Annotated in this window: 39 protein-coding genes and 1 riboswitch; of the genes, 26 read left to right on the top strand and 13 right to left on the bottom strand. The window is 45.7% G+C overall.

Annotated features, from left to right (window positions below; translation table 11 throughout):
- The first annotated feature begins 269 nt into the window (after positions 1-269).
- Both AA84_RS0103015 and AA84_RS0103010 read left to right on the top strand, forming a co-directional pair.
- On the top strand, positions 270-1001 hold the full coding sequence (locus AA84_RS0103015) for a Crp/Fnr family transcriptional regulator (RefSeq protein WP_223362282.1): 732 nt from the start codon (positions 270-272) through the stop codon (positions 999-1001).
- A 76-nt stretch (positions 1002-1077) separates the two neighbouring features.
- On the top strand, positions 1078-1971 hold the full coding sequence (locus tag AA84_RS0103010; protein ID WP_028975963.1) for a thermonuclease family protein: 894 nt from the start codon (positions 1078-1080) through the stop codon (positions 1969-1971).
- A 47-nt stretch (positions 1972-2018) separates the two neighbouring features.
- Here AA84_RS0103010 and yvfG read toward each other — a convergent pair whose 3' ends face one another.
- A complete protein-coding gene (gene yvfG / locus AA84_RS0103005; RefSeq protein ID WP_010023678.1) occupies positions 2019-2258 on the bottom strand; it encodes a protein YvfG in 240 nt (79 codons plus the stop codon).
- A 40-nt stretch (positions 2259-2298) separates the two neighbouring features.
- Complete coding sequence (locus AA84_RS0103000) at positions 2299-2967, bottom strand: B3/B4 domain-containing protein (protein ID WP_028975962.1); 669 nt, start codon at positions 2965-2967, stop codon at positions 2299-2301.
- 348 nt (positions 2968-3315) lie between these two features.
- Here AA84_RS0103000 and AA84_RS19535 point away from each other — a divergent pair, with 348 nt between their 5' ends.
- The 6 genes from AA84_RS19535 to lepB (AA84_RS0102965) all read left to right on the top strand — a co-directional run bounded on the left by AA84_RS19535 (position 3316) and on the right by lepB (AA84_RS0102965) (position 9407).
- Complete coding sequence (locus AA84_RS19535) at positions 3316-3834, top strand: methylated-DNA--[protein]-cysteine S-methyltransferase (protein ID WP_010023680.1); 519 nt, start codon at positions 3316-3318, stop codon at positions 3832-3834.
- Between the two features lie 61 nt (positions 3835-3895).
- Complete coding sequence (locus AA84_RS0102990) at positions 3896-4813, top strand: amidase domain-containing protein (protein ID WP_028975961.1); 918 nt, start codon at positions 3896-3898, stop codon at positions 4811-4813.
- 329 nt (positions 4814-5142) lie between these two features.
- Positions 5143-5616, top strand: a complete 474-nt coding sequence (gene trmL / locus AA84_RS0102985; RefSeq protein WP_028975960.1) for a tRNA (uridine(34)/cytosine(34)/5-carboxymethylaminomethyluridine(34)-2'-O)-methyltransferase TrmL — start codon at positions 5143-5145, stop codon at positions 5614-5616.
- A gap of 232 nt (positions 5617-5848) precedes the next feature.
- The gene (locus AA84_RS0102980) at positions 5849-7744 is read left to right on the top strand and encodes a PrkA family serine protein kinase (RefSeq protein ID WP_028975959.1); all 1896 of its coding nucleotides are present in this window, start codon (positions 5849-5851) and stop codon (positions 7742-7744) included.
- 58 nt (positions 7745-7802) lie between these two features.
- A complete protein-coding gene (gene lepB / locus AA84_RS0102975; RefSeq protein WP_028975958.1) occupies positions 7803-8375 on the top strand; it encodes a signal peptidase I in 573 nt (190 codons plus the stop codon).
- A gap of 462 nt (positions 8376-8837) precedes the next feature.
- Positions 8838-9407 carry a signal peptidase I gene (gene lepB / locus AA84_RS0102965; RefSeq protein ID WP_028975957.1) on the top strand — a complete coding sequence of 190 codons (570 nt, stop codon included), beginning with the start codon at positions 8838-8840 and terminating at the stop codon, positions 9405-9407.
- A gap of 140 nt (positions 9408-9547) precedes the next feature.
- On the opposite strand, the gene yhbH is transcribed toward lepB (AA84_RS0102965), so the two are convergent.
- Complete coding sequence (yhbH, locus tag AA84_RS0102960; RefSeq protein ID WP_028975956.1) at positions 9548-10708, bottom strand: sporulation protein YhbH; 1161 nt, start codon at positions 10706-10708, stop codon at positions 9548-9550.
- 275 nt (positions 10709-10983) lie between these two features.
- On the opposite strand from yhbH, the gene AA84_RS0102955 reads away from it, so the two are divergent.
- The 3 genes from AA84_RS0102955 (at position 10984) to AA84_RS0102945 (ending at position 15526) form a co-directional block, all read left to right on the top strand.
- A complete protein-coding gene (locus AA84_RS0102955) occupies positions 10984-11658 on the top strand; it encodes an HAD family hydrolase (RefSeq protein WP_028975955.1) in 675 nt (224 codons plus the stop codon).
- 381 nt (positions 11659-12039) lie between these two features.
- Positions 12040-13782 carry a phospho-sugar mutase gene (locus AA84_RS0102950; RefSeq protein WP_028975954.1) on the top strand — a complete coding sequence of 581 codons (1743 nt, stop codon included), beginning with the start codon at positions 12040-12042 and terminating at the stop codon, positions 13780-13782.
- 166 nt (positions 13783-13948) lie between these two features.
- Complete coding sequence (locus AA84_RS0102945) at positions 13949-15526, top strand: peptide chain release factor 3 (RefSeq protein ID WP_028975953.1); 1578 nt, start codon at positions 13949-13951, stop codon at positions 15524-15526.
- A gap of 230 nt (positions 15527-15756) precedes the next feature.
- Here the strand turns inward: AA84_RS0102945 and metE are convergent, their stop codons facing one another.
- The gene (gene metE / locus AA84_RS0102940; protein ID WP_028975952.1) at positions 15757-18063 is read right to left on the bottom strand and encodes a 5-methyltetrahydropteroyltriglutamate--homocysteine S-methyltransferase; all 2307 of its coding nucleotides are present in this window, start codon (positions 18061-18063) and stop codon (positions 15757-15759) included.
- Between the two features lie 89 nt (positions 18064-18152).
- A riboswitch (SAM riboswitch) is annotated at positions 18153-18267 on the bottom strand.
- Positions 18268-18574: 307 nt separating this feature from the next.
- Here metE and AA84_RS16970 point away from each other — a divergent pair.
- The 7 genes from AA84_RS16970 to AA84_RS0102905 all read left to right on the top strand — a co-directional run bounded on the left by AA84_RS16970 (position 18575) and on the right by AA84_RS0102905 (position 28533).
- Positions 18575-20425 carry a putative bifunctional diguanylate cyclase/phosphodiesterase gene (locus AA84_RS16970; RefSeq protein WP_051577793.1) on the top strand — a complete coding sequence of 617 codons (1851 nt, stop codon included), beginning with the start codon at positions 18575-18577 and terminating at the stop codon, positions 20423-20425.
- 143 nt (positions 20426-20568) lie between these two features.
- Positions 20569-21852, top strand: a complete 1284-nt coding sequence (locus AA84_RS0102930) for a globin-coupled sensor protein (RefSeq protein WP_028975951.1) — start codon at positions 20569-20571, stop codon at positions 21850-21852.
- A 145-nt stretch (positions 21853-21997) separates the two neighbouring features.
- Entirely contained in the window at positions 21998-22963 is a 966-nt protein-coding gene (locus AA84_RS0102925) for an AAA family ATPase (protein WP_028975950.1), read from the top strand.
- A complete protein-coding gene (locus AA84_RS0102920) occupies positions 22960-24150 on the top strand; it encodes a DUF58 domain-containing protein (RefSeq protein ID WP_028975949.1) in 1191 nt (396 codons plus the stop codon). The genes AA84_RS0102925 and AA84_RS0102920 overlap by 4 nt, the downstream gene beginning before the upstream one ends.
- Entirely contained in the window at positions 24143-26458 is a 2316-nt protein-coding gene (locus AA84_RS0102915; RefSeq protein WP_028975948.1) for a transglutaminase TgpA family protein, read from the top strand. The genes AA84_RS0102920 and AA84_RS0102915 overlap by 8 nt, the downstream gene beginning before the upstream one ends.
- Positions 26459-26703: 245 nt before the next feature.
- Positions 26704-28122 carry a SpoVR family protein gene (locus AA84_RS0102910; RefSeq protein ID WP_028975947.1) on the top strand — a complete coding sequence of 473 codons (1419 nt, stop codon included), beginning with the start codon at positions 26704-26706 and terminating at the stop codon, positions 28120-28122.
- 189 nt (positions 28123-28311) lie between these two features.
- Positions 28312-28533, top strand: coding sequence for a hypothetical protein (locus AA84_RS0102905; RefSeq protein WP_028975946.1), 222 nt, complete (start codon positions 28312-28314; stop codon positions 28531-28533).
- Positions 28534-28591: 58 nt separating this feature from the next.
- Here the strand turns inward: AA84_RS0102905 and AA84_RS0102900 are convergent, their stop codons facing one another.
- From AA84_RS0102900 to AA84_RS0102885, 4 genes are all read right to left on the bottom strand, one after another.
- A complete protein-coding gene (locus tag AA84_RS0102900; protein ID WP_028982685.1) occupies positions 28592-29671 on the bottom strand; it encodes a DUF871 domain-containing protein in 1080 nt (359 codons plus the stop codon).
- 95 nt (positions 29672-29766) lie between these two features.
- On the bottom strand, positions 29767-31146 hold the full coding sequence (locus AA84_RS0102895) for a PTS transporter subunit EIIC (RefSeq protein ID WP_028975944.1): 1380 nt from the start codon (positions 31144-31146) through the stop codon (positions 29767-29769).
- 4 nt (positions 31147-31150) lie between these two features.
- Positions 31151-32044: an N-acetylmuramic acid 6-phosphate etherase gene (murQ, locus tag AA84_RS0102890; RefSeq protein ID WP_028975943.1), complete on the bottom strand. Its 894-nt coding sequence runs from the start codon at positions 32042-32044 to the stop codon at positions 31151-31153.
- A 138-nt stretch (positions 32045-32182) separates the two neighbouring features.
- On the bottom strand, positions 32183-33031 hold the full coding sequence (locus tag AA84_RS0102885; protein WP_028975942.1) for a MurR/RpiR family transcriptional regulator: 849 nt from the start codon (positions 33029-33031) through the stop codon (positions 32183-32185).
- Positions 33032-33216: 185 nt separating this feature from the next.
- On the opposite strand from AA84_RS0102885, the gene AA84_RS0102880 reads away from it, so the two are divergent.
- Entirely contained in the window at positions 33217-33786 is a 570-nt protein-coding gene (locus tag AA84_RS0102880) for an LOG family protein (protein ID WP_028975941.1), read from the top strand.
- Positions 33787-33997: 211 nt separating this feature from the next.
- On the opposite strand, the gene pflA is transcribed toward AA84_RS0102880, so the two are convergent.
- On the bottom strand, positions 33998-34759 hold the full coding sequence (gene pflA, locus AA84_RS0102875; protein ID WP_028975940.1) for a pyruvate formate-lyase-activating protein: 762 nt from the start codon (positions 34757-34759) through the stop codon (positions 33998-34000).
- A 44-nt stretch (positions 34760-34803) separates the two neighbouring features.
- Positions 34804-37059, bottom strand: coding sequence for a formate C-acetyltransferase (gene pflB, locus AA84_RS0102870; protein ID WP_028975939.1), 2256 nt, complete (start codon positions 37057-37059; stop codon positions 34804-34806).
- A 230-nt stretch (positions 37060-37289) separates the two neighbouring features.
- Here pflB and AA84_RS0102865 point away from each other — a divergent pair, with 230 nt between their 5' ends.
- Positions 37290-37610, top strand: coding sequence for a TFIIB-type zinc ribbon-containing protein (locus tag AA84_RS0102865; protein ID WP_028975938.1), 321 nt, complete (start codon positions 37290-37292; stop codon positions 37608-37610).
- A 144-nt stretch (positions 37611-37754) separates the two neighbouring features.
- On the opposite strand, the gene AA84_RS0102860 is transcribed toward AA84_RS0102865, so the two are convergent.
- Entirely contained in the window at positions 37755-38582 is an 828-nt protein-coding gene (locus tag AA84_RS0102860; RefSeq protein ID WP_028975937.1) for a Cof-type HAD-IIB family hydrolase, read from the bottom strand.
- Positions 38583-38609: 27 nt separating this feature from the next.
- Positions 38610-39380: a DeoR/GlpR family DNA-binding transcription regulator gene (locus tag AA84_RS0102855; protein WP_028975936.1), complete on the bottom strand. Its 771-nt coding sequence runs from the start codon at positions 39378-39380 to the stop codon at positions 38610-38612.
- 255 nt (positions 39381-39635) lie between these two features.
- Here AA84_RS0102855 and AA84_RS0102850 point away from each other — a divergent pair, with 255 nt between their 5' ends.
- The 6 genes from AA84_RS0102850 (at position 39636) to AA84_RS0102825 (ending at position 46569) form a co-directional block, all read left to right on the top strand.
- A complete protein-coding gene (locus AA84_RS0102850) occupies positions 39636-42488 on the top strand; it encodes a sigma 54-interacting transcriptional regulator (protein ID WP_028975935.1) in 2853 nt (950 codons plus the stop codon).
- 216 nt (positions 42489-42704) lie between these two features.
- A complete protein-coding gene (locus AA84_RS0102845; RefSeq protein ID WP_081787934.1) occupies positions 42705-43202 on the top strand; it encodes a PTS sugar transporter subunit IIB in 498 nt (165 codons plus the stop codon).
- A gap of 180 nt (positions 43203-43382) precedes the next feature.
- The gene (locus tag AA84_RS0102840; RefSeq protein WP_028975933.1) at positions 43383-44360 is read left to right on the top strand and encodes a mannose/fructose/sorbose PTS transporter subunit IIA; all 978 of its coding nucleotides are present in this window, start codon (positions 43383-43385) and stop codon (positions 44358-44360) included.
- A gap of 29 nt (positions 44361-44389) precedes the next feature.
- Positions 44390-45199 (top strand): PTS mannose/fructose/sorbose transporter subunit IIC, encoded by an 810-nt coding sequence (locus AA84_RS0102835; RefSeq protein WP_028975932.1) that lies wholly within the window; start codon positions 44390-44392, stop codon positions 45197-45199.
- Positions 45200-45218: 19 nt separating this feature from the next.
- Positions 45219-46130 carry a PTS system mannose/fructose/sorbose family transporter subunit IID gene (locus AA84_RS0102830; RefSeq protein WP_028975931.1) on the top strand — a complete coding sequence of 304 codons (912 nt, stop codon included), beginning with the start codon at positions 45219-45221 and terminating at the stop codon, positions 46128-46130.
- Positions 46131-46185: 55 nt separating this feature from the next.
- The gene (locus AA84_RS0102825) at positions 46186-46569 is read left to right on the top strand and encodes a DUF956 family protein (RefSeq protein ID WP_028975930.1); all 384 of its coding nucleotides are present in this window, start codon (positions 46186-46188) and stop codon (positions 46567-46569) included.
- A 148-nt stretch (positions 46570-46717) separates the two neighbouring features.
- Here AA84_RS0102825 and AA84_RS19315 read toward each other — a convergent pair.
- Positions 46718-46959: hypothetical protein (locus AA84_RS19315; RefSeq protein WP_037562837.1), on the bottom strand; the 242-nt coding region annotated here is incomplete at its 5' end.

Below are 46959 nucleotides of genomic sequence, written 5' to 3'. Positions count from 1 at the left end.
TTTCCATTCAAAAAATCAAGTGAAATCAGGTTGGCTGCATCCTGGTGAGCAAAATCCCGAAAAAACGGCAAGCGGTGAATAATTCAGGGTCTTATCGTTTCTATTCATGAAAATCAACGATACTTTGCGCCTCTCACGGTTTAGAACGTCTTCACGACAAGAAAAGAGAGGTATTTTCGTGAAGTTGTATGATTTCCGTCACAGTTTTACCGCGAAATCATGAAAATATCTTTTATAATGAAAGTAGGAAGCTAACGAACGATAAGGGCGTGATTTTTTTGGAAAAAGCAATTTGTTTCCCATCACATGAGATGAATAACACGCATGTGTTCTCGGAACAAAGTCTGAAAATACTCGATTCCGTGATGTCAGTGACTTCATATAAAAAAGGCGCGAATATCTTCTGGGAAGGGGACAGCGCCGATAAACTTTTTTTCATTGTTCAAGGACATGTGAAGCTGTTTAAATCGGCATATGATGGAAGAGATCTGGTGCTTCACTACTTTATGGATGGTGATCTGTTCGGTTCAATCAGCAGTCTTGGAAGTACAGAGCATTCGTTTACCGCAACGGCTGTTTCGGACTGCTCAATCGGTGTGATTGCGGAAAAGGACCTCGAACCGTTGCTCATCTCGAATTCGAGCTTATCCTTCGAATTTATGAAATGGAACGGGATGATGGGGCAGTTTACTCAGATTAAGCTGCGCGATCTCATTTTTTACGGGAAAACCGGTGCACTGGCCTCGACTTTGCTGCGCATGATTCATGGGTTTAGTCGCACAGAGCCGGACGGGATTCATTTCACGATCAGTCTGACGAATACCGACCTCGCGCAATTGATCGGTTCAACACGCGAAACGGTCAACCGGATGCTGCAAGCATGGAAAAAAGATGGGGCGATCGACTATTATCATGGAGCGATCGTGATTAAGGATCTCGATTATATTAAAGCGATTTGTCATTGTGAGGATAAGTGTCCGCTGCCAATCTGCCGTCTGTAAAGCGGCGATAAGAAGTGACGTGGGCGATTGAGTGCAAGGATTGCGATGGACAAGGAAAGATAATTAGGTGAATCGGATGAAAAAAACGAATTGGATTAAAGCGTTTTATTGGGTCGTTGCCGCTCTCTTCTTAAGCGGATGTGCAGCAGGCGGCGAACTGAACACAGATGCTTCAACGTCTTCAAGCTCGGCGCAGCTATCGAGCAGTGCCGAGCATTCTGCCGGGTCGACAGCCGATGCGCCCGTGCAAACGGACGACTCCGCTATCGAAGAACCTGCCGGCGGAGTACATACCAAGGTCATTGAAGTGGTTGACGGCGACACCTTTCAAGTGCTTTATCAGAAAAAAATTGTGACGGTGCGTGTGCTTTTGATTGATACACCGGAGACGCATCATCCTTCCTTAGGTGTGCAACCTTATGGACCGGAAGCGAGCAGCAATGCGCATAAGCTGCTGGATGGAAAAACGGTAACGCTTGAGCTTGCAAAAAACGGTGGGCGGGATAAGTATGGACGACTGCTGGCGTATGTTTTTGTCGATGGCCGATCCTTTGAAGCCCTTCAGTTAGCGGCCGGTCTTGCCCGCGTCGCGTATGTGTATCCACCGAATACGAAATACATCGATCAGTTACGAGCCGTTGAGCAGCAGGCCAAGACGAAGCGGCTCGGCGTCTGGTCTGTAAATGGCTATGCCGCAGCCGACGGCTTTCATCCTGATCTCATGAAAGGGACAGACGCGTACCGGGAAATTCAGGGGCACAGCAAACCAGCGAACCAACCCGCAAGTGCCTCCTCTGAAAGTAACTCGAGTCCAGATGGAGCGTGTCAGGGGAAAATCAAGGGCAACATTTCCTCACGAGGAAAAATTTATCACATGCCGTCTGATCCGTATTATAAGATGACTAAAGCCGAACGATGCTTTAAAAACCGTAGCGAAGCGGAAAATGCTGGCTTTCGTGCAGCAAAATAAATAGAAACCGAGGCTGTTCCAATCATCGGAACGGCCTCGGTTCGTTACTACTGCACGTGCTGTTGTTGCTCAATTTCTGCCTTGACTTCGTTATATGCGGTGTCTAAATTACGGATGCGGCGGATCAGTTCGAAGTTCTTATTGATCCGGTCCTGGATGATTGCCGAAATGACCGTGTGATAGTAGCTGTTCATCGTTTGAATCGGCGTATGCACGTCTCCATTCTTCTTAATTTGCAAATGGAGCGCTTCTTTAAAATAGTCGACACTAAATAAATTGGAATTCAAATCGTTTCCCTCCTTGCGAAAACGCTCAAAACATTATATTCTAGCGAATCAATGTCCATTCATGACTGCCGCCATGGACTTGGGTAAACATTTCCGCCATTTTCTCGATTAATTGTTGTGCTTCATTGGCCGCCATCGATGGGCGCAGGTAAATAATCTGCAGTGCTTCGGTTGTCTTCTCGGTGACACAGGTTCGTCGCGAATCGACGATCGGACTGCCGAATGCACCGCATCCATCAATGGATACCAGCTTGTCCTTCATATGCATGATGCGGCCATTCAAACCGTTATACTGATCGGCATCGGTGCCAATTTTAATCTGAATTGGATTTTCAAGATGTGCGGCGTCATACAAGCCCATCGGAATGCCGTGCTGGACGCTGAAGAAGTTCAGCAGATCCACTGCTGAATGGATGAAATGCGGGTGACCATCCTTCTTAATTTTGCGCAGCAATGCTTCCTGAGAAGGGCGGTAACGGGATGGATCACAGCCGATTTTTTTAAACACCTGACGCCATTCCCGAACGCCGGGAATTTCATTGACGTGATGCTCGGTCAATGATAAGTGAATGTTCTCATAGTAGAGGGGCAGGCGCTCACCAATTAAGGACGGGAGCTCGCCAACCGCAATTGACGGGTAATAAATGATACCGATTTTAAAATCAGGCACTAAATCCTTCAATTGAGAAGAAATCGAAACATCAAACATGACATGCCTCCTGTTCGACCGATCTACTGTAAGTGTACCATAAATGATGCGTGATGCTTCAGGCAATGTTTCAAAGAGAAGCGCTTTTTTAAAGCCAATTGAATCGCGCCAATGAAGCAGCCGGATCGGTGCAGGCTCAAGGCGAACGAACATGATCTTAAAACCGATCAAGCGTTTTCTATCATTGCGAAATCAACTAATTTCTTAGATAATGGTCGTGAATCACATCGGAGCTAAAGGATTGGACTTCTTGGCGTAATGCTGACCGACTCATGATTTTTCAGCAGGATCATGCAGTGATTGAGTTGAAATCGTGCGTTCAATCGATTAGAAAGGGGCCCTAAAACGATGGAACAAAAAGATTATCTAGCGGTGAGTGAGCAAGATACCGCGATTGGCATGCTGACGCTCACCGTTTACCAAGATCGGCTGTGTCGGATTGACTTTGGCCCGCTTGCTGCCAAGCGAGCGGAAATCGTGCGCTGGGCAGCAAAACACGGCCTGCCAACTGTTTTGCAGGACGATGCTGCAGCTTGCATAGATGCGGCTGATCAACTGACGGAATTCTTAAGCGGTAAAAGAAAGACATTTTCTTTGAAGCTGCTCATGAAGGGCACTGAATTTCAGCGTGAGGTGTGGCAGGCACTGATCGACGTTCCATACGGGACAACGCGTTCCTATAAGGATATTGCGGGTATCGTGAATCGTCCGAAGGCAGTACGGGCTGTCGGTATGGCCAACAACCGAAATCCGCTGCCCATTGTTGTTCCTTGCCACCGCGTCATCGGGACAAACGGAGCATTGACCGGGTACGCCGGCGGTCTCAAAGTGAAAGAATACTTATTGGGTTTGGAAACGAAGTGCTGAATGGAATCCGCCAATGATTCGGTATGATTGCTCGCATTAAGGCATAAGGTGTAACGAGATCATGTCGAAGCGGGGAATGCGTGTGGACTGGAAAACTGCATTTCAGAATCATCTAACCATGTTGGGGGACTATTGGGTCGGCAATGCCGATCTTCATAAGATGCCGCTTGACCCGGAAGAAAAGCGCCGATTCACGGCGAGAAGCAAAGCGCTGAAGGATCAAGAGGCTGAAATTGAACGTACGCTCGTTCGGGCAAATCATGTGCGTGCAACCAGTAAGCGTGAGGACCTCGTCGTTGATTATTGCTTGGTCATGCAATGGCTGATCAAACATCAAAGTACATTTATTCTTGAAGAACGTTTGGAAAATCGCCAGTCTGTGCTGCGAAATCAACGTTTGGTTTCGGATGCTCTGGTGCCGATCGTTGCAAAGGAAGAGCAGGAGTTTGAGCGGGAGTCCGGTGAACTAGCACCGCTCGAGCTACGTTCGCGCACCTATGATCGGCTGGCTGCCGTACGCTATGCCGATTTGTGGTGGAACCGCCGAAATCCGCAGTATCCGGTTGTCGCCGATGATTGCACCAACTATATTTCTCAATGCCTTCATGCCGGGGGCATTCGCATGTGGGGCAATCCGATTCGCAGTAGGGGCTGGTGGCAGCAGCGGACGAATTGGAGTTTCAGCTGGACGGTTGCCAATGCGCTGCGCTGGTACTTGTCCAAGTCGGAAGGTGTGATTGGTGCTGTGGAGAAAAGCAGTGCGCGTGAACTTGTCCCAGGTGATGTCATCTGTTATGACTTTGAAGGGGACGGGCACTGGAACCATAATACAATGGTGACCGCGCTCGATGCCAACGGCGAACCGCTGGTAAATGCGCATACTTACGATGCACGGCACCGTTCTTGGGCTTATCGCGATTCCCCGGCATGGACCAGTAAAATTCAGTATAAATTCTTTCATATTCGCGATCAAACCTAAGTGCGCTGCTTAAGTTGTGCTATAATAGATGCGTTTTCAAAGAAAAGGTCGGTTGATCCGGCCTTTTTTCACGAGTAACGAGCGGCATTTCATCAATAAGTCCGTTCGCGACACAAAAGCGCTCTGACGCCTGCGGGATCGCGCCTTGTTGATGCGTGCCAGGCGAGACCCCGCAGATTCTAGCCTGTCTGAGGAGGCACGCGGTGCGCCCGCGGCAAGCGAGCAATCGGAGCGTACACAAAAATCAGAATGGTTTAAGGCCAAGCACAGCTTGGTTTTTCTAACGAGTAACGTATTGTTGTTTTCATAATGAGGAGTGTGCACCAGAAATGAGTAACCATATTGTGCTTTATCAGCCGCTTATTCCACCGAATACAGGAAATATCGCCAGAACTTGTGCCGGAACAAACACCGGACTTCATCTCATTCGACCGCTCGGCTTTTCTACTGATGATAAGCATCTGAAGCGTGCCGGTTTGGACTATTGGGACTCAGTAGATCTTCATTACTATGACTCACTTGACGAATTCTTTGAGCGGCATCCGCAAAGCGAATACTACCTTGTTGAAACCGACGGCAGCAGGCCTTATGATGCCTTTGACTATAGCGATACAAGTAAAGACTACTATTTTATTTTCGGACGAGAAACAACCGGATTACCGAAAGAATTTGTTGCCAAGTATCAGAATCGCTGCATTCGATTGCCGATGACGGGCGCAATCCGCTCACTTAATTTATCGAATTCAGCTGCAATCATGCTCTACGAAGCACTGCGCCAGCAGCGTTTTCCGGGATTATCCTGACTATCCGTATCATCCTTGTTTTTTCATTGATTGTATGATCCCCCTCAGGATTTCAAAAAGTGTAATAAAAATTTTATGAAATCTGATTTTTCCTATTGCTGGGCTTTTCCCGCTGGATTCATTAACGATTCCTTCTCAATCTGTACATAGTTTCATGAAAGATTAGCGAATGAACGCATACACTTAAGTACATGGTCAGAAGCATTGGTGAATCTTTTCTAGGGGGGATACAATGAACTTTCTTGATAAACTGAAACAGTTCCGCGACTATGAAGAGCAGCTGAAATGGGAAGGCACATTTGCAGACTATCTTGAACTAGTGAAGAAGAATCCGATGATCGCACAGTCCGCACATTCCCGTGTCTATCAGATGATTATTTCCGCTGGTGTTTCGGAGCAGAACGGACATAAACATTATCATTTCTTTGATGACAAGATCTTCGGACTTGACGAAGCGATCGAACGACTCATAGAGGAGTATTTTCACCCTGCAGCGCGACGCTTGGACGTAAAGAAGCGTATCTTGCTGCTGATGGGTCCGGTGAGCGGCGGTAAATCAACGATTGTGACGATGCTGAAGCGCGGCTTGGAAAAGTATTCATGGACCGATGAAGGGGCGATTTATGCCATTAAGGATTGCCCGATGCATGAAGACCCGCTTCACTTAATTCCGCCGCACCTGCGCGAAGACTTCTTTCAAGAGACGGGCATCCGCATTGAAGGAAATTTGTCACCGTTAAATGTGATGCGGCTTGAGAAAGAGTACGGCGGACAGATTGAGGACGTTCCAGTGGAGCGTATTTTTCTTTCAGAAGACAAGCGCGTGGGGATCGGTACGTTCAGTCCATCGGATCCGAAGTCGCAGGATATTGCTGATCTGACCGGCAGCATTGACTTCTCAACGATTGCCGAATATGGATCAGAATCCGATCCGAGAGCCTATCGATTTGACGGTGAGCTGAACAAGGCGAATCGAGGCCTGATGGAATTTCAGGAAATGCTGAAGTGTGACGAGAAATTTCTGTGGCATTTGCTGTCTCTGACTCAAGAGGGTAATTTCAAGGCCGGACGCTTTGCCTTAATCTCGGCGGATGAATTGATTGTCGCGCATACGAACGAAACCGAATATCGGGCCTTTATCAGCAATAAAAAGAATGAGGCACTTCATTCACGAATGATTGTGATGCCGGTTCCGTACAATCTGAAAGTTAGTGAAGAAGAGAAGATCTATGAGAAGCTGATCTCGGAAAGTGATGTGGCAAACGTGCATATCGCGCCGCATGCGCTACGTACGGCAGCTGTATTTTCGATCTTGACCCGTTTGAAGGAATCCAAGAGTCGTGGTATTGATCTCATTAAAAAGATGCGGCTCTACGATGGCGAAATCGTTGAGGGCTATAATGAAGCCGATATTAAGGAACTGCAGAATGAATTTCCTGATGAAGGGATGGGCGGCATTGATCCGCGCTACGTCATCAACCGGATTTCTTCTGCAATCATTAAGAAAGGTGTACCGTCGATCAATGCACTGGATATTTTGCGCTCCATTAAAGAAGGGCTGGCGCAGCATCCGTCCATCAGTGACGAGGATCGTTCGCGTTACACTGAATATATTGCACTTGCCCGCCGCGAATATGATGAATTAGCAAAAAGTGAAGTACAAAAGGCATTTGTTTATTCTTTTGAAGAATCGGCAAAAACATTAATGGATAACTATCTGGATAATGTTGAAGCGTATTGCAACAGCAATAAAATTTTCGATCCGATTACCGGTGATGAAGTTGATCCGGATGAGAAGCTGATGCGTTCCATTGAAGAACAAATCGGCATTTCCGAAAATGCGAAGAAATCGTTCCGAGAAGAGATCTTGATCCGCATTTCTGCCTATGCACGTAAAGGCAAACGCTTTAACTATAAGTCGCATGAGCGGCTGAAAGAAGCGATTCAGAAAAAATTATTCGCCGATCTCAAGGATGTAGTGAAAATTACAACGTCAAGCAAAACGCCGGATGAGGCGCAGCTGAAACGTGTCAATGAAGTTATTGCAAGACTTGTTGATGAATACGGTTATAATACGACTTCTGCTAACGAATTATTAAGATATGTAGGAAGCTTGCTCAACCGTTGAATCGGATCGCCAAAAGGAACGGCTGAGCGGTAAATCAAGAAGGGACACGCGCAAGTCAATGAGCCAATCAACAAAGAGAGAAGTATGGAGCTGGATCCGTGCGGGCGCCATCGCCATTCTAATTGCTTTTCTTGTCCGCCAATTTATTTTCAGTAATTATATTGTCCGCGGCGAGTCGATGATGCCGACACTTCAGGATGGAAATCGTTTGATCGTGAATAAAATCGGTTACACGGTCGGTACACCGCATCGTTTTGACGTGATCGTTTTTCACGCAACCGAAACAGAAGATTATGTGAAACGGATCATTGGATTGCCTGGGGATTCGATTACGTATAAGAACGATCAGCTGTACGTCAATGGGAAAAGGGTCGCGGAACCTTATTTACAGCATTATAAGGATGCGCTGCCCCCAGGCCAGCAGCTCACGGAAAATTTCAATTTGAAGGCAAAAACCGGTAAGCTGCGCGTTCCCGAGGGTAAGTTATGGGTAATGGGCGACAATCGCCAGAATAGTGAAGACAGCCGCTACTTTGGCTTTGTTGATCAGAAATCGGTCATTGGAAAGGTATCTATTCGTTATTGGCCGCTTAATGAATGGGAAATCATGCAGTCCATTGTGTTACCATAATGTGCATCGAATTTTGAAAGTGCCGATTCGCTCGGCGCTTTTTTACATAAAGAGGAACGATGGCATCCGCGTCCTGTATGCAACGCGAAAGTCATCACCTTCTGTGGAAGAAGATACGAAAGCGCGAGACGCCTGCGGGAGAGCAGGCCAAAGGAGACTCCGCAGATTTCAGCATGTCTACTAAGGAGGCTCCTGGGATGACCGCGGCAAGCGAGTAGATGGAGTGTCGTTTTGTAACACAAGGGGATGAATCAAAGCCGAATCCTGCGAAATTAATGACTAAGCGCAGCCCGGTTTTCTGATGTTCATGCAGCCAGAAAACCGATTTTGCTTAAATAACGGACGGCACCACCATCTCTTGTGATCCGTATACGAATCGTGTATTATATTTAGAGCTTCCTTAATTTGGATGTTACCATTCATTTTTACGAGCGAATGATGTTTTTTGGGAGTCGGTGTTTCATGAGTCAGAAAAAAAAGAGAAGTGAAGCCTTTGCCTGGATACGGGCACTCACATTGTCTGTGCTCATTGTGATTTTAGTTCGGACGTTTATCTTGGGCAATTATATTGTTGACGGTCCGTCAATGAAACCGACTTTGTATAACGGAGATCGCCTCATTGTCAATAAACTTAACTACGAGTTCGCGCAACCGCAACGATTTGATGTGGTGATTTTCCATGCAACGAAAACGGACGACTATGTCAAACGTGTCATTGGTCTTCCGGGAGATACCATTCAGTATAAGAATGATCAGTTATATGTGAATGGAAAAGCAGTCGCGGAACCCTTCCTCGATAAAGAGAAACGCAGCATGCTGGTTGGTCAGTTGACGTGGGACTTCTCACTGAAAGAGCTGACCGGCAAAACACGTGTCCCTGAAGGCATGCTCTGGGTGATGGGCGACAACCGTCAGAACAGTACCGACAGCCGCGTCCCTGAGATCGGTTTTATCAGTGAAAAAAAGGTCGTTGGAAAAGTTGATCTGCGCTATTGGCCGCTTAACCGATTCGGGATCATCCATCGTGATTAAATAAGGGAAAAATAAAAAAACAACCGGTGCGTCGTGTAGCTCTCCTACTACCGGTTGTTTTTTTATCTTGTAGGAAACATTCATGCTTTGTTTACGGGCGCCAAGTATCTCTTGAATAAACTGATTGTACCAAGTGTTCTTTATCGCGCGACCGTATCTTCCTGTTCCTTTTGAAAGAAATACTTCATAGCATGATAGACATCGCTCTTTTGTTTTAAGATAAACGAATGAAAGGCATCATTCTTGATACTTCGATAGGCACTCATCAATGTACTTGATCGGTGGTAGGGATTGATTTCGCCATAACCGAAGAAATCAGTAATGTCCATAATTTCTTTGACAAGACGAACACATTTTGGATTATCCGATGACAAATTATCACCGTCGGAGAAGTGGAACGGATAAATATTGTATTTGGCCGGTGGATAGGAAGCGTTAATCAGTTCCAGAGCTTTGAGATATGCCGACGAGCAAATCGTCCCGCCGCTTTCGCCTTTTGTGAAGAAGTCTTCCTGGGTGACGACACTGGCTTCAGTATGGTGGGCAATAAACTGAATCGATACTTTTTCATACTTGGTGCGCAGGAAACGGGTCATCCAAAAGAAGAAACTGCGGGCAATATATTTTTCCCAAATGCCCATGGAACCGCTTGTATCCATGAGTGCGAGGACGACCGCGCGGCTTTCTGGTTTTACGATTGTTTCCCAAGTTTTAAAACGTAAATCATCCTCAATAATCGGATGAATGGAGGTTTTTCCGGAACGTGCATTTCGTTTGATTGCCGACAGAATCGTTCGCCGTTTATCAATATTTCCCATAAGTCCTTTGCGGCGAATGTCTCGGTAATCAATGCTCTGGACGGTGATATCCGGCTCCTGTTTTCTTTTAAGATGAGGGAGTTCTAGTTCCTTGAAAAAGAGCTTTTCAATTTCCATAATTGAAATGTTGGCTTCGTAGTAATCGATGCCTGGGCGGTCGCCTGCCCCTTTTCCTTTGCCGCCGCCTTGAGCCTGCTGTTTTCCAGGCGCTTTTGCAATGACATCGCCTACCTTGCTTTTGCCGTTACCTTGACCGACATGTTTTGTTTTATCAAAGTTATACCGCAATTTGTATTCATCCAAAGATCGGATTGGAATCCGTGTCATTTTTTTACCATCGGAAAGGATGATATTTTCGCTGCTGATCAGATCAGGGAGGTTGTTTTTGATCGCATCCTTGACTTTTTCTTTATGGCGGCGCTGATCTTCTTCACCTTTGTGATGAAGATCCCAATCCTCTTCTGATATTAAGAAATTGCTCATGTAAAATCCCTCCTTTAATGTGTACGATAAAATCGGACAATCGGGACTGCAGCGATGGTTGATTAATTTAATGTATGCTTTCGATGATGAACCTTGACTGATTTTACGAAAAGAGTGAATTTTGGGTGACTTGAGGGGAGGGGAATGGACGGATCTTCTCCAAGGATCCAGCGGCTGGCTGGCGATTTTACACAAAGTTTTCAGGAAGCAAGGCTAGAAATAAATGCGACACATGGTAAAATGTAGACTGAGACCACTGAGAAGGGTTGTATTTGATGATTAAAGCAATTGTCTTTGATTTTGATGGTGTTATTTTGGATAGCGAACGAATTATGTACCTGGTCATGCAGAAGATGTTCCACCGCTATCATGTCGATTTGCCGCTCAGTATTTGGAGTCAGGCCATTGGAACACAAAACGGCTTCAATTCCCTTGATTATCTTGAGGAACACGCCCAGGTGAAAATAGACAGGGCAGCGTTCAAGAGTGAACGTGATGCACTTTTTAATAAACTTGTTGATGAAGAAGAAGTACTGCCTGGTGTGAAGTCGATCTTAGTTCAGGCACAAGAACTCGGTTTGAAAATCGGGCTTGCGACCAGTTCCAAGGGGGAATGGCCGCGTAAACACTTGAAACGCTTTGGATTAATTGATTATTTCGAAAGCATTAAATCATGGGACGATGTGCTCAAGGTAAAGCCGGATCCTGCCTTGTACACGAAATCACTGGATGCGCTTGGGGTCAGTCCGAAAGAAGCGATTGCGATTGAGGATTCGTTCAACGGCTCGCTGGCTGCAAAAAAAGCGGGGATGTACTGTATTGTTGTGCCGAATGCCGTCACCAACCAGATGCCGTTCGGTCATGTGGACGGCTGTTTTAATTCGCTTAAAGGTATTTCGTTGGAAAAGCTTGTGAAGTATTTTTCCCCTGAGCTGAGAAGCAAGCGATAAAAAGCTCGAAGAAATACTGCTTCTGGATGAATCGTATGGGGACAAGCTTTCTAAAGAAATATTCATGACCGCGTGAGGGGACCCTGCGGGAGTGTGGCCCAAGGAGACTCCGCAGATAGTCTGAGAAGGCTTCTGGACGGCTCGCGGCAAGCGAGGCAACTGAAGTGTCGTTTGTGCAACAAGGTGATGCATCAACGCCTCAAACAACAGGATGAAAAGATCGTATGTTCTGCGATAAGAGGCAGTGAAAAATCTAACTGCAAATTAAAATGACAAAGGTCCGCTGCCTTAGTGCTGGCAGCGTTCACTTGGTATATAATAGAAAAAGACATTTAAAATGTAGTGGAATCAAGGCTTTTAACTATCTGATGGGGTGAGCACATGAGTTGGGAGACCGTATATAAAAAATGGATTGCAGACCCGCAGCTGGATCCTGCGCTGAAAAAGCAGCTGGATGCAATGGCTGATGATCCTGAAAAACTTGAAGACTGCTTTTATACCAATTTGGAATTCGGTACCGGCGGGATGCGCGGTGAAATTGGCCCTGGCACCAACCGCCTGAATCTGTACACGATTCGCAAAGCTTCAGAAGGCTTAGCAAGATATATTGAAAATGCCGGTGAAGAGGCGAAGAAACGAGGCGTCGTCATTGCGCATGACCCGCGGCATTTCTCTGCTGAATTCACTTTAGAAGCAGCGAAGACCTTAGGCGCTCACGGGATTAAGACCTATATTTTTGATTCACTGCGGCCGACACCGGTTCTTTCTTTTGCCGTGCGCGATTTACATGCTTTTTCCGGGATTGTTATCACGGCGAGCCACAATCCGCCGCAATATAACGGGTATAAGGTCTACAATGAATTCGGCGGCCAGCTTCCGCCAAAAGAAGCAGATGAAGTGATCCGCTTCGTGGCATCGGTTGAGGATGAACTTGCCGTACAAGTCGGCGATGTGGATCAGTTGAAGGCAAGCGGCTACTTGGAAGTTGTTGGCGATCAAGTGGATGAAGCTTATCAAGAAAAGGTACAGACGCTTTCGTTGAATCCTGAACGGATTAGACGTGTTGGTTCTGATTTGAAAATCGTCTATACACCACTTCATGGAACGAGCCGCTACCCGATTATTAATGGTTTGAAAAGATGGGGTTTCACAAATGTGACGGTTGTCAAAGAACAGGAAGAACCGGATCCGGAATTTTCAACGGTAAAATCACCAAATCCGGAAGAACATGCAGCGTTTAAGATTGCGATGGAATATGGCAGAAAGCTGGATGCGGATCTCTTGATTGGAACGGATCCCGATTCTGACCGTCTCGGTGTTGCCGTAAAAAACGATCAAGGCGACTATGTCGTTCTGACGGGAAATCAAACGGGCGCCGTGCTGCTCGATTACTTGCTCACGCAAAAGAAAGAAAAAGGATTGTTGCCCGATAACGGCGTCGTTGTGAAAACAATTGTCACCTCTGAAATTGGTCGAACGATTGCAGCGGCTTTCGGTATTCCTACCGTCGACACCTTGACCGGATTTAAGTTCATTGGTGAGAAGATTCATGACTATGAATTAAGCGGCAAATACAGCTTCCTATTCGGTTACGAAGAGAGTTACGGCTATTTGATCGGCTCCTTTGTCCGAGACAAAGATGCAGTTCAAGCTGCGCTATTTGCTTGCGAAGCGGCTGCTTACTTTAAATCACAAGGCAAGTCTTTCTATGATGCGCTTCAGGATGTATTCAAGACGTATGGTTACTTTGAAGAAGGTCTGGAATCGCTGACCTTGAAAGGGATCACCGGTAAAGAAGAAATTGCTGCGATTATGAATAACTTCCGCACGCAGCCGCCGCATGAGGTCGCTGGTGTTATGGTTGCTGTCATCGAAGACTACCAAACGTCTGAGGCAGTCGAAACGGATTCAGGCAGCACGTCGGCGATTAAGCTTCCGAAGTCGAATGTACTGAAATATAAACTGAAAGACGGGTCATGGTTCTGCCTGCGCCCATCCGGTACGGAACCGAAAATTAAGTTCTACTTTGGTGTTAAAGGCGCCGATGCAGCAGATCGCGATAAGAAATTCAACGCTTTGAAAAAAGCGGTTATGGATCGTGTTCACGGATTAGTCAGCAAATAAGTCACAAGCATTTATGATTCACATAAATTAGGTATATAATTAAGGAAGAATGATTGAAAAAGCATTCGCATTGAATTGCCGACTTAATTCGGCAGAGCGAGTGCCTTTTTCTTGACTGCGGTCTTGAGACAGACTGCGTCGGATCTGATCTTAGTAGGAGGAAACCATGAATCGGTTACAGCAGGAATTAAACAGGCGCCGTACATTCGCCATCATCTCTCACCCGGATGCCGGTAAAACGACGCTGACTGAAAAGCTGCTGGTGCTTGGCGGCGCTATTCGAACGGCTGGCGCGGTCAAATCACGAAAGGCTGAAAAATTTGCGACTTCAGACTGGATGGAGTTGGAGAAAAAGAGAGGGATCTCCGTAACCTCCAGTGTGATGCAGTTTGAGTATGATGGGTATAAGATTAATATTTTGGATACCCCGGGGCACCAGGACTTCAGTGAAGATACGTATCGAACGTTAATGGCAGTCGACAGCGTTGTCATGATTATCGATGCCGCTAAAGGCGTTGAACCGCAGACGATAAAACTATTTAAGGTATGCCGTGACCGCGGGATTCCGATTTTTACATTTATCAATAAACTGGATCGTCAAGGCAAGGATCCATTGGAACTTTTTGAGGAAATTGAAAATGTGCTCGGTATCGAATCCTATCCGATCAACTATCCAATCGGGATGGGGCAGTCCTTTCGCGGGGTTTACGACCGGCAGGATCATAAAATCGAATGGTATAACGAAAAAAGAGAGCGCCAGGTTCAGAATTTAGGCGAGGTTGAGGAACTGACGGATATCTTAAAGGATCAGGTTGACGATTATACCTTGAGTCAGCTGGAAGAAAACCTGATGCTTCTGGATGAAGCAGGAAGCCGTTTTGATCTTGAGGCGGTGAAAGCCGGCAAGCAGACACCGGTCTTTTTCGGGAGCGCGATCTCAAGTTTCGGTGTTCCGACATTTTTGGAACACTATTTGAAACTTGCCCCGCAGCCGCAGCCGCGGCACTCGAGTGAAGGCATCGTTCAACCGAATGACCCGAATTTTTCAGGGTTTATTTTCAAGATTCAAGCAAACATGAACCCGGCGCATCGCGATCGAATTGCCTTTCTGCGGATCTGTTCCGGTAAATTTGAGAAAGGCATGAGCGTCTATCTCGATCGAACGGGCAAGCCGTTGAAACTCGCACAGCCACAGCAATTCTTTGCCGACAGCCGTGAAATGATTGATGATGCATTTCCAGGGGATATTGTTGGGCTCTACGATACAGGCTTCTATCAGATTGGCGACACGGTATGCCAAGCGAAAGATACGTTTAATTTTGGTGCATTGCCGCAGTTTGCTCCGGAGCATTTTGCTAAAGTGCGAGCCAAAAACGCAATGAAGCAAAAGCACTTTCTCAAAGGGGTCAGTCAGCTGGCACAGGAAGGTGCGATTCAGGTCTATAAAACGCCTTATGAAGAGACCATTCTCGGCGTTGTCGGAACGCTGCAGTTTGATGTCTTTGTCTACCGCATGCAGGCTGAGTACGGTGTTGCTCTGGACATTGAACGGATGCCGCATCAGGTAGCAAAATGGATTGCAAGTCGCGAGGATGCAGAAGCACTTCGCCGCAACGCCAACAATCTGGTGGTTACCGATTATAAAGACCGCCCGGTGATCATTTTTGAAAATGATTTCTCACTGCGCTGGTTTCAGCAAAAGCATCCCGATGTTGTACTGCGCGATTCGTCCCATAATATGTGAGTGGTACAGAAAAAAAGAGCCTTGTGCAGGCTCTTTTTTTGTAAGTAAAGAATCGATATGAATTTGCTGCTACTCATCCTACTAAGATAAGCAGCAGTCTCCGTCAACGAAACAAGACGCCCGCGGCGAAGACAATCGAAGCGTTGATTTTAGGCGCCATAAGGGGATAAACGTGTGATGAAACCGAACAAGCCGCGACTTCGTGTCGCGGCTTGTTTGTACGCTTTGATTTATCGAGAAACGGTATGGCTGAGTTCGGCGCGCACTTGCTGCGCTGCTTCAACCATATTTTTAAGTGCAGGGACGGTTTCTTCCGTGCGGCGTGTTTTTAAGCCGCAATCCGGGTTGATCCAAACAACTTTTGGATCAAGAACGTTCAATGCGCGTTCGGCGTAGGATTTCATTTCCGCTACACTTGGAATGCGTGGGCTGTGAATATCATAGACACCGAGGCCAATCCCCTTCTTGTAATGGAAGTCCTCGAAGGTTGCAATGATTTCGCCGTGGCTGCGTGCCGCTTCAATCGAGATCACATCCGTATCCAAAGCATCGATGGTGTCGATGATTTCATCGAATTCGGAATAACACATATGCGTATGAATCTGTGTGTCGTTTTTAACAAAGGTTGTCGCAAGCCTGAACGAATAAACAGCATCGTGCAGGTAGCCTGCTTTCTTCTCTTCCTTAAGCGGAAGCCCTTCGCGAAGCGCGGGTTCGTCAACCTGAATCATACGGATATTGGCTTCTTCAAGTGCATGGACTTCTTTTTTAAGTGCAAGCGCAATCTGGTTAAAGACGCTGGCTTGACTAATGTCGTTTCGAACGAAAGACCAGTTATAAATGGTGACCGGGCCGGTGAGCATCCCTTTAACCGGTTTATTGGTTAAGGATTGTGCATAGGCACTTTCCTTTACGGTCATCGGTTCTTTCCAGGAAACATCACCAAAGATCAGTGGCGGCTTCACGCAGCGGGAGCCGTACGATTGGACCCATCCGAAGCGCGTGAATGCAAAGCCGTCCAGTTTTTCACCGAAATACTCAACCATATCGTTGCGTTCGAATTCGCCGTGTACCAGTACATCCAGACCGATTTCCTCTTGAATGTCAATCCATTTTTTCGTTTCTTCTTTAATAAATTGATCATATTGGCTGTCCGACCATTCGCCCTTGCGCCAATTGCGGCGTGCTTGGCGAACTTCTTTTGTTTGCGGGAAGCTGCCGATTGTTGTGGTCGGAAGCGGTGGCAGTTGGAACGCATCCGCTTGCACCTGTTGGCGCAAATCGAAGGAAGCAGGTCGCGTTGGAAGTTCTTTGCTCAATTGATCCAGCTCTGCTTGAACCGCTGCATTATTGCGGTGAACCGACTGCTGCAGGGCGTTCAGATCAGCACGATTTTGCTCAACAGCACCGTAGATTGCTGCCTCGCTTTCATTCAGTCCCTTGGCAAGAACCACAATTTCGCCTAGTTTTTCATCAGCAAATGCAAGGGCATGCTTTAAAACAGGATCAAGCTCCGTTTCATTGGAAACCGTTACCGGAACATGAAGAAGGCTTGACGATGGCGTTACCCAAAGATTCTTATGATCTTTTACTGCAGAGAGCAAGGTTTGTAATTCCGTAAAAGTTGCGGAAAGATCGGTTTTCCAAATGTTACGGCCGTCGACTACTCCTGCTGCAAGTACTTTATCTTTTGGAAACCCGTAGGTCTTGATGGCTGCAAGATTTCCCGCTTTACCGGCAACAAAATCAAATCCGAATCCGTCAACCGGAAGAGCAGTCACTTCTTGATAGTGATCCAGCGCCTCGAAATACGTTTGCAGCAGCAACTTCAATTCAGGAACATTTTTCTTGATGTAGGCGTAAGCCTTGCTGAATGCGGCAAGATCTTCCTCACTTTGTGCTTTGACCAGAATCGGTTCATCAATTTGTACCCACTCTGCTCCGGCTTCCTGCAGTTCAGCAAGTACTTGAACATAGAGAGGAAGCAGCGCGTCAAGCAATGTGTCGAAGTGATCGGAATCATAGCCTTTTGCCAATTTTAATAAAGTGATCGGTCCGACAATCACCGGTTTTCCAACAATGCCAAGTTCGTTTTTGGCTTCATTGAAGAGATCAAGAAGACGGTTTTTCGTCAGATGCGGTTTCGTGTCATTGCTGATTTCCGGAACGATATAGTGATAGTTTGTGTCAAACCATTTGGTCATTTCCGATGCTTCGGCATCCTGATTTCCTCGTGCGATGGAGAAATAGGTCTCTAAAGCTATCTCTTTTTCATCCGTTTGAAAACGATCAGGAATCAAGCCGAAGAGAACCGCGGTGTCGAGAACATGGTCATAGAGACTGAAATCGCCAATCGGAATCAGATCAACGCCGAGATCCTTTTGTTTTTTTAAGTAGCTGAGTCGTAACGTTTTAATGGTTTCTAAAAAAGTTTCTTTTGATGATTTGCCTGCCCAAAAAGCTTCGAGAGCTCGCTTCCATTCTCTTTTTTCCCCAATTCTTGGATAGCCGAGATTCGCGCTCAATACTTTACCCATTCTTTCATCCTCCTGTTTCAATCCGCTTGGTTAAGTGGGGCAAATAAAAAGCCTCTCTAGTTAGAGAGGCTTCTGTGACAATCCGCACCCTCTTATTTTTCAAGACTTCGCATTGGAAAATCTTGCTGGAATTAGCACCTTTTCATAAATCTGAAAGGTTGCCGGGCTTCATAGGGCCAGTCCCTCCGCCGCTCTTAATAAGAGTTTATTAAGTTAACTTGAATACTATCATGGATTACATGGACCGTCAATGCATAAATTTCACAAAATTATTCGTTTTTCACAATAAATAGTCTTGTAGCATCATGCACATTTAGGGAGAAAAGCTTACAATGCTACATAAAAGCGATTAATACGTGTATGAAAAGCGACATCAGTCGGCTATTCGGAACAACGAATGACACAAAATTAGTCTTGAAAACCAATGTGTTCATGTTTCATTCGTATCTGACGATATAAATAATGAACATTCAACGCTAGATTAAGAACTGACGAGGGAGCACGCCAAACGATGAGTGACCAATGGAACAAAGCAAACTGGTTAAAAAAAGTAAAAGAACAGCCTGCAGAGTTGTCAATCAGCGATCATCGGATACGCCGACGGATTCAACTGCTCAATCTTCATTTGTTTGATCTGCAACTACTGCGCTGGGTTCGGCCATTTCTGCTCCGCTTAAGTGATGAGATTGCTGATGCAACAACCGAATTTGTGTTTGATCTTTTTAAGTTTCAGAGCACGCTTTTACCAAGATCATTAAGCACAACGATTCGCGATAAAAACGTTGAAATTACGCAAATGTTTTTAAGCGGCGTTCTTGACCAACGCTTTATACGTTCCAGTCGTGAACAGGCGCTTTTGTGCTTCCGCTATCAGCTGGATTTGTCCAACCAGATTGCTTTGTCACATGGTTTCATTAATTGCATCATTGAGGCGATCAATCGACAAGTGAATTGTCGCGAACAGGCGCTAATCATTTCTAAAGCGTTGGAAAAAATCGTTAACTTGAACTTGCAGCTGATTATGGAAAATTATCAGCAATTAAAAGATAACAATGATCAAAAAAAGGAAGAGGCGATTCGATTTAAGGCTTATCATGATCCGCTTACCGGATTGCCGAATCAACTGGTTGCTGAGGAAGTCATTGAAGCGATGATCGATCAGCGCAAAGACCATTCCTTTTCCGTGTTTAAGATCAATATCGATCGGCTGAAGATGATTAATGAAATGTATGGGCGGACGATTGGAAATAAATTGCTGATCATGCTCTCCGGGCGTATCAATGCAGCACTTGAACCGCTTGCGGCAGAACTCTACCGTATCAGCAGTGATGAATTCATGATTTTGTTCAAGAATCGTTTGAGTAGGAGCGAACTCATTGATGCCGCCGAACTGTTGACACATACTTCTGAGCTGCCGTTCATCGTTGATGGCAAAGAGATCTATGCGACATACAGTATCGGTATCTCACGCTTTCCTCAAGATGGCGCCAACAGTGTGCAGCTCTTTGGCTGTGCCGATGCTGCATTGCGCGAAGCAAAGAAGGACACAAAAGAAAGCTATTTTTTCTATAACACGATGCTTCATCAGCAGTTGATGAAAAAGATATGTATTGAGGATGAGCTGCAAAAGGCATTGTACAAGCAACAATTTGTGTTGTATTATCAGCCGCAAGTCGATGCCGGCAGCGGTGCACTCGTCGGTGTAGAGGCGCTGCTACGATGGGAGCACCCGATTCACGGCATATTGCCGCCAAGCGGCTTTATTGCGGTGGCCGAGGAAACGGGCATCATTCGGGAAATCGGCTGGTGGGTGCTGAATGAGGCGTGCAGACAAATGAAAAAATGGCAGGAGACAGGTGCGTTGAATGTCCCCATCTCGGTTAATCTGTCGTTTAATCAGTTTCGTGATGAGACGGTTGTCAAACAAGTCGCACATGCACTGAAAATGAGCGGGCTTGCTCCGAACAGACTTAACTTGGAAATCACTGAATCGATGATGGCCGAGGATCTTGAGCGCTCCGTGCGTATTTTGAATGAGATTCGAGCACTTGGCGTCGGTGTCAGCCTCGATGATTTTGGAACCGGGTACAGTTCGCTCAGCTATTTAAAAAATTTGCCGATTAATCAGTTGAAAATCGATCGTTCCTTTGTGATCGATATTGTTCGAAATCACCGAGATCAAGCAATTGTCGCGGCCATTGTAACGTTGGCGAAGCAGCTTTGGGTGGATGTGATCGTTGAAGGAATCGAAACGGAAGAGCAGCTAAGGGCTATTGAGGCATGCCGTTGTCGCGCGATTCAAGGTTATTATTACAGTCAGCCACTCGCGGAAAGTGATTTTACCGAAAAGTATCTGGCATAAACAAAATGGTGAACGGTTGCAAATCGGAACAGAGAACGGATAAACTTAGGAGATCGAGCAGACGACCGTCTTATTTGAGCATTTGTTTTTGATAAGACGCTCGCCGTCACCCGATGACAAAGGGCTGCAGAAGGGGTTGGACGATGCACGTGTTGAGAAGGAAAAAGCAGCATTCATTGCTGGTTCGCGCAAAATCGGAAAAGGTCAATCTGAACATTCAAAACCCGGATGTATTGGAAAAAATAGAGATGCTGGGCTTAAATGAGGAAGACCTGCAAATCTTAAAAATGATGCGTCCATTCGTTGAGAAAGAAATGGCACGGATCGCGCATGAATTTTATGCTGGATTTAATAAAATTGATTCACTGAAGAAGATCATTGAACAGAACAGTACGGTTGAAAAGTTGAGCCAGACCCTTGCAAGTCATGTTCTTGAGCTTTTTTCAGGCGTACTGGATGAAGCATTTCTTGCGCGTAGAAATCGAGTGGGAATGATCCATTACAGGATTGGGCTGAAGCCGCCGGTTTATATGGGGGCATTCCAGAACTTAACCTCGAGCTTAGTGACCCTTGTATTGACTCGGATGGCAGACAGAGCGGATGCTGAGCGCATGATTCAGGCAATCAATAAAATGATCAGTTTTGAGCAGCAAGTGGTCCTGGAAGCGTACGATGCAGAATACGAAAAAGCTTTAAAAAAAGAGTATGCAGTCGGACGCGAAGATTTGCGCGCAGCAATTCGAAACGTCAGTCATCAACTGGTCCATTTGTCGGAAGAGAACAAGCGATTAATGAGCAGTCAAATGCACCAGTTTGAACGTGTCCGAGAGACTGCAGTGAAGCGAAACGAACTGTCGCAGCATGCAAAAGCGCATGCTGCTGCAGGCCAAGGCCAGTTGGATCGACTGCTTGTACAGGTCGAGGCAGCTTTTCATTCAGTACATGAGATGGCAGGTATGGTCAGTCAGCTTGAGCAATCATCAAATAAAATTGGCCGTGTCATTCAATTAGTTAAAGAAATTTCAGAGCAAACCCATATCTTAGCGATTAATTCGGCAATTGAAGCCGCGCGTGCCGGTGAATTCGGCAAAGGGTTTGCGGTTGTTGCCAAGGAGATTCAGAAGCTTGCCGATCAGACCAGTAATGCCATGACTCAAATCGCTGAACTGATCGGAAATTCAACGACCGTCTCTCATGAAGTTGCCGTTTCGCTGGATCAGACCACGGCAATTATTCAGAAGGGGATGCAAGAGTCGGCACATACCGGAGAGAAATTCGAAGGAATCATTAAAACCGCCGATCAAAACAGCCGTTTGTCGCAGCAAACCGATCAAACCATTCGGGAACTTGCGGCGATCATCGACCAGCTGAGCGGCGGTGTCGAAACATTGGTCGCCTCGGCCGAACAGCTCAAACGTCAACTTTGATTATTTTTTAGCAAAAGCCGGCGAACCCGGCGGAAAAAGAAGCCTTTAAGCCGATCCTTGGAAAGAACGGCTCTTTTTTTGTACAATAAAAAAGAACGACTAAATAATAATCGAAAAATGAAATCTGTGAGAAGTGAGGTCACTTATGAATCCAAGCATTGAGGCGCATCAGACGATTTCTGAATTATTAGATCATGTTGAACGTGTTGTTGTTGGCAAACGAAAAGCTGTGAAACTCATTATAGTAGCCCTACTTGCCGGCGGGCATGTACTCATTGAAGATATTCCCGGTGTGGGCAAAACGCTCATGGTGCAAACGATCGCCAAATTAATCGGCACTGATTTCAAACGCATTCAGTTTACGCCGGATCTTCTGCCTTCCGATATCACCGGACTGTCCATCTATAATCAAAAGGAATCCCGATTTGAATTTAGACCGGGCCCAATTATGGGCAATATTATTCTTGCCGATGAAATCAATCGTACCTCACCGAAGACACAGTCTGCATTGCTTGAAGGAATGGCTGAAGGGCATGTGACCGTTGACGGGGTCACTCGGGCGCTGCCTGAATTGTTCTTTGTCATGGCCACGCAGAATCCGATTGAGTACGAAGGAACCTATGCGCTTCCTGAAGCGCAGCTTGACCGTTTTCTGATGAAATTGTCAATTGGCTATCCAGATCGAAAACATGAGCTGTCGTTGCTTGATCGGGATTCGGATCGTGACCCGCTTAGCAGATTGAAGCCGGTTCTTTCCATCGATCATCTGCTCTATCTCCGTCATTTAACCGCAGCGGTTTTCGTTTCTGATGCGATCAAAAATTATTTAATGGATCTCGTGGAAGCAACGCGTACCCATCCATCGATTGCCTTGGGGATCAGTCCGCGCGGCACGATTAGCTTGCTTCGCGCGGTTCAGGCTTACGCATTCGTGGCACAGCGGGACTATGCAATCCCAGATGATGTGAAGGCGGTTGCTCCTTATGTCCTTGCCCATCGCCTTTTGCTTAAGGCAGAGGCGGCTTATGAGCAAAAGGATGCGCACATGCTCATTCAGGAGATCCTCGCGAGCATTAAAATTCCTGTATCGCTAAAGGAACCGCTGCAATGACACGGAAACGTTGGCTGAGGCGTTTATTACGCAGTTTTATGCGCATACTTCCTGCGCTTACGCTTACCGTTGTTTTGTTTCTGTTTGCACTTGCTCAAGGCGGTTTTCTGACTTGGTTCCTCTTTTATGTCTTTATTCCTGTAGATCTGTATCTGCTGCTCCTTTTCGTGTATCCATTTCGCTCAATGACTGTTGAACGTACAAATGTGAATCAAAGGATCTTTGCTGGCGATGCGCTCCACCTGACGGTACGTTTAAAGCGGCGATGGGCAGTCCCTTTCTTTCTTCTGACTTTGATTGAGCGTCCCGATGACCAGAGGCTTGCGCATGCGACGACGAAAACGCAAATGCTTATATGGCTTACTTCAGAACTAACGACCACGACCCGTTTGCTCAATATGCCAAGAGGAACGTTCTCCTTGAATCAACTGGAACTGACCGTTGGCGATCCATTTGGCTTTTTTAAAAGAACGGTCTTTATATCCGATGCGACTACTGTTTTTGTTTATCCAAAGCCCGTTCAGCTCCCGGTCGACGATTTAAATCTGATCCGTCATAGTGGTGCCTATGCGTCTTCTGAAGAAGCGGATAGGGCTGATTTTGCCGGTGTTCGGGACTATCGTCCAAGTGACCGGCCTTCATGGCTGGACTGGAAATCTGCCGCGCGAACCAACACATTAGTTACCAAGCTTTTCGAGCCGGACCATGAGCGCCTAGCCTCAGTGACTCTTGTTGCAACAAAAACAGAAGAGAATGAACGATTCGAGCTTGCCGTTTCCTATACCGCTTCTCTGCTCAAAACGTTGCTAAACTGCGGATTTACCGTGTCCCTGAGCTATCGTTCCGGGACTCAACCGCTTCTTCTTCATGATCATTCAGAGCGTACGCTTGTGACTGCTTATCAAGCATTAGCTGAATTGACTAAAGAACAGGTGCTTGAATTAGACGAGGTTCAGATGACGACACGTGCAAAAAATATCGGTTATGCCGTAAGTACCGATGAAGGTCTGGCTGCCGTGATGAGCCGTTTTGCAGACACCTACAGACGTCCGCAAAAATTGTTCTACATCGTTGGGAAGCAAACGCCCCAGGTACATCCGCAGCAACCGTCTTCGTGGTTTTCAATTCTCTATGTCACGAAAAAGCAGGCAATATCAAAGGGAAAGACAGGTGACGATTATGCGTGAAGGCCGTAACTCATTGGTCGCAAGAACCATCATCTACGGCCTGTCCGGGCTGCTCTTATGGTTCTGCTTTCAACCGCTTCTTGTTCTAACAATCTTAAATGCCAAGCTGCTGCTGCTCCTGTTTATCGGGAGTATGCTGGTGATGGTTTATTTTAAGCTGCCGAAATGGCTTTGCGTGACGGTTTGTGCGGGGTTAATTCTGCATGCCGTACATTTTTATTTCTTCAAAGCCTACCCGTTCTTACAACCCGAGTGGTTTTTGCTATTTTTAGGACAAACACGCGACAGTTTCCATTCGCTTTGGCAAGGCGATGCTGCCGAGATCCCGGACGTATTTAGTGCGTTCATGTTTTACCTTGTCTTTGGATTCGTTCTATTCACGGTGAATCATTGGCTGGAGAAGGGACGGATTATACTCTTTGTTGCGCTTGCCATGTTGAGCAGTCTGGCGATCGACACGCTGACGTATTTCGATGGGCGGCAAACCATCGTTGTTCAGGCAGCGGTTGCACTTGCTCTGTTGAGTTTTCATCAATGGCAAAATTTTGTTCAAAAAGGTGACAAGACCCATTCGCTGAGAATGACTAGGAGCTGGTTTGCTGTAACAGGGATGGTCATTGCTGCCTTCCTTTTGTTTGCACTGATGCTGCCAAAGCCGGACAGTTTGTGGAAAGGTCCGTCAAACTATGTAAGCGGACTCGGGCTGAGTTTCTTTAATAATGATTCGTTTTTCTCAGGAAACCAAAGGATTGGTTACGATGATGATGATTCGCGTTTAGGCGGCTCAATTGCGATGGATCAAACCCCACTGTTTACCGCTGCAATCAGCGGATCACCGCAATATTGGCGCGTCGCGTACAAGGATCATTACACCGGGCATGGCTGGAGTAACGGCAACCGTTATTTCATGCCTATATCCGGTTCGCGCTCATTGTCCGAAATGCTCACGCTCTACGGAGCGAAGACCAAGAAAAATGAGCAGACGGCTGTACTGCGCTTTTCCAGCAGCAGTCCGGCGATTTTGCCTTATGCGGGCGAGCCGCAGCAGATTACGGTTCCAGGAAAACAAGTGAAGCTCGATCAGCTCAATGGACAATTACTGACTGTTGATGAACGGAAGGCGGATCAGGCGACCATTCGCTACGAGGCTCCAAGTTATCACACATCGGCACTGCGCGCACCTGCTTCAGCAAATGATCCGCAAATCATACGTGACACTTATTTGCAATTGCCTCAGAAATTGCCCAAGCGTGTACAAACGCTCGCAAAACGGCTGACCGACGGAAAGGCGAACCGCTATGATCAAGTGAATGCAGTTGTAAACTATCTGCGATCATCACGATTTACCTATTCGACCGATCGCGTTCCGGTTCCGTCAAACGATCAGGACTATGTTGATCAATTTCTGTTTGCGTCAAAAGTCGGCTATTGCGACAATTTCTCAACATCGCTGGTGGTACTTTTGCGTTCAGCGGGGATTCCGGCACGCTGGGTTAAAGGGTTTACGTCCGGCGAATATGTTCGCAACGTTCAGGAAAAAGTCAAGGGAAAAACAATCGACTTAAACGAATATCGGATTACCAATGCAGACGCACATTCCTGGGGAGAAGTTTATTTTCAGGGCAGCGGCTGGGTCAGCTTTGAAGCAACGCCTTCGTTCAGCAACCCGAGCGAGTTTGCATCTGAGAATTCGACGAATGCTTCTGAACGTTCAGATACACAGCAGCAATCCGGCAGCAGCGCTGAATCTGATCAAAATCAACAGAGTACGAACCAAAAGGAGCAACAGCAGCAAAAGGATCCGCAGCAGAAAACGGCAAAGCAAAACAATACGGAATCTCAGACGAAAGCTCAAACGAACAACGCTGGTGCAGAAACGCCAGCTGTTCATTGGAAAGCGATTGCTTGGACAGCCGCAGGTATCCTTCTCGCTGCTGCGATTGCTGCGTTTCTGACCCGTAAAAAATGGTTTCGGGCAGTCTATGTTTATCAGCTGCATAAAAAATCAATTGAGCATGATCAAGACTTTGTGTACTTATTCCAGCGGTTGCTTCGTGTGCTTGCGCTTGATGGATGGGAACGTTCGGATTCAGAAACGTTGCGCGAGTTTGCACAACGCTTTGATGAACAAAACGACGGTTGCGCACTTTATCTGTTAATCGAACAGTATGAACAAATGATTTACCGGAATGGTAGTCGTGGTTATCAGCTGGATGCGGAGCAGATCCGTATTTTGCTGAATCGGACGATCGACCACCGCTCCAAAGTGACGCCAGCGGAAAAGGATCTCAACCAAAAAGCAGAATAAGCCTGTTGAGTCGAGCATCCGCAGCGATGATGCAATAAAAAGGCATCGATCAACGACTCATGATTAAAGCAGGACGGAATCCATCTTCACAGCGCAATAGGCTGATCGTATCAAAAGATCGGATGAAAGATAAAAGACTTAGCATTCTGGGGAGTTGCCCGGTATATTTTGTCCGGTTCGACTCATAAGATGAAGAATAAGTCAAAGTGATTGCTGATCATGAATCGGAAAGGGTGCTGCGATCGATGAATGATACGGACCATAAAGAGCTCGAACGATCAATTGAGGAAATAACAGAGGTTGCAGAAGGATTTGGCCTTGACTTTTACCCGATGCGTTACGAAATCTGTCCTGCAGAAATCATTTATACATTCGGTGCTTACGGAATGCCGACGCGCTTTTCCCATTGGAGTTTTGGAAAGCAGTTTTACAAAATGAAGCTTCAGTATGATCTCGGTCTTAGTAAAATCTATGAATTGGTCATTAACTCCGATCCGTGCTATGCCTTCTTATTAAATACGAATAGTCTTATCCAAAATAAAATGATCGCTGCCCATGTGCTCGCCCATTGCGATTTTTTCAAAAATAATGTCCGCTTTTCCAACACACGCCGCGACATGGTTGAAAGTATGAGTGCAACCGCTGAGCGGATTCATAATTATGAGGAACAGTACGGGAGCAAGAAAGTCGAAAAATTTTTGGATGCGGTGCTTGCCATACAAGAACATGTCGATCCGCGTATCATTCGCAAAGGTGATTGGCTGGATAGTAAGCCGGGCAAACCAGTAAAAAAGAAAAGGAAGCCAATTTCGCAATATCAAGACCTCATTGACATGGATAAAACGGATGAAGGCGATGGGCAAAATGAAGAAGAAACCAAATTTCCAAATCGCCCTGAGAAAGATTTATTGTTCTTTATTGAAGAGTACAGCAGGGTACTTGAAGATTGGCAGCGCGACATTCTCACAATGCTGCGTGAGGAAATGCTTTATTTTTGGCCGCAACTAGAAACAAAGATCATGAATGAAGGCTGGGCCTCCTACTGGCATCAGCGAATCCTGCGTGAACTGGATCTGACTTCAGATGAAGCGGTTGAATTTGCCAAGTTGAATGCCCAGGTTGTTCAGCCATCACAGCAAAGTCTGAATCCGTACTACCTTGGGTTAAAGATTTTCGAGGATATCGAAGAACGCTACAATCACCCCAGTCAAGAAATGCTCAGCTTCGGCGTCAAGGAAGGCACCGGCCGTGAGAAAATCTTTGAAGTCCGTGAGCTGGAATCGGATCAATCCTTTATTCGAAATTACTTAACCAAGCAACTTGTTCAGCGTGAGGATCTATTCATGTTCGAAAAGAAAGGCGATCAATACGCGATTACCGATAAGGATTGGAAGAACGTTCGCGATCAACTCGTTTCGATGCGCATCAATGGCGGATTTCCGTACATTGTTGTTGAAAACGGCGATTACCATCATAGCGGTGAATTGCTTCTGAAGCATCGATACGAAGGCACCGAACTGGATCTCCGCGATCTTGAAGGTGTCCTGAACTACTTGTTTCAATTGTGGGGAAGACCGGTACACTTGGAAACCGTCATCGAAGATCATCCAACCTTGTTCAGCAGTGAAGGCAAAGAAATGAAACGAAAGCGATTGGACAGTTAATGGAATTAAGAGCAAGTCAAACAGCCCCTTCCTAATATTGGGAGGGGTTGTTTTTTTGCATCTCAGATTGAGACAAGATGTGCCAAGCATCGCTGACTGTCGAAATCTTTAATTGGGCTTAAAAGCTACTTTACAGTTCCACGTTACACTGGAACTAGGGACAGACAAGTGCATAAAGGAGCTGAGCAGATGCGCGCCAAACAGAAAGAGTTACTGACTCTGATCTGCTTGTTGTTAGTCTTAAGCTTGTTCTATTTTAAGATGATCGTTAATCCGCCTATTGTGCCGCAGAATAAAGATGGCCAAACGCATTTCACGGAAGTAAATACAAGCGATTCCAAAACACTCAAACCTAAAACAGAAGAAAAAGTCAATCGGAAACTGCTTGTTGAAGTACCGTTAATTAAATAGAGAAACAAAATCAGCAAATCGGAGCATGTCGGTTTGCTGATTTTTTAGGGAAATAGGTTCATTTATTTGTGCACTTGCTTTCCCAGACAATTTGGAATTTGGTACCGCCGCTAATATACTGAAGAAGTGGCAAATCCTTGGAGATGATCCTCCCTACTCGATTCACTTTTTCATCTGCAACAAGATCATGTTTACTGATTTGGATCTCTCCTTGATATCGACCATAGCATTGATTGTCGATCGTAATCGAACCCGTGGGACGTGGTCGATGATGATGGTTTGGCAAAATGGGCGTATCCACCAGATGCAGCATACGTGATTCATAGGATCGTACGCAATCCCTAGCTTCGTCTGGTCGATTCGTTTGTACCGTACTGAGTGTTTTAAGTAGCTTTTTATCTTGAATTTCAGGGTGGGCATGGAGTAGTATGATGCCTTTGTCCCATGCAATAAACTGTTCAAGTACCTGACTCGACATGTCTGGGTCACCAAGGATTAAATCATCGACAGATTCATGGAGCAGATCGACGAAAGCAGCAAATGGTGAATAATGACGATGGTCTTCAAGAGTAGGTAACCCTTTAAATAACGGTCCGCGACAATTTTGATCTCCAGGGAAAAAAGCTGCAACCGATAATCCGGCTTCCTTAAACCACGCATTAGATCGACGAAAGGCTTGCCGCGATAGTCCGGTTTCTGGTCTTGGATAGAAGTTATGGCACGCAGTCACCTGGCTTGCAATCATCCCTTCACGCAGCATGGCCGCTAATGATTGAGGGGTGAGCGTGCTTGCATTAAGAACAATAGCCATTTGGTTTGAAAGTGCAACGGCAGATTTTTCATCAAATCCGTCATCGAGCCGAAGTGCACGAATCCCTATGTCCTTTAATTGGCTTGCTTTATTTAAGCTTAAGCGCAGTGCGCCTAAGGAATCCGCAGCGATATCCGCAGTAACATGCATCTTATTTTTCTTTGCCCATAATCCCAATTCGCTCAATCGTTCCCGATAGGTGGCTGAATTTTCTTCTGGGATATGTAAAGAAGTGAAGATTCTTCTGAATCCATGATCCCGGTAACGCTTCATTCGTTCCAACTGCTCATTAATCGGTTGATTTAAATAGACGGAGTAGCCAAGCAATAGAAACACTCCTTTTCATCTGTTCTTTGCTGAAAAAAGAAATGAAGCGGAGAATCACCGCTCCATTTCTTTAGCGTTTATTTATAGCGATCCGCTCATTTAATATTCTCTGCCATTTTCTCATTATAGCCGAAAAGATAGGTGAGAATAAATCCTGCTGCGTATGCAATAATGAGCCCAATAAAATAATACACGTATTTATTTTGGGCAATTAGGGGAATTAAAGACAAACCAGAGACACCGATACCGAGCGCTCCAGTATGCATGACCGCTTGAAAAGCACCGCCAAATGCTGCGCCGATACAAGCGGTAATAAATGGCCGACCAAGCGGGAGCGTCACGCCATAAAGTAAAGGTTCGCCAATGCCTAGAAATCCAACAGGCAATCCCCCCTTGATGTTATTACGCAATTTCTTATTCTTAGTTTTAACGTAGACGGCAATGGCTGCACCGACCTGACCCGCACCGGCCATAGCAAGAACGGGAAGCAAGCTCGTATAACCAAATTGGTGAATCAAGTCGAGATGAATCGGAGTTAGCCCTTGATGCAATCCAACCATCACGAGTGGGAGGAAGAAACCTGAAAGGAGTGCACCGGCAACGATACCGCCAATATTTAAAATGGATTGAATACCGTTTGTGATTGCATCTGTGAAAACACCGAATAATGGCTGAATGGCGTAAAGTGAAAGAAGTCCGACGGTCAAAAGAGATATTAGTGGAGTAATAATAATGTCTAGACTGTTTGGTACGCCTTTACGAACTTGTTTCTCAATGAGTGTAATTAGCCAAGCAGCGAAAATGACACCAAATAAACCACCGCGTCCGGGCGTCAATGCTTCACCGTAAATAGTCAGGTTGGCAAGTGCCGGATTAAATAGAATCATGCCCATGATTGCTCCAAGAACCGGTGTTCCATTAAACTCTTTGGCTGTATTCCACCCAACTAAAATCGCTAAGAAGGTAAATAGACTGCTGCCGATAACGACCATAATTGAAAGCAGTGTCGACTTAGGATCGGCACCGGCATTGATCGAAAAATTAGCAATTCCGTTGATCAGCCCTGAAGCGACCAATCCAGGAATCAGAGGAATAAAAATATTGCCGATCTTTTTTAATAATTGTTTGATCGGTGTTTTCTTTGACCTATTCTTAATTTCTTGTTTATTTATTGCTGCGCGTTCTTCTAGACTTAGGTCATCAGGGTTATTTTCTTCCCCGATATTCAAACCAGTCAACGAACTCAGAGACGCTGCAACTCGGTTTACCGTTCCTGGTCCGACAACAATTTGCAACGTGTCATCGTCAACGACACCTAAGACTCCGTTAATTGATCTTAAGCCTTCCATATCGACTTTCTCTTTCGTGTTAACCGTAAGTCGCAGACGTGTTTGACAGTGCATAATCTTATACAAATTCTCTTGTCCACCGATATTTTTTAAGATAGATGCTGCCATTTGTTGTTCCTTAGTCATTTGATCATTCCTCCTTAAGTGTTTTGCGAACAAAGCCGTGAGCTGCATTCAGTCGTACAATGGCTTCATCATATGTGCAATGAAGCAAGGTCATTACAATTGCAGCTTTGACATTGTGATTTGCCTGAATAAATTTTTCTTCGGCTGTATTTCTGTCGGTACCCGTAGCTTCCTCTATGATTCGTTTCGCACGGTCGATCAGCTTGCTGTTGGAAGGCTGAACATCCACCATCAAGTTTCCATATACTTTTCCAATCTGAACCATTGAAGCAGTTGAGATCATGTTAAGAACCATTTTCTGAGCTGTTCCTGCTTTAAGCCGGGTTGAACCAGTCAATACTTCAGGTCCTGTTTCAATTTCTATTGCGGTATCAGCATAACGACTGATTGCAGCCTCTGTGTTGCATGCAAGACTAACTGTTTTGGCGCCTTGGCTTTTTGCATAGGTTAATCCGCCAATAACATAGGGGGTACATCCGCTCGCTGCAATACCAATCACAGTGTCCTTTGAACTGATTAACTGTTGTTTAAGATCCTCACCTCCAAGTTCTTTGCTGTCCTCTGCACCTTCAATAGCCATAGTCAATGCTTTTTCACCACCGGCGATGAGTCCTTTTACCATTTCCGGAGAGACACTGAATGTGGGAAGACATTCCGACGCATCGAGCACACCAAGCCTGCCACTGGTTCCGGCTCCCATATAGATTAATCTTCCGCCTGCTTTGAATGAAGAAACTACATGCTGGGTCGCTTGTTCAATGGCTGGTAAAGCCTGCTCAATAGCATGTGGAACGGTCTGGTCTTCATGATTCATCATCGTCAATAATTCATGAAGCGACATGGTGTCCAGATTCATTGTCTTCTGATTACGGCGTTCGGTTGCGAGATTTTTTTTCACTGCATACACACACCTTTTCTGTTCTCTTTATTTATTTTATTAATAATATTCTATAAAATTGAAACAAAAAGTCAATATAATTAACGAAAATAAAGAAATTATATTTCATATATGGGGAAATAAAAAGCAATCATTCGACTATCTCCTAAATTTAATGACTGCTTCACGAGCTTCTCGATATTGTTCAATGAGGAGGTCGCTGGATAAATGGAAGACGCTGAGATACAAAGCATCGACAATATTGAGCTGAGTCATCGTGGATGCGATACTCCCGATACGGAAATCCTGTTCAACGGCGGGTGTACACAATGGGATATCAGCCATTTTTAACAGAGGTGACTGCGTCGCATTGGTGATCGCGATCACACGAGCGCCTTTATTTTTAACGAGCTGGGCAAGCTGAAGCACGTCTTTTGTTTTTCCCGACATGCTGATGGCAACAAAAATGGAAGCAGGGGACAGGAACGGTGTTGTGGCTGCTGCTTGGTGGAAATCGGGAATCATCATCGAATGATAGCCGAGACGTGAAAATTTGTAGCTTCCATCTATTGCGGCAATAGCGGAACCACCAACTCCAAAAAAAATAATCTTATCTGCGTCTTTTAATTGGCGGACTGCTTTTTCAAATTGTTTGCGCTCCAGTGAAAGTGAGGTTGATTCAATTGCTTGCTTGTTTAATTGAGTAACCTTGCAAAAAAGATCGTAAGGTGCGTCGTTTTTCTTTAAACTTGAAAAGTCAGTTAAATCTTCTTCGGATAGGGGAAGTTCTTTGGCAAGTGTGAGTTTAAAGGTCTTGAAATTTGCTGCACCAACGGATTTGCAGAAACGAACAACCGTTGCTTCGCTGACATCGGTTTTATTTGATAAATCTTTTGACGTCATATTCGGAACGAGTTCTGGATATCGTGTAATATAGCGGCCAACTCTTTTCTCGGCTTCTGAGAGTTGATCGAGGCGGTTTTTAACTTGCTGGATTAACGTTGGCACTCTGCTATCCTCCGTCATTGAATTTGTTCTTTTATAATATTATTGTTCAGTCAAGCTTGCAAGAAAATGACTAAATTAATTGAGCGTACGATTCATGATTAATTTAGGTCGAAATGGAGGGTTGCGTACGAATTTTTCATATATGCTATAGTAAACCTATCATCAAAGAGAAATGAGGGAGCAGTTTGAAACGTATTGCGGTTTACTGTGGGGCGAGCAGGGGCAAGAATCCAATCTACGAGACGCATGCAATTATGCTGGCGAAATGGATTGCTTCTCATCGGTATGGATTGGTTTACGGAGGCGGAAAGATTGGTTTAATGGGTATTGTCGCTGACACGGTACTTAATAACGGTGGGAGCGTTACAGGGATTATCCCGCAATTCCTCGTTGATCGCGAAATCGCTCATCCTAGGCTTGATCAATTAATAGTGACTGAGGATATGGATGTTCGCAAGAAAAAAATGATGGAGCTGTCTGATTGTTGCATTGCGCTTCCTGGAGGTCCAGGAACACTGGAAGAGATTTCTGAGGCTGTCTCTTGGGTTCGTGTTGGCGAGAATGACAGTCCGTGTATCTTTTATAATGTGAACGGCTACTATGATTTGGTGGCTCAGTTTTTTGATCAAATGGTTTCAGAAGGCTTTCTAACACAAGAAGATCGTGCTAAAGTATTTTTTATCGATGCCCTTGATGAGATTGAAAAAGTGATAAGCAGTTATCAACCCCCCGTTGTGCGAAAGTATGCGAAATAACTGTAGAAATCTAAAGAATATTTAGTAACGAGGAAAAACGAGAGGCACCCTTGTCCCTCTCGTTTTTTGCTGCACGCATTATTCAGATGCTAGAGCGCAGGATGACTGGCGATCATTCCAATATTGGCGTGTTACGGCATCCGGGGCGAAGACAAAAAAACAGAGAGAAGCATGCTTCTCTCTGTTCATTCATGCTATAAATCTTTTTCGATCACTGTGGCGCTGCGACGAGCGGTCGATGCAGCTTTTGCTGGATTAATTCAGCAGCACGTGTGACTTCCTCGTTTGTCGGTGGTTCGATGCCTTCGAGGGGATAATCGAGACCGTTTGCTTTCCATTTGAAAACCCCCATCTTGTGATAAGGCAGAATTTCCACACGTTCGACATTATCCAGCGTGTCGATGAATGCGCCAAGATCGGTCAGATCATCTGCAGAATCGGTAATCGTCGGCACCAGGACATGGCGGATCCAGACGGGAATCTGTTTCTTTGCTAAAAGACGTGCAAAGGCGAGAATCCGTTCATTGGGCTGTCCGGTCAGCCACTTATGACGTTCTGAATTGATTTCTTTAATATCAAGCAAAACTAGATCAGTGACTTCTGCCAGTTGATCAAATTTCTTATGAAAGAAAGGTGCATCGACATAGCAGCATCCGGATGTATCCAGTGCGGTATGGACCCCGATCGCTTTGCAGGCTTGAAACAATTCGATGAGAAAAGGGATTTGCAGCAGTGCTTCGCCGCCGCTTACCGTAATTCCGCCTCCAGATGACTGGATAAACGGAAGATAGTCCTTTAGCTCGCGAATGATTTCATCAACGCTGACTTGCTTGCCTGTTCCGATTGGTCGTGTATCGACGTTATGGCAATACTTGCATCGGAGTGGGCAGCCTTGGGTAAAGACGACAAAGCGAATGCCGGGGCCATCAACTGTGCCGAACGATTCAATGGAGTGAATGTTACCGAGAACCATTGAAGCTCCTCCTTTCTTTTCCAAACAGGACACAGTAACAGCTGTTAAATCGATTTGTGGAAGGTGCGGTGCAGCACTTCCAGTTGCTGTTCACGGGTCAGCTTAATGAAGTTGACGGCATATCCGGAGACACGGATGGTCAACTGAGGATACTTTTCAGGATGGTCCATGGCATCAATGAGTGTCTCGCGGTTGAACACATTAATATTAATATGATGGCCTCCCTTAACTGAATAGCCGTCGAGCATCGCATCTAGATTGGACGTACGTGAGCCGTCATCTTTGCCGAGTGCTTGCGGCACAATTGAGAAGGTATTCGAGATGCCGTCTAGTGCATCGCGGTATGGTAATTTCGCTACTGACGATAGTGAAGCGAGCGCGCCCTTGCTGTCCCGTCCGTGCATTGGGTTTGCGCCCGGTGCGAATGCTTCGCCGCGCAGACGGCCATCCGGTGTGCTGCCGGTCTTCTTGCCGTAGACAACGTTCGACGTAATCGTCAGAATCGAAAGGGTATGAACCGATTCACGATAGGTTTCTGTCTTTTTCAGCTTTTTCATAAAGCGCTCCACAAGATCAACGGCAATGGCATCGACACGGTCATCATTATTTCCGTATTTCGGGAAATCACCGTCGATGGTGAATCCGGTTGTAATCCCGTCTTCGTCACGCTGTACGTGAACGTTGGCATATTTGATCGCACTTAGCGAGTCTGCTGCGACGCTGAGTCCGGCAATCCCGGTTGCCATCGTGCGCAGAATATGCGTATCGTGAAGTGCCATTTCACTGCGTTCATAGGAGTACTTGTCGTGCATATAGTGGATCACGTTCAAAGTGTTGATATAGAGATCGGCCAGCCAATCCATCATAATGTCGAATTTCTGCATGACTTCATCATAGTCCAGCACATCACTTGTGATCGGCGAAAGCGGAGGAGCGACTTGAACCTTTTTAATTTCATCAACGCCGCCGTTAATTGCGTACAGCAGTGTTTTCGCTAAGTTTGCGCGTGCACCGAAGAACTGCATTTGCTTTCCAATCCGCATTGCGGAGACGCAGCAGGCAATCCCATAATCGTCGCCATATTGAAGGCGCATCAAGTCATCGTTTTCATATTGAATCGCGCTGGTCTTGATGGAGATCTGAGCACAGTATTCCTTGAATGCTTTCGGCAACTGCTTTGACCAAAGTACAGTCAGGTTCGGTTCCGGAGCCGGTCCAAGATTCTCCAATGTATGAAGAAAGCGGAATGAGTTCTTTGTCACAAGCGGCTGACCGTCTACGGAGATGCCGCCGATGGATTCGGTAACCCAAGTCGGATCGCCGCTGAATAGTTCGTTATATTCCGGTGTACGTGCGAACTTAACAAGACGCAGTTTCATAACGAAATGATCGACCAGTTCCTGGGCTTCTTCTTCAGTCAGTACGTGGTTTTTCAAATCGCGTTCAATGAAAATGTCGAGGAAGCTTGACGTTCTGCCAAGACTCATCGCCGCCCCGTTCTGTTCCTTAACTGCAGCCAAATAGCCGAAATAGAGCCATTGGAAGGCTTCTTGCGCATTGGATGCCGGTTTGGAAATATCAAATCCGTAGCTTGCAGCCATTTTCTTAATGTCCTGCAGTGCGCGAATTTGTTCGGTAAGTTCCTCACGCAGGCGGATGACCGCTTCACTCATCTTGCTTCCTGTATTCTTTTTATCGATTTGTTTCTGTTCAATGAGAAAATCGATGCCGTACAGTGCGACACGCCGGTAGTCGCCGATAATACGTCCGCGTCCGTACGCATCAGGAAGACCGGTAATAATTCCGACGTGGCGTGCCAGTCGCATTTCATCGGTGTACGCGTCAAAGACGCCTTGGTTATGCGTTTTACGGTATTCAGTGAAAATATGGTCGACCTCTTTGTCGATTTTAAAGCCATAGGATGCTGCAGCCTGATCGGCCATGCGGATCCCGCCAAACGGCATTAGGGCACGCTTAAACGGCTTATCGGTTTGAAAACCAACAACTTTTTCCATCGTTTTATTTAAATAGCCAGGTTTATGGGATGTAATGGTTGAGACGATTTCGGTGTCCATATCCAGAACACCGCCGTTTTTTCGTTCTTGTTCAGACAGCTGCATAACTTGTTTCCAAAGAAGTGTCGTATTCTTTGTCGGTCCGGAGAGAAAGGATTCGTCGCCTGTGTACGTATGAATATTCCTTATGATAAAGTCGCGAACGTCAATCTCATGTTTCCAGATTCCGTCAGCAAAACCATCCCAAGAGGAATCATACTTGTTTTCTTTTACAACTGCTTCCATGTCGTTCATCTCCTCATTTCTTCATTTCTACATCATTTGATGAAACACATGATGCGTTATCGTACACACTTAGTATATAATAACTTATGTAAACGCTTACACGTTGTTTGTGACTTTTTTGTTAACATTTTGTTCGCGTATACAGACGTAAAAGTGTATTTGGGTGCGTATGACTATATAATAAATAAAGCGCATTCATAGTGATTTTAGAAAAGAGAGGGAGTGCTCGGATGTATTGCCCAATTTGTGATGAAGTGCGTATGAAAGAAGTTGAAAAAGACGGGGTCTTGATTGATGTTTGTCCAAATTGTAAGGGGATGTGGCTGGACCGCGGCGAACTTGACAAACTTTCGCGCCGCGTACAGGAAGTCCGCCGTCCATTTAATGATTGGTATGACGATGATGACGAGCATAATGCGCGTCACGATAAGGAGCGTGATCGCCACTACCACGATCAGAGAAATGACCGTGATGATTATGTAAAAGGCAAATATCCGCGACGAAAAAAGAAAAAATCGGTGATGGATATGCTAGGCGATATTTTTGATTAATCGAAAAAGTCCAGAGGCGATGCTCTGGACTTTTTAATCGATGATGTTTTAAACGGCTGTGCCGTGTTGTTTTTTCAAGCACAACGGCATCGGTCTACACGCATTTTTTTAAGGGATATCCTTTTCCTTCGTTTCCTCAAGGGCTTAATAAGCTGCTGGAAGCACGCTGAAACGCTCAAGCGCGGCGGCGATGCCGTCTTGATCATTGGACAACGTGATGTAGTCGGCAGATCCTTTCACTTGCATCGGTGCATTGGCCATCGCCACACCGACTCCAGCATAGCGCAGCATCGGTACATCGTTATAATTATCTCCAAAGGCGAGCGTCTGTTCACGTGCAACATGATAGAAATCAATAATGTGCTGCATTGCTGAAGCTTTGCTGACCTGTTTCGAGGTAATCTCCAAATAGGTGGATTTGGACTTATAGAAGATGGCATCAAGCGACACATCGGTCAATCGCTGCTCCAGTGCATCGATTTCTTCCGGTGCTCCCATACAAAGAATTTTATGCAGCGGCGGCCATTTTCTTAAGGGATTCTCCAAGAAGTCGAAACGATGCATCGGTGTTGCGGCGATTGCTTGTTCCTGAAGGACCCAAGGGTTGGCGGGCTCCGGGACAAGCCAGCGATCAAAACTGTATGCCGAGAAGCTCACGGAGGGAAAATGGGCATCTACTTGCTGCCACACAGTCTTTGCTGCCTGTGGCGCCAGTGTCGTTGCTTGCAGAGGCTCCCCGTCTAGCTGCACCGAGTCAACGATTAAAGCACCGCTGTAACAGATCATCGGACCGGCTAAACCGAGTCGCTGCTGCAGCGGCAGAATACCGCTTGGCATACGGGCGGAAACGAGGATAAAAGGGATGTTTTGCTTCGCGCAGGCGTGAACCGCATGGATGGTCCGTTCAGTCAGTTGATGATGCGTCGTAATCAGAGTACCGTCAATATCGCTGAAGATTACTTGAATCGCCACTAAAACCCACTCCTTTAACACCATTTGTCATGAATCAGAGTCAATAAGAATCAACTCCGCGCCTTGCATTTTACATGCGGCATCGATTTTCTCAGGCGGCTTGCAATCGGTAATGAATTGATCGACGGCATCCCAGTCGAACGCTTTAAAACGGCTCATTTGTTCGCATTTCTTATGGTCAGCCAGAATCAAGGTACGATCGGATCGCTCGGAGACGGTTCGGCTAATCCATGCATCCTCCTCATCCTCATAATAAATACCGTCCGTGCCTAGTGCAGCGGCGCCGAGAAAGGCAGCATCAAAATGAAGACGCTCGATCTGTTTGATGCTGTCCACGGAAAAGAAAAATCGATTTCGCAGTTGGAAGCTGCCTCCGAATAGATAGACGCTGCTTTGCTCATCCTCGGATAATAAATCCGCAACATCAAGTGAATGGGTGAAAATGCTTACTGAATCATGCATTTGTTTTGCCATGCATGAGATCGTTGTCGATGCGTTCAGAAAGTAAGTACCATTAGGCGCTAAAAAGGATAATGCTTTCTTTCCGATAAGCATCTTTTCTTGCGAATAAGCCTTCATCCGTTCGCGATAGGCAAGAATGCGTTTCTTCAAATCAGGAAGCGCGATTCCTCCGTGTGTGCGGATGGCAGCTCCTTGCTCGGTGAGTTTAACGATGTCGCGCCGGGCTGTGTCGCGTGAGACATGCAGCAGTGCACAGAGATCCGCGACGGAAAGGCTGTGTTTTTTTTGAAGCACATCAAGAATGGTGACAAGACGTTCTTCTTGATAAATGATCACTCAGCCCCTTTCAAGGGATTCGTTGTGTTAACGGCATTGAAGATTATAGTAAACCGGACCTTTATTAAGTAATTGTAAGTTAAGACAGCTAAAAGTCAAGTAATTGTAAGTAAAAAGGCGCTTATATTTTTGGTTTCAACAGGTGTACAGATGATCGGATGCAATATAAACCCTTTGATAAAGATAATGAATTCGCTTACTTTCCCAAACTGTGATACACTAGCGATACACAATATATAAAAAGGGGGGCATCGAGTGACACGGCGTGAAAAAGTTTTAACCTATTTGGAAACGTACGCACGCAGTATGGATCAAGGTGTTACAACAAGCGAACTATCCGAAGCGATCGGTGTACTACGCCCGAATGTGAGCAAGGTGCTCAATCAGCTTGTCAGAGAGGGCAGGGTGAAGAAAACCAATGGCCGACCCGTTCACTATTTCGTGAATCATGCAGCCGGAAAAGATGAAATGAAGATGCAGCAGAAGCCGAACATCGGATTTGCAGGATATGCACGGATTCGTGATCCAAGCACGAAAGGGGAAGTTGCAGCAAAGAAGCACGAAGTGGATGTTTTTAAGAGCATGATTGGCAGCCGTGACAGCCTGAAGAATCAGGTCGAACAAGCCAAAGCAGCGCTGCTGTATCCGCCGCACGGACTGAATACACTGATTATTGGGCCGACAGGATCGGGGAAGACCTATTTTGCTCATAAAATGTACCATTTTGCATTGGATCGAAAGATCATTTCCAAAAAGGGATTTACCACATTCAATTGTGCGGATTACGCACACAATCCACAGTTATTGATGTCGCATCTGTTTGGCTATGTCAAGGGAGCTTTTACTGGTGCCAATGCGGATAAAGCTGGCCTGATTCAGGAAGCTGACGGCGGAATGCTTTTTCTTGATGAAGTTCATCGTCTGCCGCCTGAGGGGCAAGAAATGATCTTTTATTTTATGGATCATGGAACCTACAGTCGTTTAGGCGAGACTGCCAAAGTGCATCATGCGGACGTCAGGCTTGTTTACGCAACAACTGAAGACCCGAAAAGTTCATTGTTGCAGACTTTTGTCCGTCGTATTCCGATTATCATTCAGCTGCCGGATTTTAACCAAAGAAGTGCTCGTGAAAAGTTGCAATTATTAGAACAACTATTAACGCTTGAAGCGAATCGGATTCATAAAAATATTCGCTTAAGTGAAGACGTCGTGCAGGCTTTGCTGGGAAGTGTCACCTACGGTAATGTTGGGCAATTGAAATCGAATATTCAATTAGTTTGCGCTCAAGGGTTCTTGAACAGCATGCATCATAAACATGAAATTACGCTGCTTTTTAACCAGTTGCCGCCGAATATTAAAGACGGACTTTCCAACTTGGCAAGCGATCGCCGGGAGCTGGGGAATTTGAGCCGCTTACTTGAGCCGATGATGGTAATTAAGCCTGATGCCCAGCGCGGAACGCCCGACATTGACAGTTATGAGTTGCCGTATAATTTGTATGAAATCATTGGCGATAAAGCTGCACTGCTGAAAGAAGATGGATTGGATCAAGCTGCGATTAATCACTTCGTGATGACCGATATTAATTTGCATTTAAAATCTTTCTATCGTCAGGGAAAGTTGGACAAAACAATCGACGGTCTAGGTGAGATCGTTGATCAAGAAATTATTGAGTTAACAAAGCAGATACAGCGACTGCTTCAGGAAAGAGAAAATTATCCGGTCAGGGATCAATTCATTTATGCGATGAGCCTGCACATCAGTTCTTTTATCAAACGGATCCAGTCAGGGAAACCGCTGCGTACGATTTCAGCTGATTTGATTTCAATGGTCCATGATTATCCGGTCGAACTCAAGATTGCCGAACGCGTGAAAGATTTGATCAGAGATCATTATCATTTTCCGATTCCAGAATCTGAAGTTTATTACATGGCGATTCTTTTAGTGTCGCTTAAATCAGAACCTAAAACCGGAAAAGTCGGCATCGTTGTGGCAGCCCATGGTGACAGTACCGCCTCCTCAATGGTGCGCGTTGTTTCGCAACTGCTGTCTGTCGATAACATTGCTGCCTACGATATGCCGCTTGAAATGAGCCCCAAAGTCGCATTGGCCGGGATTGCCGCGCAAGTGAAGCGGATCGATCAAGGCAGCGGCGTTCTACTCTTGGTGGATATGGGGTCTCTGAGCACATTTAGCAATAAACTGATCGAGAAAACGACTATTCATGTCCGAACGATCGATATGGTGACGACAGCGATGGTGCTTGAAGCCGCGCGTAAAACAGCACTGATCGATAGTGATCTTGAAACCGTCTATCGGGAATTGCGTGAATTTAATGGCTACTCGCGAACGATCGAAAAGGTGCAGCAAAAGAAGAAAGATGTCCAGAAACGATCCGATCAACGAGAGAAAGCGATTATTGCGATTTGTTCGACTGGTGAAGGAACGGCTAAGCGAATCAAAGACCTGTTAGATAAGATCTTAGTTGATCATCTGATCGATGATATCACCGTGATTACCGTTTCGCTTGTGACGATGAACGAACAAATTGTCAAGATTCAGCAAGACTATCAAATCGTCGCCGCAACCGGTGTTGTGAAACCCCAAGTTGCTGTTCCGTTTGTTTCATTAGAAGACTTATTGCAGGGTGGAGGCGAGCGCTTTGTCAGTCTGATCGAAGAGATAGACAATCATGCTGTATATGAGGCTGAGACTTTCGAACATTCGGAGCTCTTAACGAAAGAAATGAGTCAGAACTATCTGGGACGCTACTTTACTTTCATTAATCCTGGGAAAATTGTAAACATATTATGGGGGTATTGCGATTTTATTCAGCAGCGCAGTCAGTCTAAACTGTCAAATGCTTTCAAGATTAGTTTGATCATGCATATGGCAGGGTCACTTGAGCGTTATCTGACACGCTCAGAAATGCGTGTTGACGAACAAAGACTGTCGAGGATCAGAATGGAAAAACTGTATCCGATCGTGAAACAGGCAAACGAAATTCTGCATGAAACGCTTAATATCAATCTTTCAGACGCAGAAGTGTTTTATATCGTTGAATTACTTAATACAGAAAAAGAAAAAAGTGATACACAAAATAATTGATACACAGTTTAAATGTGTCAATTATTTTTTTTATTAGTGGAGAAAGGCTATTAGCTCAGCTTCGCGATGCGATACACAAAAAGTGGCATGCAATTTGCTTGTGTTGTGATGTCTGTATTCTTTGAGATCTTTTGGCTTTTTCGCGACTTACTTGGAAAAGGTGGCGCGTGATAGGATGAGTTGCTTTGGTTGCACGCGAAATGTTGGTGAATGGTCATGACAATGGATGTGCGTTTTTTACGTATTGACAGCCGCTTGTTGCATGGGCAAGTGACGACGAATTGGGCAAAAGTCATCAAGGTTAACCGGATCTTAATTGTGTCCGATCGTGTGGCGAGTGATCGGACACGCAAGACATTGATCATACAAGCTGCCCCTCCTGGGATCAAAACGAATGTCATCACGGTTGAGAAAATGATCAGAATGTATCACGATCCGCGTTTCGACCTTTTAAAACCGATGATTTTGGTTGAAGATCCCGTTGATGCAAGACGTATTGTCGAAGGCGGCATAACGATCGATTCGGTTAATATTGGTGCGATCAGTTTTGACACGACGCGTGTCATGGTTACCGATGCGATCGCTGTAAATCCAGCCGATGTGGCAGCTTTCAAGTGGCTCCATGATCAGGGAATTAAGCTTGATGTCCGAAAGGTCTCAAATGACAGTTCAAAGAATCTTTGGAAGTCGCTTTCCGAAAAGGGTTTAGTTTAGCGTAAATGATTTCGAGCCCGCCTTCCTTACAGTGCACGCTTGCAAACATGAAGGGGGTGAGGTTTCCGTACGGCGAATCAATCGGCTATGCTGTTTTAGTCTTTTATGAAAGCGATAACAGAACGGGATGCTTTAGGTATCTGCTAAAGTGAAAATTTCATAAATAGGAGGTAGGAAGCAATGGTGGGTATTATCCTGGCAAGCCACGGCAATTTTGCTGAAGGCATTTTCCAGTCCGGCTCAATGATTTTCGGCGAGCAGGAAAATGTCAAAACGGTTACTTTAATGCCAAGCGAAGGCCCCGATGATGTAAAGGCAAAGATGAAAGAAGCCATTGCATCTTTAAACGATCAAGAAGAAGTGCTGTTTTTAGTCGATCTTTGGGGCGGTACACCGTTTAATCAAGTCAACAGCTTGTTTGAAGCGCACAAAGACAAATGGGCAATCGTTGCGGGTATGAATTTGCCGATGTTGATTGAAGCGTATGCTTCACGCTTATCAATGAACACCGCGCGTGAAATTGCGAAGCATATTTTGCGCACAGCAAAGGAAGGGGTCAAAGTAAGACCCGAGGAATTAGAGTCAGTAAAAGCAACGGTAGCGGCTCCTGCGCAACAATCCAATGCGGGGACGTCCGGTACATTTAAATACGTGTTAGCACGTATTGATTCTCGCCTGCTTCACGGTCAAGTCGCAACGGCTTGGACAAAGACAACACGACCGACACGGATCATCGTTGTCTCTGATGCGGTAGCTAAGGATGAACTGCGTAAGAAATTGATCCAGCAAGCTGCTCCGCCAGGCGTTAAAGCACATGTGGTTCCTGTCGATCAAATGATCAAACTTGCAAAAGATGATCAACACTTCGGCGGCCAACGTGCATTACTTCTTTTCGAAAACCCACAGGACGCGCTTAGGGCGGTTGAAGGCGGCGTTCCATTGAAGACGATCAACGTTGGTTCTTTGGCACACTCGCCAGGTAAAGTTCAGCCGAACAAGGTGTTGGCGTTTGGCCAAGAGGACATTGATACGTTCATTAAGCTGAAAAAAGCTGGTTTGGACTTCGATGTACGTAAAGTTCCAAACGATTCAAAAGGTAACATGGACGAAATTATCAAGAAAGCTCAAGACGAGTTAAATCGATTAAGAAAATCTTAATGATCAGGTGAAAAGGGGGATTAATCATCATGGATTTGAACATTATTCAAATGATATTAGTCGTTATCATCGCATTTCTGGCTGGTATGGAAGGAATCTTGGATGAATTTCACTTCCACCAACCGGTCATTGCTTGTACGTTAATCGGCTTAGTTACGGGAGACTTGATCCCGTGTCTTATCCTCGGTGGTACGCTGCAAATGATTGCTCTAGGTTGGGCAAATATAGGTGCTGCAGTCGCACCTGATGCTGCGCTCGCATCGGTCGCATCTGCAATTATTTTGGTTCTCGGCGGACAAGGGAACGCTGGCGTATCTTCGGCAATCGCGATTGCCGTTCCGCTCGCTGTTGCAGGCTTATTATTAACAATCATCTGCCGTACGATTGCAACAGGCTTTGTCCACCTGATGGATGCTGCAGCTAGAGAAGGGAATTTTAGAAAAATTGAATTTTGGCACATCATCGCGATCTGCATGCAAGGGGTACGTATTGCAATCCCGGCCGCATTAATTTTGGCGATTGGTGCCGGTCCGGTTCGAGGGTTGCTTGCATCAATGCCGATTTGGTTGACAGACGGTTTAGCAATTGGCGGGGGCATGGTCGTCGCCGTAGGTTATGCAATGGTGATTAACATGATGGCGACAAAAGAAGTATGGCCATTCTTCGCGATTGGCTTTGTACTCGCGACGGTGACACAAATCACATTGATCGGTCTCGGTGCGATTGGTGTGGCGCTTGCACTGATCTATTTAGCGCTTTCGAAACAAGGCGGCGGCTCAGGTAAGGGCGGAAATGCAAACACCGGTGATCCATTAGGCGATATTATTGATAATTACTAAGAAGGAGGGGGAGATAGCAATGGCACAAGAATTGAAACTATCAAAAAAAGATCGTATTTCGGTTTGGTGGCGCTCAACGTTCCTTCAAGGTTCTTGGAACTATGAACGGATGCAAAACGGTGGTTGGGCCTACTCAATGATTCCCGCAATTAAAAAATTATACACGTCTAAGGAAGATCGTGCTGCCGCACTAAAACGTCACTTAGAGTTCTTTAATACGCACCCGTATGTCGCTTCACCCATTATTGGTGTCACTTTAGCGCTTGAAGAAGAACGTGCGAATGGTGCGCCGGTTGATGACGTGGCCATTCAAGGGGTTAAGGTCGGTATGATGGGGCCGTTAGCAGGTATCGGTGATCCGGTTTTCTGGTTCACAGTCAAACCAATCCTTGGCGCATTGGCAGCTTCTCTTGCGATGGGCGGCAACATCCTCGGACCTATTCTTTATTTCGTTGGCTGGAATATTATTCGTATGGCATTCATGTGGTATACACAAGAATTTGGTTACAAAGCGGGTTCTAAAATTACTGACGATTTATCCGGTGGATTACTTCAAGATATTACGAAAGGTGCATCGATTCTTGGTATGTTCATCCTCGGTGCATTAGTGAACCGTTGGGTATCGGTGAAATTCACGCCAATTGTATCGTCAGTGAAACTTGACAACGGTGCCTATATTGATTGGAGTAAATTACCTTCCGGAGCGCAAGGGATTAAAGAGGCGTTGGAACAGCAAGCTGCTGGTCTTTCACTAGAAGCGCATAAAGTCACGACATTACAAAATAATTTGGACAGTTTAATCCCTGGTTTAGCAGCCTTGGTACTAACACTTTTTTGCATGTGGCTGCTTAAGAAGAAAGTCTCTCCAATTGTTATTATTCTCGGATTGTTCGTGATTGGTATTGTCTTTCATGTCATTCACTTAATGTAAGCGTGAAGTTTTTTGGTGAAGCATGGGTAAGCGAAACGAAAGGAAGTGGAGAAAAATGGTTCAATCAGTGAATACAAAAGTCGATTTTGTAGCGGATGCCACGTCTTATATGGGGCTGACTGATTACGGCAAAGTCATGATCGGCGACAAGGCGTTTGAATTTTATAATGCCCGAAATGCCCAAAAATACATTCGCATCCCTTGGAATGAAGTCGATTATGTCATTGCTTCAGTGATGTTCCAAGGAAAGTGGATCCCCCGCTATGCACTACGGACGAAGAAAAATGGAACGTACACTTTTTCTTCCAAGCATCCAAAAGACGTTTTGCGTGCGATACGCAACTACGTGGAATCAGAACGCATGGTCAAGTCGCTGACGTTCTTTCAAGTTGTCAAACGCGGCCTAAAAGCGATGTTTGTCCGAAAAAGAAGTCAATAGTCTCGCCACTTTTAAAGAATTAGAAGCACATGTTTCGTTTGCTGCGCCTCATCTGAACAAACAGTCGTTTTGTAAACGGCTGTTTTTTTTCAGGAAAAGAAAGTATAAGATTTTGCCCCATCTTCAAACCCATAGACCCGTGTCTTGACTATGAATCAAAGCGGAGGTGCTCTGGCGCCTGCGGGATCGCGCGTTGTTGCTGCGTGCCAGCGAGTAACCGAAGCGACGATTCAGCACCGAAAAGACACGAATCCATCACACATGGCTGGAGATAGAGGACCAAGCACAGCTTGGTTTTTCTCACAGGAAAAGAAAGTTTATGATTTTGCTTTGGTGTAGAACGATAAGCGGCAATTTCATCAATAAGAGTTAGCTCGAGACACGAAAGCG

The organism is Sporolactobacillus terrae DSM 11697 (assembly GCF_000648615.1).
Lineage (GTDB): Bacteria > Bacillota > Bacilli > Bacillales > Sporolactobacillaceae > Sporolactobacillus > Sporolactobacillus terrae.
The sequence above is the reverse complement of the archived record's forward strand: the minus strand, read 5'-3'. Positions and strand labels throughout refer to the sequence as shown.

Bases quoted from the DNA above. Each gene is read 5' to 3' on its own strand.
- AA84_RS0103010 (WP_028975963.1), top strand. From the start codon at position 1,078: ATGAAAAAAACGAATTGGATTAAAGCGTTTTATTGGGTCGTTGCCGCT.
- AA84_RS0103000 (WP_028975962.1), bottom strand. From the start codon at position 2,967: ATGTTTGATGTTTCGATTTCTTCTCAATTGAAGGATTTAGTGCCTGAT.
- AA84_RS19535 (WP_010023680.1), top strand. From the start codon at position 3,316: ATGGAACAAAAAGATTATCTAGCGGTGAGTGAGCAAGATACCGCGATT.
- AA84_RS0102990 (WP_028975961.1), top strand. From the start codon at position 3,896: ATGTCGAAGCGGGGAATGCGTGTGGACTGGAAAACTGCATTTCAGAAT.
- trmL (WP_028975960.1), top strand. From the start codon at position 5,143: ATGAGTAACCATATTGTGCTTTATCAGCCGCTTATTCCACCGAATACA.
- AA84_RS0102980 (WP_028975959.1), top strand. From the start codon at position 5,849: ATGAACTTTCTTGATAAACTGAAACAGTTCCGCGACTATGAAGAGCAG.
- lepB (WP_028975958.1), top strand. From the start codon at position 7,803: ATGAGCCAATCAACAAAGAGAGAAGTATGGAGCTGGATCCGTGCGGGC.
- lepB (WP_028975957.1), top strand. From the start codon at position 8,838: ATGAGTCAGAAAAAAAAGAGAAGTGAAGCCTTTGCCTGGATACGGGCA.
- yhbH (WP_028975956.1), bottom strand. From the start codon at position 10,708: ATGAGCAATTTCTTAATATCAGAAGAGGATTGGGATCTTCATCACAAA.
- AA84_RS0102955 (WP_028975955.1), top strand. From the start codon at position 10,984: ATGATTAAAGCAATTGTCTTTGATTTTGATGGTGTTATTTTGGATAGC.
- AA84_RS0102950 (WP_028975954.1), top strand. From the start codon at position 12,040: ATGAGTTGGGAGACCGTATATAAAAAATGGATTGCAGACCCGCAGCTG.
- AA84_RS0102945 (WP_028975953.1), top strand. From the start codon at position 13,949: ATGAATCGGTTACAGCAGGAATTAAACAGGCGCCGTACATTCGCCATC.
- metE (WP_028975952.1), bottom strand. From the start codon at position 18,063: ATGGGTAAAGTATTGAGCGCGAATCTCGGCTATCCAAGAATTGGGGAA.
- AA84_RS16970 (WP_051577793.1), top strand. From the start codon at position 18,575: ATGAGTGACCAATGGAACAAAGCAAACTGGTTAAAAAAAGTAAAAGAA.
- AA84_RS0102930 (WP_028975951.1), top strand. From the start codon at position 20,569: ATGCACGTGTTGAGAAGGAAAAAGCAGCATTCATTGCTGGTTCGCGCA.
- AA84_RS0102925 (WP_028975950.1), top strand. From the start codon at position 21,998: ATGAATCCAAGCATTGAGGCGCATCAGACGATTTCTGAATTATTAGAT.
- AA84_RS0102920 (WP_028975949.1), top strand. From the start codon at position 22,960: ATGACACGGAAACGTTGGCTGAGGCGTTTATTACGCAGTTTTATGCGC.
- AA84_RS0102915 (WP_028975948.1), top strand. From the start codon at position 24,143: ATGCGTGAAGGCCGTAACTCATTGGTCGCAAGAACCATCATCTACGGC.
- AA84_RS0102910 (WP_028975947.1), top strand. From the start codon at position 26,704: ATGAATGATACGGACCATAAAGAGCTCGAACGATCAATTGAGGAAATA.
- AA84_RS0102905 (WP_028975946.1), top strand. From the start codon at position 28,312: ATGCGCGCCAAACAGAAAGAGTTACTGACTCTGATCTGCTTGTTGTTA.
- AA84_RS0102895 (WP_028975944.1), bottom strand. From the start codon at position 31,146: ATGACTAAGGAACAACAAATGGCAGCATCTATCTTAAAAAATATCGGT.
- pflA (WP_028975940.1), bottom strand. From the start codon at position 34,759: ATGGTTCTCGGTAACATTCACTCCATTGAATCGTTCGGCACAGTTGAT.
- pflB (WP_028975939.1), bottom strand. From the start codon at position 37,059: ATGGAAGCAGTTGTAAAAGAAAACAAGTATGATTCCTCTTGGGATGGT.
- AA84_RS0102865 (WP_028975938.1), top strand. From the start codon at position 37,290: ATGTATTGCCCAATTTGTGATGAAGTGCGTATGAAAGAAGTTGAAAAA.
- AA84_RS0102845 (WP_081787934.1), top strand. From the start codon at position 42,705: ATGACAATGGATGTGCGTTTTTTACGTATTGACAGCCGCTTGTTGCAT.
- AA84_RS0102840 (WP_028975933.1), top strand. From the start codon at position 43,383: ATGGTGGGTATTATCCTGGCAAGCCACGGCAATTTTGCTGAAGGCATT.
- AA84_RS0102835 (WP_028975932.1), top strand. From the start codon at position 44,390: ATGGATTTGAACATTATTCAAATGATATTAGTCGTTATCATCGCATTT.
- AA84_RS0102830 (WP_028975931.1), top strand. From the start codon at position 45,219: ATGGCACAAGAATTGAAACTATCAAAAAAAGATCGTATTTCGGTTTGG.
- AA84_RS0102825 (WP_028975930.1), top strand. From the start codon at position 46,186: ATGGTTCAATCAGTGAATACAAAAGTCGATTTTGTAGCGGATGCCACG.